Consider the following 57671-nt stretch of genomic DNA (forward strand, 5'->3'; position numbering starts at 1 on the left):
GGCGCCTGAAAACGCCGGGCCATCCTTGGCCTGGACGGGAAACGCGGTCGATCGGCGCTTCGCTCGTCTGCTGCCGGCGAGGATGTGCGCCGATGATCGAGTCGGCAGGGGGAGGGCGGGAGACGAGATCGTCACAGTGGACAGTCCGCTGGACTCGGTCGGTGATGGCCAGAGTGACTGCCACATCGGGCGTTCGGTCTTCAGGCAGCGACGCGGCCTGACTGATCGGTGACTGGCTCTCCATCGCGGAACTGGACGTTGTTCAAGACCAGTGCGAACTGCCTGGTGCGTCGAGGATGAATCGGAGGTGATTGTACTCCAGTGGAGCACCTGATAGCGGGCCAGGCTGCTTGCGTTTCGTGGCCTTGCACGGCAAGGCCGATACACAATCGACCGCTCTGGCGGGCGACGCGGTTCTATGGACGCGGGACAAGCGTCTGGCGGTGATCGCGGCGGAGATCGGGCTGGGATGGCAACCGCCGGCCCCGACCGCTCGACCTGCTGTTCGAGGCCGGTGAACCCCTCTATCATGTCCGCTTTGCGACCCCTTGCAGGCAACAGATTGAATCCCTTCGTACCCTTCGCGCCTTTGCGGTTCAAAGGCTCCCCCAATCGATGACCGAGATCCACGACGCCCCCTTGCCCCTACGCCCCCGCTGGCAGCCTCTGCGACTGGGCCTGGTCGACCTCTTCTACTACGACGACGAGGAGATCTGGCTTCGGGACGGCAACCTGCTGCTGCGCGGCAACAACGGGACCGGCAAGTCCAAGATCCTGGCCATGACGCTGCCCTTCCTGCTGGACGGCCAGCTGATCCCCTCGCGCGTCGAGCCGGACGGCGATCCCGGCAAGCGCATGGAGTGGAACCTGCTGCTCGGCGGTCAATATCAGGAGCGTCTGGGCTACGTCTGGATGGAATTCGGCCGGGACAATGATGGCACGCCCGAATTCTGCACCCTGGGCTGCGGCATGCGCGCCGTCGCCGGGCGCGGTGCGCCGGAGCGCTGGTTCTTCATCACGCCCCAGCGCGTGCGCCGCGATCTGAGGCTGGTGGACGGCAACGGCCGTGCCCTGTCCCGGGACCGGCTGCTCGAGGCGCTGGGCGATCGGGGCGAGCTGCACACCAGCTCCGCCCAGTACCGCGCCCGGGTCGACGAGCGGCTCTTCCGGCTCGGTCCGCAGCGCTTCGAGGCATTGCTCAATCTGCTGATCCAGCTGCGCCAGCCCCAGCTCTCCAAGCGTCCGGACGAGAGGGCCCTGTCCTCGGCCCTGACCGAGGCGCTGCCGCCCCTGGATCAGGCCGTGCTCAACGACGTGGCGGACGCCTTCCGCAACCTCGAGGAGGAGCGCAACACCCTGGACGGGCTCAACGAGGCCCGCGCCTCGGTGGGCGAGTTCCTCCAGCATTACCGCGGCTACTGTGCCGTGGCGGCCCGGCGCCGGGCGCAGGCGGTGCGTCAGGCCCAGAGCGTCTGGGAGCGGATCGGCGGCGAGCTGCGCGAGACCGCCCAGGCCCTGACCGAGGCCGAGGCGGCCAGGCGCCACGAGGAAACGCGCCAGGAGTTCCTCGACCGCAAGCTCGGGCAGGGCCGGACCCAGCTGCAGACGTTGCGCGACAGCCCCGAGATGCGCGACGCCAACCGGCTCGAGGAGGCCGCGTCCCGCGCTGCCGAACGTCGCCGATTCTGTCAGACCCTGCAGGACAAGCTGGAGCGCCTGGTCGCCGACGCCAATCGTCAGGAGGCGCGTCTGGCCGAGGACCGGCAGACCTGCGCCGAGGAGAGCGAGAAGCGGGTGCGCGAGCTGGACGTCTGGTTGGAGCCGGCGCGCATCGCCGGCATCGCCCGTGCCCATGAGGCCGCGCTCGACCCATTGGGGCTGCCCGACGGCGGTCCGGATCCGCGATCCGGCTCGGATCCCGCCATCGGCAGGGCCGCCGAGGCCGTTCAGGCCGAGGTTCGCCGCCGCAAGGAGGCCATCGCCCGGCTCCGTGGTCTCATCCGGGCGCTGGAAGAGGCCGAGCGGCAGGAGACCCACGACCGGGAGCGTCGCGAGCAGGCCATCGAGGCCATGGAGCGTCTGGATCAGGACCGCGCCCAGGCGGCCGAGGCCGTCGAGCAGGAAGGCGCGGCGCTGGTTTCGGCCCTGCGTCACGCCCTGGAGACCCATCGCGAGCTGCGGCTGGACGATTCGGAGTCCCTGCTCGCCGAGCTCGGGGACTGGTGCGCGTCACTGTCCGGCGACGATCCGGCGGTTCGCGCCCTGCTGCGAAGCTACGACGCCGCGCGGGACGCCCTGCGCAGCGCCAGGGAGGCGGCCGTGCGTGCCCGCGCCGAGGCCGGGGCCGCCGTCGCCGCGCTCGAAGAGGAGCGGGGCCGGATCGAGCAGGGCGAACTGGCCGAGCCGCCGGTCCCCTATACCCGGGATCCGGGGGCGCGCCTGGACCGGGAGGGTGCCCCTCTGTGGCAGCTGGTGGATTTCGCCGATGCCCTGACGGCCGGCGAGCGGGCGGGGCTCGAGGCCGCCCTGGAGTCGAGCGGTCTGCTGGATGCCTGGGTCATGCCCGACGGAACCCTCTGGGACGGCACGACCTGGGACCGGTTGCTCGGGCCGATCGCGCTCGCACCCCGGAGTCTGGGCGAGGTCCTCGCGATCGCCATCGATCCCAGCGACGCCGCCGCGAGCCGGGTTGCGCCGGAGACGGTGGCCGGCATCCTGGCCGGCATCGGTTGGGGCGAGCAGGGGCATCCGGCCTGGGTCGACGGGGCAGGACGCTGGTGTCTCGGCCCCGCATCCGGCGTCTGGGGCAAGCCCGAGCCGGCCTATATCGGTCATGCGGCGCGCGAGGCGGCCCGGCGGCGGCGTCTGCAGGAGATCGCCGAGACTCTGGAAGAGCTGCAGGGACAGATCCAGACGCTGGACGAGGAGATCGAGCGGCTGGCCGAGCGGCTGGCGAGCCTGGAGCGCGAATGGCATGGCCTTCCGAGCGATCAGGGGGTGCGGTCGGCCCATCAGCGTCACGACGACCTGCGCGAGCGTCTGGTCAAGAGCCGGGAGGAGGTCGCGCATCTGAGCGGCATCCTGGGGCGGAGCCGGACCGCCACCGAGCGCTGTCGGGAGGCCCGCGACACGACCGCGCTCGACCTGGACCTGCCCGCGGATGCGGCGGGTCTCGACGGGATCGGCGAGGCCCTGACCCGGTACGAGCATCTGGCGGCGGGCTTCTGGCCCAGCCTGCGCCATCATTGGGACCGACTGCAGAGGGTCCGCGAACTGGCGGAGCAGGTCGCCGAGCTGGCCGAGCGCCGCGCCGAGCAGGAGGACGAGCTGGATCGGGCCAAGCGCGAGCAGCGCGAGGCCGAGGAGATCTGGCACACATTGCGCGAGACCCTCGGGGACAGCGTCGAGCAGCTGCAGCGGCGCATCCGCGAGACCGAGGAGCACATCCGCGACCTCGAGGAGCAGCACAAGGTTAATCGCGTCAAGCACGCCGAGGCCATCTCGGAGGCCAGCCGTCTCGTCGAGCGCCACACCGCGCTCACCGCCAGCCTCCAGGAGCGCGACCGGGAACGCCGCGAGGCCATCGACGTCCTGGCCGGCTTTACCCGGGTCGGTCTGCTGCGCATCGCCACCCCTGGGCTGGAGGCCCCTGAGCGTGACACCCCCTGGCCGGTGGATCCGGCGGTGCGTCTGGCTCGGCAGATGGAGCAGAGCCTGAGCGCGGTGGACCACGACGACATCGCCTGGCGCCGTCAGCAGCAGGGGCTCTACGACCGCTTCCAGCCCCTGCAGCAGACCCTCTCGCGCTACAACCATTCGGCCCATATCGAGCAGGACGGCGAGCTGCTGCTGGTGCGCGTCATCTTCCAGTCCCGTCCCTGCGGACCGGACGCGCTGGCCGAGAGCCTGGATGCCGAGGTCGCCGAGCGCAAGGCCCTGCTCGACGCCAAGGAGCGCGAGCTGCTCGAGGCCCATCTGATGAGCGACGTGGCCACCCATCTGCAGCAGCTCATCGGCGACGGAGAACGCATGGTGGAGCGCATCAACCAGGAGCTGGAGAATCGTCCCACCAGCACCGGCATGAAGCTGCGCCTGGCCTGGGTGCCCCTGGACGAGGAATCCGGCGCGGCGCCGGCCGGTCTCGCCGAGGCCCGCAAGCGCCTGCTGCGCCAGACCGTCGCCGCTTGGTCCAATGACGATCGCAGCGCGGTGGGCGAGTTCCTGCAGCGGCGCATCGACGAGGTCCGCCAGTCCGACGACGGCGGCACCCTGATCCAGCATCTGGCCCATGCACTGGACTATCGCCGCTGGCACCGCTTCACCGTCGAGCGCTGGCAGGGCGGACGCTGGCGTCCCGCCTACGGACCCGCCTCCGGCGGCGAGCGCGCCCTGGTGGTCACATTGCCCCTGTTCGCCGCCGCCTCCAGCCACTACGGCAGCGCCGCCCCCGAGGCCCCGCGCCTGGTGATGCTCGACGAGGCCTTCGCCGGCATCGACGACGACTCGCGCGCCAAGTGTCTGGGGCTCATGGCCCAGTTCGACCTGGATTTCATGCTCACCAGCGAGCGCGAATGGGGCTGCTACGCGGAGGTCCCAGGTCTGGCCATCGCCCAGCTGGTGCGTCACGAAGGCATCGACGCGGTCTATCTCTCCCGCTGGACCTGGGACGGATCCCAGCGCCGTCCCGAGGAGCCGCCGCCGATGGAGGCGCCGGTCGCCGAGGAGACGGTACTCGCGGAAGGCGACGAGCATGACCCGCAGCAAAGCCTGTTCTGACCCTTCCGGGGTCGATCTACCGCGGCTCCGGTCCCTTCTGGATCGCCCGGAGCTCGAACGCGTCCTGCGGGCCGTCCGGAGCGGGCTGGAGCGCGGCGGTGCGGAGCGGGTCTCCATCGCCGATCCGACCGAGCAGGAGCGCCGGGCGCTGGACGAGCTGCTGGGGCGGAGACCCAGTACGGGCGCGCGCCTCGTTTTGTCCTTGGGGCAGCTGGAAGACACCCTGAGGCGTGCCGCTTTGGCCCCAAATCTACGCTCGGCCTTCGAAAGCCTCGGCGGCCCCTTGCGCAATCCGAGCCTGGAGCGTGAGGAGCGAGAGCGGGCCTGGCGGCGGGTCTTCGATAGCCAGAGCGCGGAAGTGGAACGACTGGGGGCGGGCGCATGGCTGGCGGCCTTGGAGCGCGAGGGTCTGTTGAAGCGGCTCGCGGGTCAGGATCCTGTTCTGGCTGAGAGGCTCCTGAGTCAAGCCCTGGGCGTGCTCCAATGTCTCCCTCAGCGGGGCAAGACCCTGAGCGCGCTGGCGGCCGAATGTCTCGGCGACGCCCATGGCCTCGACGAGGGCCGGCCCGTGGCCACCCTGGTCAGACGCGCCCTGAATGCCGACGAGCAGTCGGATTCCAGCGACGCGCTCTGGGCCTCCGCCGGCGTCCTGGTCGGCGGCGGTATCACCAGCAGCGTCCTGGCCCTGAATCTGCGCGTCGAGACCGGTGGCGCGACCGCGTCCATCGTCGATGCCGCCGCCGACAGCGGCGAGCCCATCTATCTCACCCTGAGACAGCTGCTGAGAGACCCGCCGGTCTGGGCACCGTGCGCGACGCCCGTCTCCATCTGCGAGAACCCGGCCGTCGTCGCCGAAGCCGCCAACGCCTTGGGTGCGGACTGTGCCCCATTGATCTGCACCCGGGGGCAGCCCAGCGCGGCGGTCGTCACGCTGCTGAATCAGCTCGCCGCAGCCGGGATCCGGCTCAGATACCACGGCGATTTCGATTGGCCCGGCATCCGCATCGCCAACGGCATCATCGGCCGTCACGGCGCGATCCCCTGGCGCATGGGCGCGGCGGATTATCTGGAGGCGGAGGATTCGGGCAAGCCCTTGACCGAGGAGGTGGTCGCCGCCGACTGGGATCCGGAGCTTGGCCGGGCGATGCAGGAGCGCGGACAGGTCATCGAGGAGGAGCGGGTGGTCCAAGTCCTGATAGCCGATCTGGATTTACGCGTCGACAGCGGCGGTTCACATGGATGAAAGAGCGGCCTGATCCCCGCCCAAGGGTCTCGACGCAAAGAATCGTCCAGCAACAGTTTCCCGATTGTCGCAGGTGCGAATGTATTCGCACCTCAGTTGCCCGAAGTACGAACAATGTGCGCCTACAGCCATGCCCTAATCTATTCGCGTAAACTTTTCATCCCTAAATCGCACCGGAGTGGGTGCTTGCCTAAGTCGCACCGGAGTTGGTGCTTTGCCCCAAACTTCGGATGAGGCTTCATGAGTACTGGTTTCTTTGACGGTCGGTGTAAACGGCCGTGTTATCCGCGCACCGATCTGGTGCTCGATAGCGTACCGTTGGGTGTCGTCTTTCAGAATGTCCTCGGCGAGATCACGGCTGCCAATCCTGCGGCCGAGCGGATTCTCGGCCTGTCCCTTGAGCAGATGCGTGGTATCCACGCGGCCGACGCACGTTGGCAAGCCATCCGCGAGGATGGCTCACCCTTCCCCGATGATGAGCATCCGGTGATGGTTGCATTGCGCACCGGCGAGCTGGTGGGTCCCATCGTCATGGGGGTGCTCAATCCCCAGCGTGCGGCACACGTCTGGGTCAACGTCAGCGTGGTTCCGATTCGCGATCCTGCGAGCGGTGCGATTGAATGCGTCGGCGTCTTCTTCGAAGACATTTCCGCCCAGAAGGAGGCGCAGCAGCAGGAAGCCGCCTCGGAAGCGCGCTTTCAGGCGGCCTTTACGGCGATGTCGGAAGGCATGGCCTTGCATCGGCTGGTCTATGACGCCGCCGGTCGTCCGCAGGACTACCTCATTCTCGACGTCAATCCCACCTTTGAACGTCAGACCGGCCTCACGCGGGAGGCGGTCGTCGGTCGGCTGGCCTCGGTCGCCTACGGTACAGGTTCTGCGCCCTTTCTCGAACGCTACGCGCAGGTTGCGCGGACGGGGCAGGGACAGATCTTCGAGCGGTACTTCAAGCCGTTGGGCCGGCATTTTCGAATCAGCGTCTTCTCGCCGGAGCCGGAGCACTTCGGGACCGTCTTCGAGGACATCACCGAGCGTAAGCAGTCCGTCGAGCAGCTCGCGTTTCTGGCCCGCCGCGCCGAGGCGTTGCGCGCCTTGCCCATCCTGGCCGACACGCTCGATGAGAAGGCCTTCATGCAGGCCGGGCAGGAGATGGCAGAGGATCTGACCGGAAGTCGCATTGCCTTCATTCACTTCGTCAACGACGACAGTGCCACCATCGAACTGATCACCTGGTCACGCCGGACTTTGGAGGACTACTGTACGGCGGTCTATGAGAGTCATTATCCCGTGGCCCAAGCAGGTCTCTGGGCCGATGCGCTGCGCACGCGCGCTCCCGTCATCTTCAACGACTATGCGTCCGCCCCGGACAAGCACGGCCTGCCGTCCGGGCACGCGGAGCTCACGAGAATGATCTCCGTTCCGGTGATCGAGCAGGGCTCCGTGGTCATGATCACGGGGGTCGGCAACAAGCCGAGCGACTATACGGAGACGGATATCGAGACCGTCCAACTGATCTCCAATCTGATCTGGACCACGGTCCAGCGTCGCCGCGCGCAGGCGCGCCTGCGGATGCTGGCCCTTGCCCTGGAACAAAGTCCAGTGGCGGTCGTGATCACCGATGTGGAGGGGTGCATCGCCTATGTGAATGCCGCCTTCGAGCAAACGACCGGCTATGCATTGAGCGATGTACTGGATCAGAACCCGCGCCTGCTGCAATCCGGTCTTACCCCCCGTGAGACCTATCAAGAGCTGTGGGAGGCATTGGGTCAAGGTCGGATGTGGCACGGCGAGTTCATCAATCGGCGCAAGAACGGCGAGATCTATTACGAGCTCGCCGCGATTGCGCCGCTCCGCGCGGCGAGCGGGGAGATGACGCACTATGTGGGGGTCAAGGAGGACATTACAGAGAAGCGGCGCCTGACCGATGAGCTGGAGCGTCACCGCAGTCACCTCGAAGAGTTGGTCAAGGCTCGGACGCACGCGCTCGAAGAGGCTTGTGAACGGGCCGAGGCGGCCACTCGGGCCAAGTCTGCGTTTCTCGCCAACATGAGCCACGAGATCCGCACTCCGATGAACGCCATTCTGGGGCTCAGCCATCTGCTGCGTCAGACTGGCTTGACCGAGCGGCAGTGCGAGCAGCTCGACAAGATCGAGGTCGCCGGACGCCATCTGCTCGGCATCATCAACGCGATCCTCGATCTGGCCAAGATCGAGTCCGGCAAGCTGCTCCTGGATGAGTCCGAGGTTCAGATCCCGGCGATCATGCGCAATATCGTGTCGATTCTGTCGGACCGGATCGAGACCAAGCATCTGATGCTTCGCGTTCAGATCCCGCGTTTGCCGACCCGTCTCATCGGGGATCCCGTGCGGATCCAGCAGGCGTTGCTCAACTATGCGGCGAATGCCATCAAGTTCACCGAGAGTGGCTCCATTACGCTGCGGGTGCGTCTGGAAGCGGAGCTTGCCGACAGCTTCATGCTGCGCTTCGAGGTCGAGGACACCGGAATCGGCATCGCTGCCGAACAACTGTCTCGGCTGTTCAGCGACTTTGAGCAGGCGGATCAGTCGATCACTCGACGCTACGGGGGCACGGGACTCGGCCTTGCTCTGACGAAGCGGCTGGCGCGCTTGATGGGAGGCGAGGCTGGAGTCGAGAGTACCCTGGGCGTCGGCAGCACCTTTTGGTTGACTGCGTGCTTGCGGCGGGGCGATTTAGCGCCAACCGACACCGAGACGGCTCCCGATCGGGCGCTCCAGGTCGATGCGATGACAAGCTGTGCGGGGTGTCGCCTTTTGCTCGTCGAGGACGAGCCGATCAATCGAGAGGTCACGCTGGGACTCGTCACCGACCTGAATGTGATCGTCGATACGGCCGAAAATGGCGCCGAGGCGCTGGAGCTCGCGCGGCTGAATCGCTATGACCTGATCTTGATGGACATGCAGATGCCGGTCATGGATGGGCTGGAGGCCACTCGGCAGATCCGTCGACTGCCACAGGCTGCCGAGGTGCCCATCATCGCCCTGACGGCGAACGCCTTCGCCGAAGACCGTGCGGAATGCTTGGAGGCGGGCATGAGCGATTTTATCGTCAAGCCGATCGAGCCGGAGCGGCTGATGGCCATCCTTCAGCGCTGGCTCTCTCAACCACGCCAGGTTCGATCCGAATAGCGGCAGGGGGAGGCCGGCACGCCGAACGAGACCGGCCGGTTATCGACAGGCACCAAGAGGTTCCGCAGGTCTCGGGCGACGATCCTGCTCCTGGAGCAGTCGCTCCAGCTTCGGGTAGCGCTCGACATCGCCGTCGACTCGCTCCAGCGCCAGGCGCGCGAAGAGCGATTCCGACAGCCACTGGTCACGCCGCGCGGCTTGGAGGGTCTCATGGTGGGGCGAGTCGCGGTAGGCGAACGAGCGCATCTGATCGAGGTTTCCCCAGACGCTGAAGGTCGCCAGAGACAGCAACGGGTATTCGCCGATCCCCTGCGCATAGCCACACTCCGGGTGCTCCCGCAGATCCGTTCGCACGCGCGGCACGGCGCGCCAGAAGTCCCGGATACGCGATGCCCTCACCCGTGCCCGGGTCAGAACGACGAAGGGACGCTCTGGATCCTGCTTGCCCGCGTAATCGAAGACCTCGCGACCGTCCCAGGTGCCATGTCCGCTCAGTGGAGTGAGCTGGAAATGCAGCCGTTCCACCGCAGGGTTGCTGACCCACCGATACAGGCGGGTATTTCGAATCGCATCCATCCGAGTCGGATCGTCCAACAAGCAGACCAGGCAATAGGTCTTGAGGTCGGGAAGGATCGAGAAGCCGCCGTCACCGCCGCAGCCCATCAGCTTCAGATTTCCAGACGCAGCCTCTTCGCCCTTGAACAGTCGCTGAAAACCCATCAGCACGAAGGCGCTGGGGACATGACTGACGCGATAGCGAAAGAAGCTGAAGCTGATGTGCCTCATCCGACTGGCTCCGTACAGCCTTGGAGAACATTCCTGGCGACGCTTGAGCGACTCACCGCGAGCGGCGCCGCTCAGAGCTGGTCCGTCTTGGCGGCCATGATGAAATCATTGCGGTGTAGACCGCGAATCTTATGCGACCACCAAGTGACGATGACCTGTCCCCATTCCGTCACCAGCTTGGGGTGATGGCCTTCGGCTTCTGCGATCTCGCCGACCCGGTTGGTAAAGGCCAGGGCCTGCGCGAAGTCCGGAAACTCGAACCGCTTTTCGAGCTGCATGACGCCGTCGCGAACTTCAATGGACCAATCCGGAATGTCCTTGATGAGGGTCGCCAGTTCCTCGTCCGACACCTTGGGCGCGTCGGCGCGGCATGCCTCGCAGGTTTCTTGGATCAGTTGGCTCATATCGTTTCTCCCCTGAACATCGAGCGTGGATGAATCGAGCCCATTCGTACTGATTGGGCAGTCTGATCCGCCTACAACACTGGATTGGGACGCCTCGACCATGATTCCAGACCGGCCGCCGTTAAGACCGCTTCGGCCTGCGTCACTCTCGGGTCTGGGGTAGCGCTCGGTCGCGACACCGCAAGGGGCGGCCGAGGCCGCCCCTTGCGGTTCGCTGCATCAGTGGCCGCCCGTGCTCGCCTGTGCGATGCATGGTGGCTTGATGCCGTCAGACGTCAGAGGAAGAAGTAGGCCGCTGTTCCGCCGGCCGCGAGCATCAATAGAATGCCGATCGTCAGAGCCCATACGCCGAGGCGACGCGCCGACAGCGCGGCTTGGAGCACGGCATCCAATCTCTCATCCAGCTCCTGGCGCGATCGGTCTTTGCCGTGTGTCCGCTCGCGGATACGCTGGTCGATGAGGTGCTGCAGTTCTCGCGTATCCGGCGTCCCTGAAGTCGGTTGGGCGCCTCGCGAAAGCTCACGCAGCTCGCGCATATCCCGTGTCAGCGTGTTGACGCGCTCGAAGAGCGGTTTGAGGTCGATGCCGGCCGGCTGCCCTTGAAGCTCCGCACCAATCGTATCCAGCTGGTTGGCGAGCTTGCGCGATTGCTGTAGGCCCATCTCGGCGCGATGGAGCGCCTCGTCGGAACGCCGGGCCGCTTGCTCGACCATGCGTTGCAGCTCGTCGAGCCTGGCCTGAATGTCGGCGCCGCCGCCCGATGGCGCGGCGGACGGGCGTCTGGCTGCCACGGATTGAGTTTCACCGTTCGCGATCGCGTCGGCCTGCGCCATCATGGCGTGCATCTCCGCGTTCATGTCGGACGGCCGGTGGCGCTTGAAGTCATCGACAAGCTTTGGCATGGCGCCATGGCAGCGTGCCAGCAAGGTCACCATGGGCTCGCCAATCGCGACCTTGCCCTCCAGCGCGCGGTTCAACATGTTTTCCATCTTCCAGGCGAGTTCGCCCAGATCCATGGCCTTGGCCATGCGGCCGCTGCCCTTGAGTGTATGGAAGCCGCGACGGATTTCTCCGAGTGCATTCCGGTCTTGCCGGTCGTTCTTCAGGACTTTTAGGTTCTGATCGATCTCTTGCAGGACCTCTTCGGCCTCTTCGGCGAAGATCTCGATGATTTCCTGGTCGTCCGCGTCTAGGGTCATTGTCGACATGCCTTGCGTCCCTCATGGAATCCAAACCGGTGTCGGCACGCTCCTGGCGCCCTGCCCAGTTTGGGCGGGCGCGAAATCGGATGCGGGTGCTCGATGGGACGGAGACACTGCGATCGGACCGCGACTCCGCCTGTTTCGCTATGCGTTTTCGTCGCCCGATTCTCGAACGCGATTTCGCTGTTGTCACCCATTCCTTCCTGATTTTTCCCAGGGTTGTGAGCTGGATCGCTTATTCCGAATGCCAATTTGAGGTTCAGGCCACGGACGGGTTAGTACGAGAACAGCGTTGCAGAATCGGCGGTCCGATGGAATTCCACGATTCTTGAGGCCCTGCTTGGATGCTATAAGGCTGGATCCGACCCCGATCTTTCATCGACTCGCAGGTTGATCGAAATGCAGACACCGAAACTCTTCGAACCCTTGACGATCGGCTCGCTCAGGCTCGCCAATCGCATCGTGATCGCCCCTATGTGCCAGTATTCCGCGACCGATGGCTGCATGAGCGACTGGCACCTGATCCATCTCGGCCAGCTCGCGCTCTCGGGTGCGGCCTTGCTGACGATCGAGGCGACCGCCGTGGTGCCGGAGGGCCGCATCTCTTACGGGGATGTCGGGCTCTGGGACGATGCTACCGAGGCCGCGATGGCCGCGACCTTGTCGGCCGTTCGCAAGTGGTCGGACATGCCCATCGCCATCCAGCTCGCACACGCCGGGCGCAAGGCATCGACCGATCTGCCTTGGCAGGGTGGGGCGCAGCTCCCGCCCGAGCACGTCAATGGCTGGCAGACCGTCGCCCCCTCCGCCGTCCCTTTCGGCACCAGCGACAGGGCACCGGTCGCGCTCGACCGCCAGGCGATGATTGCGGTGCGTGACGCCTTTGCCGCAGCGGCCCGCCGCGCCGCGCGACTCGGGATCGATGCCATTCAGGTCCATGCCGCCCACGGCTATCTGCTCCATCAGTTCCTCTCCCCGCTGTCCAATCGGCGTGAGGATGAATTCGGCGGTTGTCTCGAAAACCGCATGCGCTTCCCGCTTGAGGTGTTCGATGCCGTGCGGGATGCTTTTCCCGCCGATCGGCCGGTCTCCGTGCGGGTATCCGGCACCGATTGGGTCGAGGGCGGCTGGGACGGCGAGCAGACGATCGCATTCGCTCAGGCGCTGGAGGCGCGCGGATGCAGCGTCATCCATGTGTCCAGTGGCGGTCTGCATCCGAACCAGGCCATTCCGGTCGGCCCCGGCTATCAGGTTCCGCTCGCCCGCGCGGTCAAGGCGAACGTCGGCATCCCTGTTGTCGCTGTCGGCCTGATCACCGATTACGATCAGGCCGAGGGGATCGTCGGTACGGGCGACGCCGACATGATCGCCTTGGGACGGACCATCCTCTACGATCCGCGCTGGCCCTGGCACGCCGCCGCCCACCTCGGCGCAACGGTCTCGGCCCCCGCCCAGTATCTGCGCTCCCAGCCCCGGCGTTATCGCGACCTGTTCGCGACGCCATCCTCAGGCTGATCTGTGGGGGATGGCGGGGGCAGGTCTTGTCTCAAAGGCCGAAAAACTGGCCTTTTGTTTTTTAAGCGCTGATATCGATATCCTTGGTGCGACCCTGCTGGCGCTGCATGATCGATAGGGCCGATTCCAGCATCTTTAAGGTCGTCTCATCGTTGCGCGATACCGCACCCTTGATTCCATCGCGAGCCTTTTGCATGAAATCGAATCTCTGGTTATCACTCGCGACGTCCAGCTCTCGGCCATCGGTGCTGCCCGCCGGAATCTTTAGTGTCATTGCGAAGAACGTGAAACTGTCATCGAGCGAGATGTCCCCGCTGCGGGTTTTCTCATTGACCCAATCGCGCAGTTCCTGACGTGTCATCGTGGTGAAGTTCGTTTGCGCAGCATGGGTTGCGTCGGTCTCTTTCGTGCTCGATGTGGCGGTGGTCAGCGCGGCCGAGAACGATGCGCCGTCATGCGTCTTGGCGGTTTGAGTCTGTGTGCGCTGGTTGGCGTATAGGTGGCTGTTTCCTGAATCAACTTTCATCGAATCATTCCTCTATAACGGTCAGTGCCACAATTTTTAATGCAGAGTTTATGCCATTGTTGCGGTCGGCGTCATGATGTTGAGCGAGCCTGTTGGAAGGATCGCTGGTCCGCCGATCGTCGCTGGGGTCCGACATCCTCCCGGCGCGAAGCGGACTGAGTTCGTATGGCTCAGATCAAACGGCAAACAGGTCTCGGATTGCACCTGCGATGACGTGTAGGGCCAATGTGGATACGGGGTCGTCTCGATAGAAAGAGCTTGGGCCGAAAACGAGCTAGGCCCCATCCTTGGTTGGCAGGGCTGTTCTTGTGCGTTGACCGCATATCGCACCCCCGCTAACCTCCGTCTTGCCACTCGGGGTGCGCATGCTCGGGATCCTGCCACGCCTTGCCCAGGACGATCAGCGTCCACGGCGCTCGGCCTTGGATCAAGCGATGATCGAGGCTCGACGATTTGATTGAGGGGAGTTTTGAAACCGATGAAAAAAATCCAGGTTTTGGCGTTGACGACAGGAATGATCGTGAGTCCGTTCGGCCAGGCGGATCATCTTCTTTTTCCGTTCGTGGTTTCGAATCCGGACAGCGTAGTCACCCTGATCAGTATCACCAATATGGCCAGCACGTACGGTTACCTGAGATACCGGTATTTTTACAAGTCCGCTGCCAACAGCGACGAATGTCAGGAATACGAATTCATCAGAAGTACCTACCCAGGTGATATCGTGACCTTCGACGTTTCCGGAACGCTCGGGGATGGCTCTCCTTTGAACAACGATCCCGATAGTTACGAAGGTCGGTTCAGTTTGCCATCTATGACGCGAGCGGTTCGTGGCTATTTGCTGGTCAATCACTACGACAAGGACACAAAGACCGCGTCCAAGGAGGGAGCCAATACCCTGATGGGGCAGGCCACTGTGATGGAGATCCAAAGTGGATCGGCCTGGGGTTACCAGGCGTTCAACGATACCAAGGCGGATGAAAAGCCGGACTTCAGTAAGTCTGGCGGTGTCATCAGCACGGATCAATCGGTGCCTTTTACATTCCAGCCCTCGGCCTCGAACCAATGGACGACGAAGTTCTTCGTCACACCGGTCGGCTCCGACATGACAGGGGCTTCCAGTCAATACTCAAGCCATCTGAAATTCACGATTCACAATCAGAACAGCGCTAACATGGCATCCGACATTACCTGCACAGGGGCGATCGATTTTGCCGACGTCATGAGCGCTTCGACCCTGCAAAATGTCGAAGATACCGGCGGTTGGGGAACCCTGACACTGGACAAAGCGGCCGGCTATGCCCCAGCGATCATCTTCAAGCTCGACTACACCTATTCGGAGGATATTTTGCAGAGTGGCAGTGCCAACAATGGCATCTTGTTGGGGAATTAGACGGACGGGAAGGGCGAGAGAACGAGGGCAGACTCGAATGGCGCGAGCATCCGTCAATCACTCGAAAGCAGAATATTCAAACGAGTTAGCCCTGCCTTTCTCATCGAGATGATCGCGCGTCTGATGCAGTTCGGACTGAGCAGCAAACAAATCCGTCCCCTTTTTTCCGCGCACCCGACCGGCTGAAACGTTCGTGGCGGTGCGTCGCGTAACCAGCGTTGAAGGCGGTCATTCTATGGTTGTCCTTTCCAATCCGGAGGACGCGCCCCGTGCGGACCCGCATGCGGGGTGCTGTGGGAGCCGGGGGAGACCCCCCGGCGACCCGATTAGCCATTTACGGCTTGGAGCGAGGTGGCGTTGAATTCGAAAGCCGTTTGTAGCTGGATGAATCGTCGGGATCACCGGTAGTAAGACTGCGAGTTGCATCGATCATAATTGCTTCAAGATTCGCTCGAAGCTCTGGCGATTTCACTTGACCGGAAACCTTCAACATGTAGTCAAGCTGGCTTTTCTTGAGCTGAAATTCATCTTTGCTTGCTGCAATTTCTTCGCGTCGTGCTTTGGCGTGGGCAAGGCGTGTATCAGCCTCCATTTTCGCCAGATAAGCTTCCCTTCCACGATCAAACGCCAGACCCGCGACGGACGATACTGCCTTGTAAGAAGCCTTTGTTTTGGCCCAAACGGCTAAGACCCACGAGCCATAAGAAATCGACTCGATATGCAGTGCATCTTCTTCCGACAGAAGGCTTTGCTCAATATCTCTATCGGGGTTTTCTTCCACGAAATGGATGAGTTCTTCGAGCCTGTCAGTGTGGTAAAGAAAGAAAATTGCATAGAGTGTTCGAAGACCACGCAGCTTCTTCTCCACTGTTGCCAGCGGAACTCGTTGAGGCATGTCACCAAGCGATATGAGTATTGGAGGCAGTTCGCCAGGGTTGATCGTTTGGATTAAGTTAACTTCCGAATGATTGATCGGTGATCCAAAAAATCGAATCATCGCTCCACCACTTAATCCAAGCTCAATACGCTCGTTGCCCCAATCTGCGGCGCTGATTATCGAACGGCCCTTAACAATAGAAACGAACTCTGCAAAGTCACTTTGTCTACGCTCATTAACTTCTGCTGCACCAATGGAATACATGGTCATATCAAAAATGCTCCGGGAGTGGGATCAAATGGCTAACTATGATTATCTGAACCATTCGACCCTGATAACCCAATATTACCCCAGTTTTCGGGCGTTTCCGCCCGGATTTTCGCGCCTCAATCGCTTATCAAGGCGTCCACGCTCTGATAACCGGATATCTCCGACTAATCCGGGCGAATGCGCTTGATAACTGGGCCGAAAAGCACATCTCAGGGCGTGCGTGACAGGATAAGTTGATATTGAAGGGGATTTTCGGGCCAGAATCGGGCGAGGGATCCGATTCGACCCATGTGTGGTATCTCTACAAAACCCCTTTGCTCTTCCCTCGAACACGTTCGTAAAACTCCTCCATCACCTCCACAAACGAATTATCCCTCTCCCAAAACCCCGGAAAATCCCCTGCCTTTCGCACCAGAATCCCCGACACGACCGGCGGGGTGGCCGGCTCGATCTCGGTCGGCAGTCGCTTTCCGCCAGTCCAGAAATCCCGATAGTTCGGTGCCGACTCGGCACCCTTTGGTCGGGTGAAGAAGGACTCTGCCGGCTCCGCTGCCTCCACCCGCTCGTCCATCATCGACACCAGTGCCTGTCCCAGCGGGGTCTTGCTCAGCGCCTTGTGCAGTCGCTCCCGTGACAGCCCTCTCAGCTCGAACAGCAGGAAGGGATCGCTATCGAGCTGTCCCGCCAATCGGTAATAGACCCCGGCGATGTGCTTGCAGGGATTGGCATAGTCGGGGCAGGAGCAGTCGGTGAGGGCGAAGTCCTTGCGGCTCTGCGGCAGCAGGTTCAGGCGCATGCCAGCGAAGACCTGATCGATGCGCTCGGGCATCTCGCCCAAGAGCAGTTGCGAGACCAGCGCGGCGTTGCTGCCGAGCGTGGCGATGGCCGTGTCCCAGTCCTTGTCCGGGATGGGGGACAGGCGGATCTGGGTCTTGTATTGCGGCTCCTTGTAGACGCCGAAATAGGCGTTGACGTTGCCCCGCACCGTGGCGCTCACCAGCGCCTTCTCGATGCCGAAGCTCAGGATGCGGTTGTCGCCGCTGTAGCTGCGTCCGCGCTGTAGACGCCCGCGGTCCATGCAGCCTTCGAGCGCGGCGATGAAGCGTTGTCCCCACCAAGTCTTGCCCTGTTGTGCCATCTGTCAGTCCACCACTGCGTCGCGATTGAGCCGGATGAGCGCCTTGAAGCGTTCGTTGTCGAGCTGGGCGAGCCAGGATTCGTCGTTGCCGACGATGGCGCCGGCGAGCGCCTGTTTGCTGCGGATCATCTCGTCGATGCGCTCTTCGAGCGTGCCCAGGGTGACCATCTTGTGCACGAAGACGGTCTTTTCCTGGCCGATACGGAAGGCGCGGTCGCTGGCCTGGTCCTCCACCGCCGGGTTCCACCAACGGTCGAAGTGGAAGACGTGGTTGGCCTTGGTCAGGGTGATGCCGACGCCGCCGGCCTTGAGCGAGAGCACGAAGACGGAGGGCTCGGTCGCTGGATCCTGGAAGTTGGCGATCATCTCCTCGCGGCGCTTGCGTGAGGTGCCGCCGTGCAGATAGAAGCTGTTGAAGCGCCATTCCTGGCGCAGCAGCCGTTCGAGCGCGGCACCGACCTCGGTGAACTGGCTGAAGATGAGCACGCTGTCGCCCTCGGCCATGACCTCCTCCAGCATCTCCTGGAGCCGTTGCAGCTTGTGCGAGCGCTCGGGGCTGAAGGGGCTGCCGTCCTGGAGGAACTGGGCCGGGTGGTTGCAGATCTGCTTGAGCCGCATCAGCGTGGAGAGCATGAGTCCCTGGCGCTCGATACCCTCCTTTTCCTCCAGGTCGCGCTCGACCTGGCGCACCACGCCCTCGTAGAGTGCCGCCTGTTCCTTGCCGAGGTTACAGTATTGGATCGCCTCGATCTTGTCCGGCAGGTCGCGGATGATCGCCTTGTCGGTCTTGACCCGACGCAGGATGAAGGGCTCGACCAGACGTTTGAGGGTCGCGGTCTGGACCGGATCCTGGTCGCGCTGCACCGGCAGCTCGAAGCGTTTGCGAAAGCGTGCCTGGGTGTCGAGATAGCCGGGATTGAGGAAGTGGAGGATGGACCAGAGATCCATCAGCCGGTTCTCGACCGGGGTGCCGGTGAGGGCGAGCCGGTGGGTGGCGCGCAGCTTGCCGATGGCCTTGGTCTGGGCCGCCTTGGGGTTTTTGATGTTCTGGGCCTCGTCGAGCACCACCCGGTGCCAGTCGATCGCGGTGAGCATCGGTTGATCGCGACGCGCCAGTGCGTAGGAGGTGACGACCAGCGCCTTGCCCGCCACCGCCTGCTTGAAGGTCTTGGTGTCAGCGGCGCGTCCGCTGCCGTGATGGATGAGCACCGGCAGTTGCGGGGCGAAGCGCTCGACCTCCTTTTGCCAGTTGCCGATGACCGAGGTCGGGGCGATCAGCAGGGTCGGGGCGGGCGCTGCGCCGTCCCCGCGCTCCTGGACCAGCCGGGCGATGACCTGGATCGTCTTGCCGAGACCCATGTCGTCGGCCAGACAGCCGTTGAGCCCCAAGCGCTCCAGGAGGCCGATCCAGCCGACGCCGCGTTTCTGGTAATCGCGCAGCTCGGCGTTGAGGTCGGGGAGGTCGGCGATCGGCTCCAGACGGCTGCGGTTGCGCAGTCCTTCGAGCATGTCGGCCAGGGCATCGTCGCGGTCGACCTCGAAGAGATCATCGGTGGCGGTGCGCTGGAGCAGTGACTGGAGATCCATCTCGGCAGTCTCCTGGCCGTGCGCGCGCCAGAAGGCGAGCATCTCCTGCATCTGGTCGCGATCCAGCTCGACCCATTGGCCACGAAAGCGCACCAATGGGGTTTTGGCGTCGACCAGGCGTTGCCACTCGTCCTCACTCACCGTCTCGTCGCCGATGGCGAGCTGGTAGCGGTATTGGATCAGGTTGTCGAGGCTGAGGATGTCGGCCCCGGCTGCGCTGCCCGAGGCCTTCTCCCTCTGTGGGTTGGAACGCAGCCGGATGCGCACCCGCCGTCGTCCCTTGGGGGTCCACCAGGCGGGGACGATGACCTTGAAGCCGGCATCTTCCAGGATCCAGGCGTCCTCCTTGAGGAAGCGGAAGGCGGCGTCCAGGTCGAGTGTCACCGATTCGGGCGTCGCGGTGTCGAGCCCCGCCCAGAGACTGGGCAGCATGCGGGCGGCGAGTCCCAGGTCGAGCAGCGCCTGAGTCTCGAAATCGGCGCCGAGCTGGCGGTGCGCCTGCTTGCCTATCGCGAGCGCCGACGCTTGTCACCGGTTGGGACGATTGGATGGAGGGAGTCGTCGTCGCGCTATCGAGCCCGTGCGCGACGGGCTCGATGGGGATGCTCAGCCCTTGACCCAGTCCCGCACCTGATCCGGCCCAGGGATGCCGCCGGCGTGCACGACCTTGCCGTCCAGTACGACGCCGGGCGTGGACATGACCCCATGGCCGAGGATCTCGGCCATATCCGTGACCTTGTCGAGCTGGATCTCGACGCCGGCCTCCTTGGCGGCCTGGGTGATGAGGTTGGCGGTGACCTCGCAGTTGCGGCAGCCGCCGCCCAATACCTTGAATGTCTTCATGTTCGATACCTCAAGCGATCAGATTGAATGTCCAGCCGACGACCGTGAAGGCGACGGCCAGCACGCCGGCGAACAGGGCGAGTGCCGGCCAGCGGATGACCTTGCGCAGGATCAGCATCTCGGGGAGCGAGAGCGCGGCGACGCTCATCATCAGGGCCAGGGTCGTGCCGATCGCGACCCCTTTGGTCAGCATCGCCTCGGCCACCGGGATGATGCCGGTGGCGTTGGAATAGAGCGGGATGCCCAGTAGCACGGCCAGCGGAACGCTGTACCAATCGTCACCGCCCAAATGGGCCGTCACCCAAGCGGCGGGGACGAATCCGTGGAAGAGCGCGCCGACCGCGATACCGATCAGCACCCAGATCCAGATGCGTCCGACGATCTCCCGGACCTCGCCGAGCGCATAGCGATGCCGCCCGAGCAGGCTGCGGTCGGTTTCGATCGTGCCAGTTTCACCCATGCGGATCTTCCAGACATAGTCCTCGACCCAGCGTTCGGGGTGGAACGCCTGCATGGCGATGCCGCCGAACCAGGCGACCAGCAGTCCGGCCAGGACGTAGAGCGCCGCCAGCTTCCAGCCGAGCACGCCGACCAGAATTACCGCTGCGACTTCGTTGATCATCGGGCTGGCGATCAGGAAGGAGAAGGTCACGCCGAGCGGGATGCCAGCCTCGACGAAGCCGATGAAGAGCGGCACCGAGGAGCAGGAGCAAAAGGGTGTGACTGCGCCGAGCGTGACCGCCATCCCGCGCGCCTGCCAGTCGGGTCGGCCACGCACGAAGGCGCGGACCCGTTCGGGCGAGAGCATGGCGCGCAGCAGTCCCATGACATAGATGACGATGACCAGCAGGGCGAAGATCTTGGTCAGGTCCATGACGAAGAACTGGACGGCCGCACCGAGATGCGATTCGGGGCCGAGTCGCAGGATCTGGAAGGCGATCAGATTTCCGAAGGACTCAAACATGGCCGGACACCGCGCGACCCTGCTCGTACCAGCCCTGGGTCCGGTTGACCAGCCGCACCACCAGCAGCATCACCGGCACCTCGATCAGGACGCCGACCACGGTCGCGAGCGCCGCGCCGGACTCGAAGCCGAACAGCGAGATGGCCGCCGCGACCGCCAGCTCGAAGAAGTTGGAGGCACCGATCAGCGCCGAGGGACAGGCGACGCTGTGCTGCTCGCCGACGGTGCGGTTGAGCCAGTAGGCCAGGGCCGAATTGAAGAAGACCTGGATCAGGATGGGCACGGCCAGCAGCAGGATGATCAGGGGTTGCTCGATGATGGCCTCGCCCTGGAAGGCGAACAGCAGCACCAGGGTCGCGAGCAAGGCGAGGATCGAGGCATGGCCGAGGCGATCGAGGGTGGCGTCGAAACGCGCCTGGCCCTGGGCGAGCAGCCGATGGCGCCAGATCTGGGCCAGGATCACCGGGATGAGGATATAGAGCACGACCGAGGTCAGCAGGGTGTTCCAGGGCACGACGATCGAGGACAGTCCGAGCAGCAGCCCGACGATGGGCGCGAAGGCGAACACCATGATGGCGTCGTTGAGCGCGACCTGCGACAGGGTGAAGTAGGGATCACCGCCGGTGAGCCGGCTCCAGACGAAGACCATCGCCGTGCAGGGCGCGGCGGCGAGCAGGATGAGACCGGCGACGTAGGAATCGAGCTGTTCGGCCGGCAGCCAGGGCGCGAAGAGTCCTCGGATGAAGATCCAGGCCAGCAGCGCCATCGAGAAGGGCTTGACCGCCCAGTTGACCAACAGGGTGACGCCGATGCCCTTCCAGTGCGAGCGGACCTGATGCAGTGCGCCGAAGTCGACCTTCATCAGCATGGGGATGATCATCACCCAGATGAGCAGGCCCACGGGGAGGTTGACCTGGGCGATCTCCAGCCGTCCGAGAAACTGGAACGGGGTCGGTATCCATTGACCCAATCCGATGCCGACCAGGATGCAGAGTCCGACCCAGAGGGTCAGCCAGCGCTCGAAGACGCTCATGGGCGCACCGGATGCGCGTTTGGTAGAGATGTCGCACTGAACGGACATGCGCTACTCCGACTCGGTCGCGTTGAGATCCAGCGCCTCGATCACGGCCGGGACCAGTCGAGCGCGGATGGCGTCGCGCACCTGGATGAAGGACTCCAGCGGCTCTCCGTGCGGATCGTGGAAGGGCAGGTGGATGCGTGGAGCCGGACGCGGAAAGAGAGGGCAGCTCTCGTTGGCCTTGTCGCAGACGGTGACGACCAGATCGATCGGCGTGTCGATGACGGCATCGATATCCTTTGGATAGAGCCCTTCGGTCGGCAGTCCCGCGTCCGCCAGCGCCGCGATGGCACCGTCCGCGACCTTGGGCTGGGGGCGGGTGCCCGCCGACAGGGCGCGGACCTGGCCGGCCAGGTCCCGATTGAGAATGACCTCGGCCATCTGCGAGCGGCAGGCGTTGCCGGTGCAGAGGACCAGGACGGTCTTGGGTGCTGTGGGCATGCGTATTTCCCCTGCGCTTGTTGGTGTATTGGTGACGTTTCAGGCGCAACGTGGTGCGGATGGTCGGTTCGGCATCATGGCGAGCCGGTGCACGTCTTCGGCGTAGGGTAGGGCGTCGCCAATCCCCTTCTGGGTCTCCAGCAGGATGCTCGACACCCAGCTCGGCAGATCCGGGCGGATCCGGTAATAGATCCAGAGTCCCTCGCGGCGGTCCAGCACCAGCCCGAGCTCGCGCAGTTGCGCCAGATGGCGGGATATGTGCGGCTGGGCGGTGCCGATGGCGTGGGTCAGTTCGCAGACGCAGAGTTCGCCCTGGGCCGCGAGCAGCATCAGGCAGCGTAGCCGGGTTTCGTTGCCGAGGGCGGTGAAAAGCTGATGTGGTTTGGTGTCCATGCCTGAAAATATATCGGAATCGATATATATCGACAACCGAATATTTGGTGTCTCGACACTGGGTGCGACCTTGCGGTCGAGTCGCTGTCTGAGGTGGCGGCAGCAGGCCATGATTCGGGGCTTTTAAACTAGTTGGTCAAGCGTTTGACAAGATAGTTATCCGGTGATAGCTTGCGAGGTTAGGTCCCGGGTCGGGTCTCCAAGCAGATCCATGCGAGCGATGAGGGCTTGCGTCGGCGCGTGCAGGTACCGATCGACGAGGATTCTCGTGGTTTTCTCAGGTGACGAAGCGAGCAGGAGGAGAGGCCGGTTCATGCGGTCTCTTGGGTGGCGCGGCCTCTGCGGAGGCGACTCTAGGCCATGAGGATGCTGGCCTAACGCAAGCGGCTCGCGATCCGTCACCGGCGGGATCGCGATCAGGTTGCTGTTCGAATGCAAAGAAGAACCGGAACCGTCTCGATGTACCGCAGGGACGGCAATCCCCTCATGTCATTTGGAGCTCAATTAAAAATGTCTGCGTCAGGCAATATTTACGGGCAGGACCTGAATCAGGTCGCCGCCAACTACGAACCCTTAAGCCCTCTGACATTCATCGAGCGGGCGGCATCCATCTATCCGAACAAGGCCGCCGTCGTCTACGGCGAGGTGCGTCGTTCCTGGGGCGAGACCTATCGGCGCTGTCGCCTGCTCGCCAGCGCGCTGGCGCGGCGCGGGGTCGGGGCCGGCGATACCGTCTCCATCATGTGCCCGAATCTGCCGGAGCATTTCGAGGCCCATTTCGGCATTCCCATGCTGGGCGCGGTGCTCAACTCCATCAACACCCGTCTCGACGCCTCCACCGTCGCCTTCATTCTCGAGCATGCCGAATCCAAAGTGCTGATCACCGACCGCGAGATGTCGCCGGTGGTGGGCAAGGCGCTGGCGCAGATGAAGAGCCGGCCGATCGTCATCGACATCGACGATCCGACCTTCGAGGGCGGCGAACTCCTGGGCGAGATGACCTACGAGCAGTTCCTCGCCGAAGGCGACTCGGAATTCGCCTGGAAGGGGCCGGAAGACGAATGGAACGCCATCAGTCTCAACTACACCTCCGGAACCACCGGTGATCCCAAGGGCGTGGTCTATCACCATCGCGGCGCCTATCTCAACGCGGTCAGCAATGCGCTGTCCTGGGGGATGCCCAACCGGGCCGTCTATCTCTGGACGCTGCCGATGTTCCACTGCAACGGCTGGTGTTTCCCCTGGACGGTCGCGGCGGTCTCGGGCGTCAGCGTCTGCGTGCGTCACGTGCGCGCGGCGCATCTGATGGAATTGATCAAGCAGGAAAAGGTCGATCATCTCTGCGGCGCGCCCATTGTGCTCAGCATGCTGATCGGCGTGCCGGCCGAGCTGAAGGAAGGGCTGAATCACACCGTCAAGGTCATGACCGCCGGGGCGCCGCCGCCGGCGTCCGTGATCCAGGGCATGGAGGAGATGGGCTTCGATGTGACCCATGTCTACGGACTCACCGAGACCTACGGTCCCTGCGTGGTCTGTGCCTGGAACGACGACTGGGACGACAGGTCGATGCAGGAACGCTCTCGGCTCAAGGCGCGCCAGGGCGTGAGGGTGCCGATGCAGGAGGGGCTCATGGTGGGCGATCCGGTGACCCTCAAGCCGGTCCCGCGCGATGGCGAGACGATCGGTGAGATCTTCATGCGCGGCAACGTGGTCATGAAGGGCTATCTGAAGAATCCCAAGACCACCCGCGCATCCTTCCAGGGCGGCTGGTTCCATTCGGGCGACCTGGCGGTGTGTCATCCGGACGGCTATATCGAGATCAAGGACCGTTCCAAGGACATCATCATCTCCGGCGGCGAGAACATCTCCAGCATCGAGGTCGAGGAGATCCTGTTCCGGCACCCATCGATTCAGGACGTGGCGGTCGTCGCCATGAGCGACGAGAAGTGGGGCGAGGTGCCCTGCGCCTTCATCTCCCTGATCCCGGATGCGCAGATGACCGAGGAAGAGGTCATCCGGTATTGCCGCGAGAACATGGCCCATTTCAAGGTGCCGAAGAAGATCGTCTTCAAGGATCTGCCGCGAACCTCGACGGGTAAGGTTCAGAAATTCATCCTGCGCCAGTGGGCGAAAGAGGAATCATGACAATGAAGGTACTGGTCGCGGTCAAGCGCGTCATCGACTACAACGTCAAGGTGCGCGTCAAGCCGGATCACAGCAATGTGGATCTGGCCAACGTCAAGATGTCCATCAATCCCTTCTGCGAGATCGCGGTCGAAGAGGCCGTCCGGCTGAAGGAATCCGGTGCGGCGAGCGAGGTCGTGGTGGTCTCGATCGGTCCCAAGGCGGTCCAGGACCAACTGCGCGCGGCCATGGCCATGGGTGCCGATCGCGGCATCTGGGTCGAGACGGCCGAGACCGATCTCGGCGCGCTCAGCATCGCCCGTCTGCTGGCCCAGGTGGTGCGCGATGAGCAGCCCGGTCTGGTCCTGCTCGGCAAGCAGTCGATCGACTCCGACAACAACCAGACCGGTCAGATGCTGGCGGCCCTGCTGGACTATCCCCAGGCGACCTTCGCCTCCAAGCTGACGGTCGAGGGCGACGAGGCCGAGGTGACGCGCGAGATCGACGGCGGTCTGCAGACCCTCGCGCTCAGGCTGCCGGCGGTGGTCACCACCGACCTGCGGCTCAACGAGCCGCGCTACGTCAAGCTGCCCGACATCATGAAGGCCAAGCGCAAGCCGCTGGCCCAGACCAGTCCCGAGACGCTGGGCGTCACGCCGTCGGCCGGTCTGAAACTGCTGTCGGTCGAGCCGCCGGCCGAGCGCCATGGCGGCGTCATGGTCGAGTCGGTGGCTGCGCTGGTCGACGCCTTGAAGAACCAAGCCCGAGTGCTGTGAGGGGATCGAACATGAGCATTCTCGTCATCGCTGAGCACGACAACCAAACGCTCAAATCCGCCACTCTGCACGCCCTCGCGGCAGCCGCTCAGATCGGCGGGGACGTCGACCTGCTGGTCGCCGGCAGCGACTGTCAGGCCGTCGCCACCGCAGCGGCGGCCATTCCCGGCGTGCGCAAGGTTCTGGTCTCGGACGCGCCGGCCTACGGTCATCATCTGGCCGAGAACCTCTCCCGGCTGGTCGTGGATCTGGCCGAGGGCTACGGCTACCTGCTGACCCCGTCCACCACCACCGGCAAGGATTTCATGCCGCGCGTCGCCGCGCTGTTGGGGGTCGAGCAGATCTCGGATGTCATGGCCGTGGTCGGCCCCGACACCTTCCGCCGTCCCATCTACGCCGGCAACGCCATCGCCACCGTCCAGTCCTCGGATCCGATCAAGGTGATGACGGTGCGCACGACCTCCTTCGAGGCGGTCGAGACCTCGGGCGGCAGTGCCGCCATCGAGTCGCTGTCGCAGGTCTTCGAGGCGAGCGGAACCCGCTTCGTCTCCGAGGCGTTGGTGCAGTCCGATCGCCCCGAGCTGACCTCGGCCCGCGTCGTGGTCTCCGGCGGTCGCGGTCTGGGCTCGGCGGACAACTTCGCGCACCTGTACCAGCTCGCCGACAAGCTTGGCGCGGCGGTTGGCGCTTCGCGTGCGGCGGTCGATGCGGGCTATGTCCCCAACGACATGCAGGTGGGACAGACCGGCAAGGTGGTCGCGCCGGAGCTCTATATCGCCGTGGGCATCTCGGGGGCCATCCAGCATCTGGCCGGCATGAAGGAGTCCAAGGTGATCGTCGCCATCAACAACGATCCCGATGCACCCATCTTCCAGGTCGCGGATTACGGGTTGGTCGCGGACCTCTTCACCGCGTTGCCCGAACTGATCGAAAGTCTCTAGCAGGTAATTCACCATGAGTTATGTCCACCCCTACCGGGACGCGGAGTTCGTCCTGCGTCATCTGGTCGATTTCGATGCGCTCTGTGCCGCTGCCGGACTCGAAGAGGTCAATGCCGATCTGGCCGTCGCCATCCTTGAGGAAGCCGCCAAGCTTGGCTCGGAGGTGCTGGCGCCGCTGAATCGGGTAGGGGACCAGCAGGGCGCCCGGATGGACGCGCAGGGCGTCGAGGAGACGCCAGGGTTCAAGGAGGCCTACGGTCAGTTCGCCGAAAGCGGCTGGCTTTCGCTCTCGGTGGCCGAGGAGTTCGGCGGACAGAATCTGCCCAACGCCCTCAATACCGCTGTCAACGAGATCTGGCATTCGGCCAACATGGCCTTCGCGCTCTGTCCCATGCTGAGTCAGGGGGCGATGGAGTCGATCGCCCACCATGCGGACGAGACGCTCCAGGCGCTCTATCTGCCCCGCCTGGCGACCGGCGAATGGACCGGTACCATGAACCTGACCGAGCCGGATGCCGGTTCGGATCTCGCGGCCATCAAGTGCAAGGCGATTCCGGACGGCGATCACTACCGCATTAGCGGTCAGAAGATCTTCATCACCTGGGGCGATCACCGGATGACCGAGAACATCGTGCATCTGGTGCTGGCGCGCCTGCCCGATGCGCCTCCCGGCGTGAAGGGCATCTCGCTCTTCATCGTGCCCAAGGTGCTGGTCGAGGAGAACGGCGACCTCGGCGCGCCCAACCAGGTGCGCTGTCTGTCGTTGGAGCACAAGCTCGGCATCCACGGCAGCCCGACCTGCGTCATGGAGTTCGACGCGGCCATCGGTTATCTGGTCGGCGAGCCCAACAAGGGCCTGGCCTACATGTTCACCATGATGAACCATGCCCGCCAGGCGGTGGGTCTGCAGGGGCTCTCCATCTCCGAGCGCGCCTATCAGGGCGCCCTCCAGTACGCCCAGGAGCGTTTGCAGGGCACCCGGCGCGACGGTTCGCGCATCGCCATCATCGAGTATCCGGACGTGCGCCGCATGCTGATGACGATGAAGAGCGCGACCGAGGCCATGCGTGCCCTGGCGATGGTGGCCAGCGCCGAGGTCGACCGTTTCCGCTATGCGAGCGACACGGCCGAGAAGGCGCGCCACTTCGCGCGTCTGGAGCTCTTCACGCCCATCGTCAAGGGCTGGCTGACCGAGATGTCTCAGGAGTTGACCTCGCTGGGCATCCAGGTCTACGGCGGCATGGGTTACGTGGAGGAGACCGGCGCGGCTCAGCATTATCGGGACGCGCGCATCCTGACCATCTACGAGGGCACGACCGGCATCCAGGCGCAGGATTTCATCGGCCGCAAGACGCTGTCCAACAATGGCGAGGCGCTGCAGCTGCTGCTCGACGAGATGCAGTCGACCGCCGAGGCGCTGCGCTCCAGCGGCTATCCGGACGCGAGCCTGGTCGCGGCCTTCGACCAGTCCCTGGCGCATGGCGTGAAGGCGCGTGCCTGGATTCTGGAGCAGGCCGGCGCCAACCGCGATCTGGCGGGCAGCGCGAGCTTCAATTTCCTGATGCTGTTCGGCTATCTGTGCGGCGGCTGGCTGATGGCGCGCGAGGCGCTGCAGGCGCGCGCCCTGAGCGAGGCGGGCGAGGGCGATCCCTCTTTCCTTGGGGCCAAGATGACTACCGCGCGCTTCTACTGCGAGCATCTGCTGCCGCGCACCCAGTCCTGCCTGGCGGCCGTGCTGGCTGGCAGCGAGAGCATCATGGCCCTGACGGTCGACCAGTTCTAGGAGTTCATCATGAGCGAACGCGAATCCATGGAGTTCGATGTCGTCATCGTCGGTGCCGGTCCGGCCGGTCTGGCGACGGCGTGCCGGTTGGCGCAACTCTCCAGCGATCGGCAGCTCGACCTCAGCATCTGCGTGGTGGAGAAGGGCTCCGAGGTCGGGGCGCACATCCTCTCCGGCGCCGTGATCGAGACGCGGGCGCTCGACGAACTCTTCCCCGACTGGAAGGAGCGGGAGGCGCCGCTGGTCACGCCGGTCACGCGCGATCAGGTCTATCTGCTGCGCGACGACCAGAATGCCTGGAGCCTTCCGTCGGCACTGGTTCCGCGCACCCTGCACAATGAGGGCAACTACATCGCCAGCGTCGGCAATCTCTGTCGCTGGCTGGCGGCCCAGGCCGAGGAGCTGGGCGTCGAGATCTTCCCCGGATTCGCGGCGAGCGAGGTGCTGTTCGGCGACCAGGGGCAGGTGATCGGCATCGCCACCGGCGATATGGGCGTCGGTGCCGACGGCGAGCCCAAGGACAGCTATACCCCCGGCATGGATCTGCTGGCGCGCTACACGGTGTTCGCCGAGGGCTGCCGCGGTCAGCTCGGCAAGGTGCTGCAACAGCGCTACGACCTGGCGGCCGGGGCGGACCCGCAGCATTACGGGATCGGTTTCAAGGAGCTGTGGGATGCGGATCCGGCCCTGCACGAGCCGGGGCTGGTGGTCCATGGCGCGGGCTGGCCGCTACAGAACGGCACCAGCGGCGGGTTCTTCCTCTATCACCAGGAGAACAACCAGATCGCCGTGGGTCTGATCGTCGACCTCGACTACGACAATCCCCGGCTCAGCCCCTACGACGAATTCCAGCGTGTGAAGCAGCATCCGGTGATCGCGCGCTATCTCAAGGGCGGCAAGCGTGTCGCCTACGGTGCGCGCGCGCTCGCCAAGGGCGGCTTCAATGCGCTGCCGCGCTTGCATTTCCCCGGCGGTCTGCTGGTCGGCTGCGATGCCGGTACGCTCAACGTCGCCAAGCTCAAGGGCACGCATACGGGGCTCAAGACCGGCATGCTGGCGGCGGAAGAGATCGTTGAGGCGATCGGCGCCGGGGATCAGGGCGGTTCGGATCTGGCCGGGTTCGACGCACGTCTGCGCGGCTCCTGGGTTCATGAGGAACTGTACGCCACCCGCAACTTCGCTCCGGCGTTGCATCGCCTGGGGCTCCTGAGCGGCGGCGCGCTCAACTATCTGGATCAGAACCTGCTGGGCGGCAAGCTGCCCTTTACGCTGCACGACCGCACGCCGGACTATGCGCGGCTGCGCCCGGCCAGTGACTGTCCGTCGATCGACTATCCCAAGCCGGACGGCGTGCTGAGTTTCGATAAACTGAGTTCGGTGTTCCTGTCGAACACCAACCACGAAGAGGATCAGCCCTGTCATCTGCATCTGGCCGATCCGGGTATCCCGATCACGCGCAATCTGCCGGAGTTCGACGAACCGGCGCAGCGTTATTGTCCGGCTGGGGTCTATGAGATCGTCGACGATGGGGCAGGGCCGCGTTTGCAGATCAACGCCCAGAACTGCGTCCACTGCAAGACCTGCGACATCAAGGATCCGGCACAGAACATCACCTGGGTCGCGCCCGAAGGCGGCGGCGGTCCCAACTATCCCAACATGTGAGGAACGAACATGGCTCGTGAGCTCAAGATCGGCGACAAGGCGACCATCACGCGGCGCTTCACCGATGCCGACGTGCGTCAGTTCGCCGAACTGTCGACCGACCACAATCCGATTCATCTGGACCCCGACTATGCCGCCGGGACCCAGTTCAAGCAGCGGATCGTCCATGGCGCGCTGGTCGGCAGCCTTTTCTCGGCCCTGCTCGGCGAGCATCTGCCGGGTCACGGCGGCATCTACATGGGGCAGACCTTGCAGTTCAAGGCGCCCGTCTTTCTGGACATGGAGGTGATCGCGAGCGTCGAGATCACCGCCATCCACGAGCGCAAGCCCATCGTCACCCTCAGCACCCAATGCGTCGACGCCGAGGGCAAGACCCTGATCACGGGCGAGGCGGTGATGTATGTGCCTTGGCTGAAGGATACCGCGAGCACCTGAGTCGGGTTGTCTCTGTCGCCATCGATCGGGAAGCGATCCCGATCGATGGGGTTCTAACGCATGAATCGGGAGAAACGCTCCCGCCATTCCTCGTCGACCCGGATCGGTCGCAGGTCTTCCAGCGACACCATGACGATCTTGAGTCGGATCCGCACCCGTTCCTCTTCGCCGTTCCAGGCGCTCACCGCGAGCTGAACCGAGCTGTTGCCGATGGCCTCGACGGACAGGGCGAACTCCAGCATATCTCCATAGACGCTCGGAACCAGATACTCGATCTCAAGCTTCACCGCTGGGATGGTGAGTCGGTGTTCTTCCTGCAGTGCGCGGAAGCTGATGCCGAGGTCGTCGCGGAACCAGTCCTCCACGACCTCGTTGCAGAGTTCGGCATAGCGCGGATAGAAGACGATTCCGGCGGGATCGCAGTGTGAGAAGCGGACGTTTTTGGTGACTCTGAAGCTCATGAGGCGCATGTCTTGGTTGGCGAGTCGCTCGCCTAGATGCTGGCGGAACTCGGGTGGATGAAAGAACCGGGATCTGATCAGTGTGTCGGAGCGTGGCGCTATTCCTGCACTCCGCGCCGAACCATGTCGAGCATGACGCGGGCGATTTCCTCCGGGCTACGCGTGCCGCCTGGACGGTACCAGAGACAGCCCCAGTTCATGCCTCCGAGCAGGAATAGGCGCAACAGCGAGCGATCCGTACCGGGCGCGGCGGGCAGTGCATCGACGAGGTCGCGGAAGACGCTCTCGTAGTCGTTGCGGTAGGGCGTGGTGCGCTTGAGCAGATCGACCTTGCCGGTCAGGGCCAGGTTGCGTCCGGCGATGCGGTCGATCGGGGCGCCTTCGAGGATGCCGGCGAAATGCACCTCGCAGGCGATGCGCAGTCGTTCCCAGGGATCGGTCGATTGGGCGATGGCGCTCTCGATGCGCGCCTTGACCTGGGCGATCCCCTCACGATGGACCTCGATGAAGAGTTCTTCCTTCGAGGCGTAATAGTGATAGACCGAGCCGGGCAGCAGGCCGGCGCGTGCGGCGATGTCGCGAATCGAGGTGCCTTCGTAGCTCTTCTCCGAGAAGAGCTGGGCGGCGGCGTTGAGGACGATCTGTCGGCGGTCGATGGGATCATCGCTCTCGCCGTCCTGGGGTTGCGAGGGCGGCGGGCGGATCAAGCTTTGGGTGAGTGTGCCGCGAGCGAGGTATTGGCGTTGCTGCTCGGTCAGCGCTTCGATGCCGTCGCTCGACTGTTCGGCGAGGGCCTGGAGCCGCTTGAACGTGGTTTCCAGTCCGTGGCGCTGGAGGATATAGCGTACCCCGGAGGCCGAGATCTTAAGGTTGCGGGCACGCAGCGTCTTGGCGATGCCGGCCTGTCCGAGTTCGGGCCGCTCGCGTGCGAGGCGCAAGATCTCGGTCTCGATGACGCTGGTCTCTGACGATGCGCAGGGGCGTCTGCGTGCCTGTTTCATGTCTGCTCGTTTTCCGGGTGAGTGGCGGCGAATACCGACCCTAGAGCATAAAACTACTTATTCTAGCGTTTGACAAGCTAGTTTGTCGGTAGCGCCGTCCGGCGCCCGTCCTCAGGCATGGAGCGGGCGTCTGACGGCCTCTGGATGGCGATGGGGTCAGGGTCGTTCGAAGATGGCGGCGATCCCCTGGCCGCCGCCGATGCACATGGTGACCAGGGCATGGCGGCCGCCGATACGCTCCAGTTCATAGATCGCCTTGGTCGCCAGGAAGGCCCCGGTGCAGCCAACCGGGTGGCCTAGGGCGATGGCTCCGCCATTGGGGTTGGTCTTGGCAGGATCCAGTCCGAGCCCTCGGGCGACTGCGATCGCCTGTGCCGCGAACGCCTCGTTCGACTCCACGACGTCCATTTGGTCGAGCGACAGCCCGGCGCGCTCCAGCGCCTTCTTGCTGGCCGGAATCGGCCCCTCGCCCATGATGTGGTTCGGTACGCCGGCCACGGCGCTCGACACCAGGCGGGCGATCGGACGGTAGCCCGCGCGTTCGGCCGCCTCGGCCTCGGCCAGCACCAGGAAGGCAGCGCCGTCGTTGATGCCGGAGGCGTTGCCGGCGGTCACGGTGCCGTCCTTCTTGAAGGCGGGGCGCATCTTGGCCAGCGCCTCGATGGTGGCGTTCGGTCGAGGGTGCTCGTCGGTGTCGAAGACCGTGACACCCTTGCGCGACTCCAACTCGATGGGAACGATCTGCGCGGCGAAGCGTCCCTCGGCGATGGCCGCGCTGGCGCGTCGCTGCGACTCCAGCGCGTATCGGTCCTGCTCCTCGCGGTCGATGCCCCATTTCTCGGCCAAGTTTTCGGCCGTGACGCCCATGTGGCCGACGCCGAATGGATCGGTCAGGGTGGCAACCATGGCGTCGATCATCTGGGTATCGCCCATGCGCGCGCCCGATCGCATCGACGACGAGAGATAGGCACCGCGCGACATCACCTCGACGCCGCCGCCGAGCCCGAATTCGCACTCGCCCGTCATGATCGCCTGCGCGGTGCTGAGGATTGCCTGCATGCCCGAGCCGCACAGCCGGTTGACCGCCATGGCCACCGATTCCATCGGTAGCCCGGCTTGGATCGAGGCGACGCGGGCGACGTAGGGATAGCGCGCCTCGGTGGGGATGCAGTTTCCGACCGTGACGTATTGCAGTTGCTGAGGGTCGGCGCCCGAGCGTGCGACGGCCTCTTTCATGACGATCCCGGCGAGTTCGGTGGGTTCCATCCCGCTCAGCGAGCCGCCGAAGGTGCCGATAGGCGAGCGCGCCGCGCTGAGGATGACGACATTAGGTGTTGACATGAGCATCTGTCTCCATTTCGACGATCTGATTGACGCCTCCGTAGCCACAAGCAAGGAGGCGCTGTGCTTCCTCTCTCCATCCTGACGTGATGCCCGCGATTCGACGCGCTGTTGCGCCTCTCGTCGGATACGTCGGGCCGCCGTGCTCGGAAAGGTCGGAGATTGTACCTGGATCCGGCAGCTTGAAGCGCAAAAATGCTTTTTATTTTATTTAAAACAACATTTTGCGATGCCTGTTCTCATTGGGCTCCTGTTCATTCCGACGCAGACCTTAATGCCGGGTTGCGATGTGGACGCCATCACGGTGTCCAGGGTCGAAATCCGTTACAACAATCGGGACGGCGCGGACGTGACGATGGTCGATACTGGAGCAGGACCTGGCTTGAGAAGCGAAAAGGTGGTATCCATCTTCGACGATCAGGATCGTTTTGCGCTCTGTCGAGAGCAGTCCATCGGACACGCGGCTGGTGTCGATTGGCTCGGAGCGGCCATGATCGGATGGCGCGAAAGGGTTGCGAGTTCGTTATGGCGAGAGCGGGTATGATCGAGGTGCTCGGGGCGGATAGGAGTGCATCCGGTCGCGGGAACTGGTCCGAGGACTGTTCGTCTTTTGCCAAGGAAGCGACGTTCAAGGACGAACGGGAGAAGGATCTATTATGAGCTGGCGCATTCCGGCGGCGTTTAGAATCGACCGCGCTGGATTGCTCCGGGATTTCGCCTGCGTCATTCGCGGATGTGAACGGCCGGGCGCCCATCTAGAATTTCATTCTGCAGAAGAGAAGGATACAGGTGGCAAAAACAAATACGCTCTCGACGGATGACGTCCTGTTGATGTTGTGCGGGTCCGTCAAAAAGGTGCTGACCACCGCTACGGGAACCGAGATCGTTTACTCCCCGATGGTGCAGCGGATTACCCGCACCTGTCTGCGGCCAGATATCGGTTGCTTCGTGCTCTTCGACGGCAGCTTTTCCGGCCTGGTTATCATGAATTTCTCCTCCCAATCGGCCATGGAGCTCTATCGCGCCTACATGATGAACATGGGCATGCCCGAGTCCGAGCTGGCGACCTTGCACACCTCGGACGAGGTCGGGAATATGCTCGGCGAGCTGATGAACCAGATCGTGGGCGATTTCACCGGCAACGTCGGGCATCAGTTGCGGGTTTCCATCAATCAGAATCAGCCGAAGATGCTCACCATCAATAAGGAAGTGATGGTCAGTATCGATACCAATCTCGATCGTGCCCAGGCCCGCCGTGTCGCGTTCACGACCGAACGGCGCAACGTCTTCTACATGGAGTTGGCGATGGACAAGACCGACTTCATCAAGCTGCACGACTTCGAGAGTATGGAGTCGGATCCCGACCGCATCATGGAGGAGCAGCGTACCCCTCAAAAGCCGGCTGCGGACGCAGCCAAGGTGCAAGCGCAGGTCGATCAGGACCTGCTGGACGAATTGGGCTTATGAGCGAGAGTTGCCCCCGTGCCTTCGCGGGGGTGCGAGCGAGGCGCGCTGCATGGGTTGCAGCCGCGCCTTCGCCAAGAGGGTCATTTCCCGATCCCGCGTAACAGAGGGGGTTTCAGGATCCCGTCATCGCCTTTGCGCGATTGATCAGCTCATCGATCTCCCGTTCCGCTTCGGCCCAATCCTCTGCCTCGTGACCCGGCCCGAAATTGCGTTTCTCTGCCTTGTAGTAGGCCGCCTCCTGAATCATGGCGGTACGCTGCTGCTCGGAGGGATTGGCCAGCAGCTTGAGATGCCCCTGAGTGTGATCCGCGACGCTCGCGCTCTTGGTCTTGGTCTTGGCCGCGACGCTGGTCTTCTTGACGGCCGTCTTTTTCGGAGCGGCGCTGACCGCAGCCTTCTTGGCTTTCGGTTCTGCAGGCTTGGTTGCGGTTGGCTTGCTGGGTACGGCTTTTGTTTTGGCCGCCGTCGAGGCGGTGCCGGGTTGGCTGACGGCCACCTTTTTGGTCGTCGTCTTTTTGGGAGCCGGCTTCTTCGCCGCCGTCTTCTTGGTTACGATTTTCTCGTCGGCCATGTCACTCGCTTGCCTCTTGAGTTCTGGGTTTCGCCCTCGGCCTCAGCCGTTCGTACCCTAATGGTGTGAGCGACCGCTCGAAATGCTGTCTGCGGTGCGCTCAGGGCGTTCTGGAATACACGCGATTCCATGCGGTCATCTGCGATGATCGATCAGGCTCCGATCGATGTCGTCTGGAGCAATGATAGTGCCGAATCGTTTCGGACGCAGTCTTGCGAGCCGATCGGGTGCATTCCGTTCGGCGTTGCTTCGAGGGTATAGCATCGAAGCGCTCCATCGCCAAGTTCCGACACCATTGGTCGCCGGTCGAGGCGCCGATTTCATGCGGTTGTGGTGGGTCTCCCGTGCGGCCTTTGATATGCTCCTCCATAAGCATTGCAGCCAGGATCTTACGACGATGATGATTCACCACGCGCTCGTGCTCAATCTCCACCAACCTTCCGGCAATCTCCAGGATCTGCTTGAGCATCAGACCTGGGAGGCCAAGGAGATCCTGTTCGCGCTCGACCGCATTCCTCGAAGTCTATGGGGCCATGAGGACCGTGCCCGCGTGCATCTGTCCCTCTCCGGCACCCTGTTGGAAACGCTCTCCGATCCGGCCTTTCAGCAGCAGGTCTACGGCATCGTCGATTGCGGTTCGCTGCTGTGGCACCTCCAGAACCAGTCGTTGTTCGAGGTGGTCGGGACCGGCTACTACCACCCGGTGTTGCCGCTGATCCCCGAGGCGGATCGGCGCGAGCATCTGCGCCGCTGGCTGGGTATCGCCCACCATCTCCTGTGGCGCCCCCGGTTTCAGGGGTTCTGGCCGCCGGAGATGGGGTTCTCGATGGAACTGATTCCGTTGCTGCGGTCGTTCGGTTACCGATACGTCATGGTCGACAGCGAGCATGTCGAGCCGGTGACCGAGATGAGTTGGCAGGAACTGCGCTATCGCCCGCACATCGCCCGTCATGGGGATGACGAGATCATCGTCGTGGTGCGTGATCGCGAGCTTTCGGACGCACAGGAGTCCGGAATGGATTTGGACTGGTTCCTCGGCGAGGTCGCCGAGCGGACCAAGTGGTGCGACTTCGAGCCCCTGGTGACGACCTGCACCGACGGCGAAAACGGCGGCTGGTTCCGCAATGTCACCGAAGGGGCGAATTTCTGGAGCGTCTTCTATCTGCCGCTCCTGGAGCGTCTGTCGGCGGGCGGCTCGAACGTGGCGCCAACCTTCATCAGCACCTATCTCGACACCCATGGCGTTCATGGCGAGGTGCGGGTGCGCACCGGGGCCTGGAATACCGGCTGGCACAGCGGTAAGGATTTCACTCAATGGATGGGGTCGGAGCGTCAGCGTCGAGCGGCGGCCGATTTCGGGCCTGTCAGTCGCGCGATCCATGATGCGCGTTGGTTCGCGGGCGAGCGCGGGATCCACGAGGGAACTCAGGTCGAGGCCATCGATCGGGCGTTGTGGCATCTGTTGCGCGCCGAAACCAGCTGCAATCTCTATTGGGGCGAGGATTGGGTGCCGCGCGCCGAGTCCGATCTCGACGCCAGTCGCGCGGCGCTGTCCGAGATTGGAATCGAGGTTCCGATCGCCGAGGAACCAATGCCGATCTTGGAGTCTGGTGTGGAGGACGCGGTGGCTTCGGAGGCGGAGGAATCTGCCGCTCCAGTGTCGGGCCAGGTGATCGAGGACGATTCGAATTCAACGGGGCGCTAATCCGCTCCACTCTTGCCACTTCCAGCAAACGACCAGATCGAGCGAATCGATAGGAGCTGAGCGTGAACCAACTACCCGAGTATATCGGCGATGTCCCCAATGTCTCAGGGCGGGAGTCGGAGGTGGAGGCGGTCCTGTCGGCGGGGCGTTCCCGAACGCTGTTTACCGAGCGCGGCGGTATCGACTTCGGCGCCATCCGGGCAGCGAGCGCGATCGCCCTGCACCAGCATCAGCCGCTGATTCCAGCCGGTGGCGAGGATCTGCGCACTGCGGCGCTCATCAGCAATCTGCAGTACATGATGCACAACCAGCATATCGGGGATAACTACAACGCCCCGGCCTTCGTCTGGTGTTACAAGCGCATGGGCGAGTTCATCCCGCAGTTGATCGGGGAGGGCAAGTCGCCGCGCTGCATGCTGGAGTATTCCGGCACGCTACTGCACGGGTTGCGCAAGATGGGCGAGGATCACGTCATCGACGCCCTCAAGACCATCACCTGCAACCCGGATTTCAATTGGGCGGTCGAGTGGCTCGGCATGCCCTGGGGGCACGCGGTGGCGCCCTCGACACCGGTGCAGGACTATCGGCTGCATGTGCGCGCCTTCCAGCAGCATTTCGCCGCCATCTTCGGCTGGGAGGCGTTGGAGCGGGTCAGGGGCTTCTCGCCGTCCGAGATGGCACTGCCCAACCATCCGGACGTGGCCTACGAATTCGTCAAGACGCTGGTCGACTGCGGCTATCAGTGGGTCCTGGTTCAGGAGCACACGGTGCAGCAGATCGACAGCGGCCGGCATCCGGAGCGTCCGCACATCCCGCACCGGCTGGTCTGCAGCAACTCCCACGGCGAGACGACCAGCATCATCGCCATCGTCAAGACCCAGGGGTCGGACACCAAGCTTGTGGCCCAGATGCAGCCTTGGTACGAGGCTCAAGGGCTTGAGCGGGTCGAACTCGGCGGCAAGTCGGTCCCGCCGCTGGTGACCCAGATCGCCGATGGCGAGAACGGTGGGGTCATGATGAACGAGTTCCCGGGCAAGTACATGGAGGTGGTCGCTTCCTCCAGCCACTCGGCGACGCCCCTGATGAATGTCAGCGAATATCTGGAACACCTGTTCGTGATGGGTGTCGAAGTCGCGGATTTGCCCGAGGTCCAGCCGCTGTTCCACGATCGTATCTGGTCGAGAATTCAGCCCGGCGACGGGCCGGAGAAACTGGCCAAGGCGATCGAGGAACTCAAGCAGGAGGACGGCCGATTCCACATGGAGGGCGGTAGCTGGACCAGCGATCTCTCCTGGGTCAAGGGGTACGACAACGTCCTTGGTCCGATGGAGGCGGCAAGCGCGCTCTTCAGCGAGAAGGTTCTGCAGCCGGGTACGGAGACCGGCGACGCGCGCTATCGCAACGCGCTCTTCCATCTGATGGCCTCTCAGACCAGTTGCTACCGCTATTGGGGGCAGGGGCTCTGGACCGAATACGGGCGCGAAATCTGCCGCAGAGTCGAGGACATCGTCCGCCACGACTTTGCCTGATGCTTTGAATCGGGCGAATGCCCCATATATACCAAGTCAAGATCGTGGTTATTGGGGTGCGAGATCTTGGAAGTCTCCTCCCTGGATTGCGGATACCCAAGAACAACATGAAGGAGTTTTTATGAGTCCAAACCTATCCCTGGAAAGACCGAATATGAAGACGCGGATCAAGCGCCTCATTGCGCTCTACGATCCGCGTATATGGAAGGAGAAAGGCATCTGGTGGACGGCCGGGCTCTTTCTCGTCACCTATGTCGTCGTGGTGCTCATCCTGGGTATCGTCTGGTCGCGTTCCCCGGCGACCTTCGACGTCAAGGAGAACGCGCTCGAAATGGTCGGTGGCGATCAAGGCAAGCTGGTTACCGGAACCTATACCACCGCCACGGCGATCGAGATCGGCAACACCCTGCTGCATAAGCCGGGCGGCTATCTGACCAACGACATGACACCGCCGGGCGTCTATCTGGACAATATCCCGAACTGGGAATTCGGCGTTCTGACCGAGCTGCGTGACCTTTCCGATGCCTTGCGCAACGATTTCAGTCGGTCACAGTCTCAGTCGCTCGAAGACAAGGATCTGCAGATCGCACAGCCTCAGTTCAATTACGACTCGAACTCATGGATCCTTCCCTCAAGCGAGTCCGAGTACCAGAAGGGGCTGACCGCGCTCGAGCGCTACCTGGTGCGTCTCTCGGACGATCGCGCGACCGATGGCCAATTTTTCGCCCGGGCCGACAATCTGTCCGCCTATCTGCAATTGGTCGAGAAGCGTCTGGGGAATCTGGCCCTGCGGCTGTCCTATGCGGTCGGTCAGTCGGATCTGAACACCAGTTTGTCCGGCGATCCCAGTGCGCGTCAGTCGACGCCCGTTCCCGAGGAGTCCGTCAACAAAACCCCTTGGTCGGAAATCGACGACATCTTCTTCGAGGCGCGTGGCTACACTTGGGCGTTGATCCACACTCTCCAGGCCATGGAAATCGACTTCAAGAGCGTTTTGCAGGACAAGAACGCCATGGTGTCCCTGCAGCAGATCATCCGCAAGCTGTACGATACTCAGAACCCCATTTGGAGTCCTCTGATTCTCAACGGTACCGGTTTCGGCCCCATGGCCAACCACTCGCTGGTGATGGCCTCTTACATCTCGCGGGCCAATGCCGCCGTCATCGATCTGCGTAAGCTGTTGCAGCAAGGATAATTCCAGCTACCAGCTACCAGCTACCAGCTACCAGCGTGCTGGTCCATTCCGGTCAGGGGTGGACCGTGCGCCGGTAGCTGGCCTCCTCACCCAGTCTATAGACGGACGATTTCTCGCTCCTGAAGATACTGGATCACGTCATCGACCAGTTCGCCGGGCGATTTCTGGCCTGCGTAGAGGGTCAATTCCGGTGAGAGCGGCTGTTCGTAAGGGTCGTCGATTCCGGTGAAACCCTTGATCTCTCCTGCGCGCGCCTTCTTGTAAAGCCCCTTGGGATCGCGTTGCTCGCAGATCTCGATCGGCGTGTCGACGAAGACCTCGATAAATTCGTCCGGCGCCATCGTGGCTCGAACGCGGTCGCGGTCCTGGCGGTAGGGACTGATGAAGGCCGTCAGCGCGATGATCCCTGCCTGCGAGAAGAGCTGTGCAACGGCTCCGATTCTGCGGATATTCTCCTCGCGATCGATGGCCGAGAAACCCAATCCGAAGCGTTCGGCGAAGTCGTCTCCATGAACGCCGCGCAGCATGCCGGGGCTGGCGTTGAGCGCATGGCGAACATTGTCGCCGTCGAGCACGGCGCTATGGATACGATGGCCATGCAGTCGATGGTCGAGCGTATTCGCCAGCGTGCTCTTGCCCGAGCCGCTGAGCCCCGTGAACCAGACGACGCAGCCCTTGTGGCCCTTCATTGCCTCGCGGTCGGAGCGTGCAACCTGATGCTCGTGCCAGGTTACGTTGGTGTCGTTTGTCATCGCGTGATCTCGTTTTCGTCCGTTGATGCTTGAGGGAAGATCCATTGCGGGAGACCTGGTGCATCTCGAAAGGATGCCTCTGCCCCTATCTTTCGGCGTTTCGATGCGGGTTTCGTTGCCGGGATGCCCGCTCAAGCCGCAGGCGGGTTCTCGAAACGTATCCGGTGTTCGTCGATACCGATCAGATCGCCGTCTTGGAGCAAGCGGATCTTGACGCGCTCCTTGTTGACATACACCCCGTTGGTGCTGCCGAGGTCCTCGACCGAGATCCCCTTGCGGCTGGTGGTGAGTCTTGCGTGATAGCGGCTGATGCGTAGATCGCGGATGCAGATGTCGTTGTCGGTGGCGCGCCCGATGGTGACGGTTTCCTGGTCGATCTGGAATGCGCTGTTCTCGCGGAATTCGAGAATGAGCGTCGGTATGGCTCCATTGGCGCTCGATTTGGCTGCGGTCGCCTCCGGGGCCGTATCCCTAGACGGTTCCCATTGCAGGGCGTTGAAGGTGGTCTGTACCAGATCCGGGGTGATGTGGTGTATCTGGCCCATGCTGGCGTTGAACAGCACGAAATCACAGAGTGTGTTGATCAACCGCATGCTGCCGCCGGTGAGCTGATGGATGCGCAACATGGCTCCATCGGAGAACGGCGTCACCTGTTTGAGGCCGGCTACGGCCAGTTGATATCGGATATAGGCGGCCGTGTCGGTGGCGTTCAATTTGGGCAGATAGATCTGAAAGAGGATCGTCTCCTTCAGCTGTCTGCTGCCGTGCATCACCAGCGACTGCTCAAAGCCGTCCTGGCCGATCAGGATGATGAAGAATCCCGGACGTATCTCATCGTGAGGCCGCAGCAGACTCGGTAGCAGTTCCAGCACGCCGGGCTTGAGGTTCTGTGCCTCGTCGATGACCAGGATGGCGCCCTTGCCTGCCTTCTCCTGCTTATGCAGAAAATCGCTGAACCGATTCAAGGACTGGGCCGGCGTGAGCCCTTCCGACTGCAATCCGAAGGTCTGCAGCAGTGTTTGCAGGAATTCGTCTTCCGACAGCTGGGTGCGATTGATTTTGGCGAGCCGATTGGTCTCGGTGCGACGCTCGGCGATCCGATTGGCCAGGGTGGTCTTACCCGATCCCGGTGCGCCATTCACGACCAGGATGCCGCCCTCTCGACTGTCCAGCGCGGTGTCGAATTGCGCCTGCGCTTCGGTCAGAGGGCCGTTCAGAAAGAGTTCGTCGATGTCGGAGGAGTTGCGGAAAGGGGGTTCCGCGAGTCCGAAGAAGTCCAGATAGTTGAGCTTGCCGATCGCGGCGATGCGTGACTTTGCCGATAGCTCGGTATTGGACGTTGCAGGTGCCATCTGTTTCGGATGTGCCTCGAAATCGGTTCAGGTAACGGATTGTAGCAGCCGTGCAAACAGGCGCGAGGCTGGCGATTCGGGATATCCCTACAGTCGATGAATCTTACACGAGTTGATTGCTGTCGCGCAGACCGGGCGACGTCCTCAGCGGTCGATGTCTGCGCTCGGTTCGTTGCCGGTCGCCATGGCGCGGATCTCTTGCAGCAGACGCTCGAAATCGGGCGTGTCCGTCGCTGCGTAGTTGAGATTCTTAAACAGATTGGTGAGTCGTGTGAAGTGTTCGCGTGCCGCGTTCTTGTCGGCGAACCGCTCATCGCGCGCGATCAGGGCGCAAAGCAGGCCGAAGGTCAGACGCTGGCGCTCCAGTGGCACCGAGGCGTCGACTGCGTCGAAGGCATCCTGCTGGAGATAGACCATGTCGAGCAGCAAGGCCTTTTGGAGTTCGACATAGTCCTCGGTGGTGATGCCTTCCTCGCCGGTGACCTGCATCATCTGCTGGATCGCGTCGCCCCGTTCCAGCAGCGATTGCATGGACTCGACCCGCTCGTTCCAGGTCGGGTCCAGGTTGTCGGCATACCAGGGGGCGAGCTGGTTCAGATAGCGCGACCAGGAAATGAGCGGGTCGATGGCCGGGTAGAAGCGCTTGTAGGCGCGGTCGTAGGAGAGTCCCAGAAAGCACTTGACCGCCCCCAGCGTCGATTGGGTGACCGGTTCCTCGAAGTTGCCCCCGGCCGGTGAGACGGTGCCGATCAGGGTCAGGCTGCCGGTCGAGCCATCCGTGCTTCGAACGACGCCGGCACGTTCGTAGAGACCACGGATAGCCGAATCCAGATAGGCGGGGAAGGCCTCTTCGCCGGGGATCTCCTCCAGACGTCCCGAGGTTTCGCGCATCGCCTGCGCCCAGCGCGACGTGGAATCGGCTAGCAGCAGCACCTGATAGCCCATCTGGCGGTAGTACTCGCCGAGCGTCAGGCCGGTGTAGATGGAGGCCTCGCGCGAGGCGACCGGCATGGATGAGGTGTTGCAAATGATGATGGTGCGGTCCATGAGCGAGCCGCCGGTCCGGGGATCGCGAATCTGCGGAAATTCGGCGATGGTTTCGACGACCTCGCCGGCCCGCTCGCCGCAGGCGACGACGATGACGATGTCGACCCCGGAATGCTTCGCCAGCAGATGCTGGAGGACCGTCTTGCCCGCTCCGAACGGTCCCGGAATGCAGCCGGTGCCGCCGCGCGCGATCGGGAAGAAGGTGTCGACCAGCCGGATGGTCGTGGTCAGGGGGGCGTCGGGGTAAAGTCGCTCGACGGTGCGTGCGCGCAACATCGTTTCCGTCAGGGCGCGGCGCACCGGCCAGCGTCGCGTGAGGTCGAGCGAGCGTTCATGGCCCTGATGGTCGCGGATGCGCGCGACCGGGGTGTCCACGGTGACGCTGCCCTCCTGAATCCAGGTGACCTCGACCTCGCCGGGTTCGTCGAAGGGCACCATGATCTTGTGGGTGTAGATGCCTTCTTGGACGGTGCCGAGCACGCCGCCGGCCCGGAGCTTGGCACCGTGCTGGACGCTGGGGACGAAGGACCATTTGCGGTTGCGATCGAGCGCTTCCAGATCGACCCCGCGCGGCAGAAAGACACCGTGCTGGATGGCGATCGTTTCGAGCGGGTTCTGTAGCCCGTCGTAGATCTCGCCGAGCAGGCCCGGGCCGAGCTCCACCGACAGCATCTCGCCAGTCTGGATGACCGGATCGCCGATGGAGACGCCGCGGGTGTCCTCGAAGACCTGGATGTCGGCCAGATCGCCGCGTATCCGCAGTACCTCCGACTTGAGCTGCTCCTGACGTCCGTCCGGGCTTGGGCGGTCGGGTTCGATGAAGACCACCTCGTTCTTCTTTAGCGCCAGGCGTGCTCCATCCTTCCAGCCGGCCTCGATGGTCGCCAGGCTCTCCTGGACGGAGATGACCCGGGCAGGGCCGTCGGGTCGGTGATTGTCTGGGGCTTGGATGCTCATGGTGTTTCCGCAATCGTTGGTCGTTGATCTTGCCTGCACGGGATGTCAAAAGGCGGCTTCGGATCCTGCTCATCCCGCGTCATCCTATCGATCCCGGCTCGGTTGGCGTTCTGTGTCGATCGAGGCTCTGGGTCATCAAGCGATTTGGGTCTCGATCATGCGCTCCAGATTGACATCGGCCATGGCGTTCGCGACCAGCGCATCGAAGCGGTCCAGCCCGCCTTCGTCTTGATAGCTGGTCCAGCGCGCGATCAGATCCCAGCGCATCACATAGACGACGACCGCTTCGAAATCGAAATGATGCCCCCCGCTGATACCTTCCAGGTGATTCCAGACGGTTTGCAGCAGCAGTCGCTCCAGACCGAGCGCGTCACCGAGTGCGATCATCCGTGCGCCCTCGGGCAGCCAGGGGAAGACGCCTTGCAGTCCGAAGGCGCTCTCGGTCCAGTTGCGTCGAATCGTGTCGGTCCAGCGGCCGTAGCCCCAACGGTTATCCTCGGGTGCTAGGTCGCCGCGCCGGCGCCGACGCAGCGCGGCGATCAGGGTCCGCAGCTCTAGCCGCCAGACGGCCAGATCGCGGGCGAAGGGGTTGGCGATCTCGGCGACCTGCCGCTTCGCCTCGGTCATGGCCTGTTCGTCGGAGCGGCTCGGATTCTGATGGGTCCAGTCGAGGAGCTGACCGAGGATTGTGATATCTGAGGCATCGGTCGGGTCGAGCTGGACCAGCCGCTGGTGCAGCCGAAAGCGCGACAAGGGCGTTTGCTTGGCGCCGAACAGCGGCCCGTGATAGGGCAGGGCGCTCAGCAGCATGGCATAGCGGTGGGAGTCCGGCACGGTGTCTGGATCCTATTTGACGGTGCCTTCGAGGATGGCGCGGAATCTGGGCTGCAGATGCGCGAGCAGGATCGCCGCTACCGTGTCGTCGGTCAGGTCGATATGCACGTCCTTGTCTCTGAGATAGAGCCGGATTCCGCGCGCGTCCGTTTTGTCGACCGAGAAGTCGACGCCCTCCGCGAGGACGTTTCCGGCCAGCGATAGCACGAAGTGCGAGAGCGATCCCTCGCGCAGTTCCAATGGATTGCGTCGCAACTCCTCGGGACCGATCAGCGCCTTGGGCAGCTGGATCTCGATCGCCTGGCCCGAATCGACTCCCGCCTCCTCGCGGGCGCGGCCGGCGACCTCCAGGATCAGCCGCTCGATGAAGGCCTCCTGTTCCATCTCGGCCGCGATGAGCCGTTTCACCTCGTCGCTGAAGCGGTCGGAGAGCTCCGACTTGAGTCGCAGCACGGTGTCGCGCATGGCGATGCGCAGGGCCTCCTCGCCGCCCTTTTTGAGCGACTCGGCCTCCAGGCGGGCCGATTCAAGAATCGCGCGCGCGCGTGCTTCCGCCTCCTGGATAAGGTGGTCGGCCTGTTTCCTGGCCTCTGCAGCGATCTGCTCGGCCTCGGCGCGTCCGCTCGCGACACCCTCGTCGCGCAGCCGTTCGATCAGGGCCTCGACGCCGGACGAGGCCAGATCCTGCGTGCTCTTCTGTGTGCTTGCCGCCATGTCGCTATTCCTCCGCGATGGGGTCAGCCGGGTATGCCGCCGGCCATGACCAGGGCGAAAACGAAGGCGAAGACGGCGAAGCCCTCGACGATGGCGGCCGGTGCCAGCGAGAGACCGAAGATCTCGGGCTTGGTCTTGCTCGCGTGGATCGCCGAGGCGCAGGCCTGACCCTGGCGTACCGCCGACATCATGAGCGCCAAACCGGCGAACAGTCCGATGCCGAACAGCGCCGGTCCGGTCTCCGGCGTGACCGGGCGCTGCAGGGTGAACATCACCACGATGCCATAGATGACCTGAGAGGAGGGCATCACCGAGATGCCGATATAGCGGCCGTAGCCCGATTCGGTATCCACCATGGCTCCGATCGCCGCCTGGCCGGCGACCGCGCAGCCGATGATGCTGCCGATGGCCGAGAGTGCCATGACCCCATAGAGTCCCGCCCAACCCAGGGCGATCACGAATTCGTTCATTCGCCTAGCTCCGCTTTCTTGAATGGCTTGAATGGATAACCCTCGCCGGACAGTGCCCAGTTGTAGAACTCGATGAAGTTCAGACGCAGTCCGTGCACCACGCCGCTCATGAGACTGAGCGCCAGATTCAGCAGATGGCCGACGAGGAGGATGAGCAGGGCCATCAGCAGCCCTACGCCTGGATGGCTCGCGGCCACCTGGCGGGCGAGATCGTTGAAGGTGATGGCCAGCGAGGCCGAGGCGAGTCCGAGCGCGAACAGTCGCAGATAGGACAGCACGTCGCCGAACACCTGGGTGACCTTGATCAGCTGCGCCAGTCCGTCCAGAACGCGCAGCGCGAACGAGCGGATATCCTCGACGCGGCGGTCGCTACCGAACAGGAAGACGCCGACCAGACCACCGATACCAAGCACCTGGCCCAGGATGGGTAGCCAGTGTCCCGATGGCCGGTCGCTGCCGAGCCAGAGGGCGAAGCCGCCGATCAGGGCCGCGATCCAACACACGGCGACGCGGCCGGTGGCGCGCCCGCGATGGATCATCGCCATCTCGGCATTGGCGAGCACCAGATGCAGCACTCCGATGCCGACGGAGAGCTTCATCATACTGTCGAAGTCCTGGATCTCGAACAGCTTGAGTTGACCGGGAAGGCTGTCGGCCGGCGGGGCGAGGCCGAAATAGCTGCCGAGCAGTACGCCCCAGAGGAACGCTGTCGAGGTCAGTGCCAAGGCCATCAAGCGCATCCTCTGTCCCAAATCGCTGCGTCCGAGCCGACGCCAATAGGCGGCCAACAGGAGCCCCAGGACCGAGGCGTAGCCCGCGTCCGACAGGATGAGGGCGAAGAAGAGGGTAAAGGAGAAGAAGAGCACCCGCGACGGGTCCCAGGCGCGATAGGCCGGCATCTGGTAGAAGCCGACCAGATCCTGTCCCGCAGCGATGGCGGGCGGGTTGTCGAGCAGGGTCGGGGGCGCGTCGTCGGGGCCGGGCGGGTCCAGGATCAGCGCGAGCCCGAGGTTCTCGGCGAGCGCGCGTACCTCGGGGATGTCGCGCTCGGCCACCCAGCCCTGCACCAGGAAGACCGATGCGTCGTCCAGGGTCTGAGTTTCGGCGAATTTCAGCCGTGCCTGGTCCTCGGCCTGGGCCAGATGGCTCGACATCAGATAGATCCAGCGCGTGAGCGCATGGCGCTCCGCTTGCACCTCCTCCAGCGCGAGTTCGGTCTCCTCGGCTTGACGGCGAATCGCCGAGAGGGATAGGGCACCCGTATGGGTGCGCGCAACCGGCAAGGCGTCGTGCGGTGGCTCCTCTGGATGGATGACCACCACCCAGGCGTGGCGCTGATCGCGATGCACCAGTTGCCAGGGCAGGTCGAGCGACTGCAGTGCGGGTATCTGACGCTCGGGAACGATGTAGAACCAGAGCTTGCGTCCGGCGAGTGCGTCCTCGGCAGGCAGGCGGAAATCGCCCCAGGGTTCGAGCTCGCTTAGACGCTGCCGCAGTCCGTCGAGCCGGTCGGTCAGCTCGCGCAGGCGCTGCTGATTGTCGAGCACGGTCCGGGTGGTGCTGGCGATATCGAAGTCCGGCGCCAGGCGGACCTGGCGGCGCTTGTCCGGCAGGTCGCCCAGATAGCGCAATGCCTTGCGTGTTTCCACAGCATGCGCCGGCGGGGCGCGCTCGGCCTCCTTGGGCGCGGGGCTCAATGGCAACAGGTGCAGACAGCCGAGTGTCTGCAGCCGCTCGAGCACGACGTGCTTTTCTTGGGTCAGGCCGGCCAGGGTCAGTCGAGCGAGTGGGAGAATGCTCATGCCGTCGTCTCGCGATGGCGCTTGGCCTTGGCGATCTTGGAGCGTACCACGGCCGCGCGCTCGGCATCCGAGAGATAGATGCGGATGGTTTTGATGTTCTGCCGGGTGCGTGGGATCAGCACCTTATCGAAGAGATTCACCCGCTGTGTGACCTTGCGCACCGCCGTTTCCAGAAGTGCGACACGCCGCTCGTCCAGCGCCAGGCGGACCCGCAGTTCCAGCATGCGTCCGATGGCGTCGACCAGCGGATCGACCCAGTGCGGCTGGACCATGAGACCGTAATCGGCCGTTTCGAGATCCACGCCGAGCAGCACCGGCAGCTTGGTGCCCATGCGGTTCTCCTCGCCCAGACGCACACCCTTGAGGCGGACCAGGGCGTCGAGCTGGATCTCGCGATGGGCGAGCATCGGCAGACGTTCCCGTACCTCCTCGCGCAGCGCCGCGATGGCGGCCAGGGTGTCCTCGCGGGCCTTCAGCGCCTTGGCGCGCTCGGTCATCAGTTGCTTGCGCTTGAGATCGAGCGCGGGCAGAAAGCGCTCGAAGGTCTGGAGCTGGCGCGTCTGTTTGGTCAGCGAAGATTTGCTTAGGCTCAGACGGGCCATGGGTCTGGGGTTTCCTGATAAAGGGTGTATTTATTTAGCGATGCTGTTTCGCAACCATTTAAATTTGATTGTGAAATTTCTTGGCGTCGGCTCTTTCTGGATTTCATGGGAACGCTTTAACTGACCATCCCCCGGCGTTCTGCCAGGGGATGATTGTCCGCATCTTGAAGCTTACCGGCAGCGTTGTATAGGGGTTCCCGACTCTTCAAGAATATGCGTGCGGATTTCCTCTAAATTCCCAATATTGGGCATGTTTGCACGATTAGTGAACGAAGGCTTGAGCGAGCGCATGCGCGTTTGTAGTTGCGATACCGGTGCTCCAGGTCGTTCCGAAAGGCATCGGAGAACTTCGTACATGGAGTCCGGATTGTAACCCGCTGATTCAAGAAGACGGAGAGCGTAAATGTCTGCTGCACGTTCTGTGTCAAGATCGAAGTGCTGCACAATGGAGCCGTAACGGATCCGCTTGGCATCAGTCGGGGCATGGTCACAGAAATGTCTGAGGCGCTGATGGGCGATCTCATGAGCCAGGACAGCCGCGAGATCGCTTTCGTTTCTCACGAAAGCGATTAGTCCGTCGCTAACGACGAATCGGTTGCCACCGACGGCAAAGGCTGTAGGCTCCAAATTTCGAACAACGAAAAAACGCCAATTCTCGGCGTCATGAAGATCGGCTTCCGCCACGAGTTGTTGCCCCAAACGTTGAATATAGCGCCTAACCGGGTCATTTGCGAACCGAAGGGGCCATGATTCTGCGAGGCTTTGCATCGTGCGGATGCCGGCTTCCGTAGATGCGCGGCAGTCCCCATTACCATTGCCAAGAAGCCCACCAAATAACCATAATCCTGCCAAGGATAGAGTCACGGATCGCTCCTTGCTACAACCCTAATGGAACGAATCGAGCACTATTCAGCCCCGAACGACAAACGTTGACTCATCTACATCGTAGCTGCTGCCCGCTTGGACTCGGTGTTCGATGACATACGTGCCTGCAGGCACTTCGGATGGGATGCTGATCTCGGCATCCGCCACCCATCCCCCAGCTGTCCGGGAGGCAGATTTGACCGGCAGCTTCGTGACTTTTTTACCGTCTTTCTTCAATACCCAGCTCTCACTGACTTGCGTCTTGGTTACACCCTTCGGCAAAGCTACGGAGTAGTCCGTGCTGATGGTCACTGGGTCACCGTGTCTGACAGTCCGTGGCGAGGATTTACCCTTGCGGATTTTGACCTGAGGGGTGGACGGCGCGGTACTCAGGCCGTAGACCCTGGCGTCTTTGGAAGCAGAGCGCACTTGGCGAGCATTGTATTGTGAAATGACGACGGTTCCGAAACCGACTACCGCGCCCACTGCGGCGCCAGCAGCGCAGCCTCTAGCATCTCTCGAAATCAAAGCGCCCACTCCGCAGCCGAGTGCCGCGCCGATCGTCGTGCCTATTGCTTGATCCTGAACGCTCCCTGTCGAGCTACAGCCAGACGTGACTACAGTCCCAAAGGCTATCATGGTGACCAATCCAATTCGCTGTACCGCTTGCATCTCTGTGTTCCTCACAATTCGACTGCGATAATTCGAACCATTTGCCCCGGATGTTATCTACAAATAGCATCTGGGGCGTGTGTTTGGTGATCAAATCGGCGCCCGTTTGCCTTCAGGGGGCGTTTTGATATCGATTCTACTGGGGCTGAGGATAATGGGGGTTTTTGTCATCAAGGAATTTGATTTTCTCGCCCATTAATTTGATGGCATTCATAATCTCAGGCATAGGTGGTGGCTGAATTGCCTCAAAAAACGTGTCGTCGTAGACATATTTTCCGCTGCCACTTGGAAACTCTACGCCAATTTTTACATTGTATCGTTCGCCATCTGGTTCGATGTAGGATCGGAAAGTGACGACGTAGTCGCTTTGAAGGATGTTCTGTACCTGCTCGACGATTCGCTGCATCTGTTCGGTGGTTTCGCCAATTACGTAATAGATGCCAAATGAATTCTTTGAGAGCGCCTCCAGATTCTTGAAATAGCTCTGGTCGACGTTAGAATAAGCTAGCGAATATATTGGAATCGGAATGTCGAGGTTTGAAATTCGATTCATCAACTCATCGCGACGAATAGAACTTCCCTCGTCCTTGCCATCTGACATCACCAAAATCGAGCACGAAACGATATAGTTGGCAGTGCGCACAGACCCCTGTCCGCTCATGGCGCACATCTGCATGGCTGCACCGATGGTGTCGAACAGTCTCGTCTTCAATCCGTCGACCTTGATGTCGCTCAGCCGTCGAACCAGTGCAGCGCCATCACGCTCAAACTCCGAGACCAGGTCGAAACCCTCTTTAGTATCGCGGATGGCCAATATGGCAACCTCATCCTGGGGTCTCTTGCTTTCGATAAAGCGGACCGCCGCCCGCAGCGAATCATTGAACGGCTTGCCCGCCATCGATTTACTCGCATCGACCACGACCACTGATCGCGTCGCTTCCTCGCGTTTGCGGATCGATTGAATTCCGTATTGTCGTTTCATCGGGTCATAGGGGCGTCCCTTGACCATCAGGCCGATATTCATTTCATTGAGGTTCACTAGGGGCTGCATTTGTGAATCGAAGGTGCGCAAATAGATCTGTACGAATGGATAGAGTGAATAATCGGTTTTGTATATCTTCACTCCGTAGTTGCCCGGGGCCGCGAAGCCGTAACCCTGAGCACAGACTGTGGTGCTGGTCAGCGCAACGATAGCGGTCATGAGCACTGCCAATCCCTGAGCGCCGAACATTCGTTTACATTGCGACAAACGGCTCTTCATTGCTGAGACTCCTATATGAGTTCAGGGTCGTGGACCCTCAGTCGGTTTTTCTGGCACCTTTGTACTGAAATCCCCAATCGCTCGAGCTGCTGGTCTTCCGTTTGGGGCGTGGCGTTGGTTTAGGTCTGGCTGCCACCTTGGGTTTGGCTGTCACCTTTGGTTTGGCTTTTACCTTGGGCTTGGTGGTTACTTTGGGCTCGGTGGAAATCTTTGGGGTCGGTGTAGGCTGTAGCACCGGTTCGGGTGTAGGGGGCGAAACGACGGAAACTGTGGCGGGCGGCTGGCCGGAAACATTCGCAGACTTCTCGGGCGTTGATGTGGACAAGGCAGCTCTGCGCCGCACTTCGAAGAGCTCCATCAGGTTCTGCTTGGGTTTGGCTTCGCCAGTGGTACTCCGAGCCTCTTTGGGCTGCTCGTTGGAAAACACCGATGGCAACGACGGCGCTGGCCGAGGTGTTTTGGTGGCAGAGGCGGAAGCAGGTCCTGACGTCGCTGGCACCACAGCCGTCATGTCAGCAGGAGTCTTAACCGGCACTGTCACCGGGGGTGATGGTTCCTGAGCCCCGGCTGCCGTTGGCGCAGCGGCGCTATCGGGTCGGTTCGCGGCAGCGTCCGATCGTATCGTCGAAGTCGCTTCAATCGAGCGAGTCTCCGGTACGGTGGTGATCTCTGGATCGGGCGAACGGACCTGTTTGACCCAGAGCCAATAGCCTCCCGCAGCCGTGCCCCCCAAGAGTAGCGACGAAGCAAGAATGAGGGCTCCGTTTCGGCGCGATTTGGGCTCGACCATTGGCGGCTGAGCGACCCGGATGCTCGTCGCAGGTGCAGTACCCCCAGTGCGGTGTGAAGGTAACTGTACGCTCGGCAGCGTAAGGCCGGCTGTATCGGCTGTGGCCCCACCCCCTGGCGGAGCCAAAACCGTCCGCGCGCTACTGGAGCCTGACTGAATCAGTTCGAAAACCGATGCCAGCTCGGGAATGGACTGTTGGCGAAGATTGATGTTGAGTTCGAGCGCCTGCATGACAGCCGACTCGATGAGTGGCGGGATATCAGGCAGGACGCTCGACAGCGGTTTGATGGCCGTACCTGTGACCCGCTCATGGGCAGCGGGCGGCATCTGCCCCGTGAGACAGAAATAGAGGATGGCTCCCAGGGCATAGACATCCGATCGGGCATCGGTGCCAGTGCCGAGTACCTGTTCCGGAGGGCTGAACCCCTGGGTCACGGCGCGACCGATGGTCCGAGTCATGGTGTCCGTGGCTGCCTCTTTGGCGATGCCGAAGTCGATCAGCATCACCCGCTCATGCTCGTCCAGCAGCACGTTTTCCGGTTTGAGGTCCCGGTGTACCACGGGTGGATCTTGGACATGAAGGTACTGTAGGGCCTCGCATAGCTGCTGAACCCAAGGCAGGAGTACGAACAGCGGGATGCGGCCACCCCGACGTTCCTGCTCGGTTCGCAGCGTACGATCGCCGCCGAACTCCAGCACCTGGTAGACCATGCCATCGGCGCTGAAGCGGTCGGTGATGTCGGGAATGGCTGGATGCGTCAGACGGCCGAGCAGACGTGTCTCGTATTCGTCGAAATAGAGCTCGGGGACCTCTTTCAGCGCCCGTCGCTTTCCATGCAGACGCAGATCATCGACCAGATAGGTGACGCCGAAGCCACCCTTACCCAGCACGGCCGAGACACGGTAGCGGTCGTTGACCAGGGTACCGATGTCCAACAACCAGCCGAGCACGCCTCGCACGACGCCATTCGACAGGGTATCTAGATGGGCGAGTTCAAGACCACAGTCACCGCAACGGTATTCCCGGTGAGCTAGTTCCTCGGTCAGATTCGTCGCCCCGCATTTGGGGCACCGCTTGGTCTCTGTAGAATCGCTCATGACGGCAGGTTGTGCCCACGGGTTGAGCACCGAGCCGGGTGATCCCTGTCTTCTGCCCCGCCGGCTGTGCTTCGACCTGGGATCATGCTACACCCGCCGGTCCTTGATCTTGAGTCCGGCCAGGGTGAGGGTGAAAAAACCTACAGCCTGGGCGAGAAGATACCAGAGGGTTGTCGGCCACTCGCCGACGACCGGAATCACCAACGCGCCGGTGGGATCGCGCAGCTCCAAGAGCGCTGGATCTAACGTCGAGCGCATGGCATCGATGCCCCAATAGGCAATCACGACGACCTTGGCTACCGTCTCGGTCGCTCCAGACAGGGGTACCACGGAATTCGAAAGAATGAACTGGGGTATCAGCAACAGCGGTAGGGCCGCGATGGCCTTGTCGTTCGAGTCGACAAAGGCGCTGACCGCCAGTCCCATTGCGGTGGCGGCGAACCCGGACAGAAACAACGTCAATAGCCGATCAAGGAATGGTCCGCTCAGGTCGAGCATATAGGTGACGATTGCCAGAAAGCTTGCCACCTGCGCCAGGCACGAGATCGCAAGCGGCAGTACCTTGCTCAGGAGATAGGCCGGAAGGGTGACAGTGACCGAGCGCTCGCGCAGGTATACAGGCAACTCCTTGACGATCTCTCGCGCCGAATTGATGCATCCGAACCAGATTGCGGATAGAACCAGCACGAAAGCGATCTGACTCTCCGCCGCAGCGCGCTGACTCAGCTCCCCCTGGGTATCGAATACCGCGCCGACCACCAAGGCGATGAGCGGTGCTTGCAGGAGCAGAACCAGAAGATTGACGCGATCGGACAGCAATAGGTCCAGGTAGCGATGCGTCAGGGTCAGCATCTGGCGAACGTCGAGCAGTTTCCAGGGGCGCCACGACGGGCGTGTGGAGCCTGCGGCCTGGGGTGCCTGCCCAGTGGGCAAACTCGTGAGACGCTGCTCGACATAGCGTTGATGTTGCGGCGAGTCTTCGAAGCGTGATCTCCAGTCTTGTCCCCTGCCTCCATCAAGGACCTCGTAAACGTCGGAAAGACGCTTGACGCCGAAATGAGCGGCCGCTTCACCGGGCGGTCCGTAATAGACCAATTGTCCCTGGTGAAGCAGGGCGACGAGATGGCAGGTATCGATGTTCTCCAAGCTGTGTGTCACGCAAGCGACCGTCTTGCCATCTTCTGCGAGGTCGGCGAACAGCCGCATCATCCGCTTGTCGGTACCTGCATCCAGTCCGCTTGTGGCCTCGTCGAGGAAAAGAATATGCGGATTGGCAACCAACTCGACCGCCAAGCTGACCCGCTTTAGCTGACCTCCGCTCAGAGGCTCAGGCGTATCCACAGCGAGATCGGCCTTCTCTCTGAGCCCCACGCGGTCCAGCACCCGCTCGATGATCGCATCGATTTCTCGAGCGGAGGTGTCGTGCGGCAATCTCAGGCGTGCCGTATAGCGCAAGGCACGGCGGACACTGATCTTGCGGTGAACAATGTCCTGCTGCGGCACATAGCCGATACCCGAGCGGAACAAGGCGAAGAAGCGATAGAGATCGACGTCGTTGTAGAGCACCTGGCCTGAGGACGCCGGCCGACGACCATTCAGGGCATCTAACAGGGTCGACTTGCCCGATCCGCTGGTGCCAAAGATGACGACGAATTCGCCGGGCTCGATCACCAGGCCAATGCCATTAAGTAGATGGCGGGGCTGCCGTGTCGTGCGGTCGGTTACTGTCTTGGTGAGGCCAGAAGCGATCACCCGAATGCGATTGCTCGCGTCCACCGGCTCTAGGGCGGAGCCGGTGAAAACGAACACGAAGCTCGCAAATGCAACTCGGTCGCCTGGTGCGAGCTGAGTCAATGCCCGGATACGTGCACCATTGACCCAGGTGCCATTGACGCTTCTAAGATCCTCGACAAAGACGCCGTCGGGCCTGAGAGTGAGCCGTGCGTGCTCCCGCGAAACCAGTGGAGAAAGGATGGGCAGTCCACAGCCGGGCACGCGACCGACGATAATGCTCCCGGATTGATTCGAGCCCAGTGAGGCCACTATCTGTGAATTGCCGTCGGTATGTGGGACGACAGCAGGAAGCCGGATCTGAATCAGGGTTTCGCCGAAGGCGATCCAGTCTCCGTCTGATAGCGTAGTGTCTGTAGAAATCGCCGCCCCGTTGACGAAGAGCGGGGCGCCTTCGAGTGGCGCCAACAAGGCTGAGCCATCTTGAAACGACAGATGCGCATGCAGCGGTCGTACACCGGAACCTGCAATCGATACCAAATTACCTGCATCGCTTCCAATGGAATAAGCAACATCAGGTATCAGGTCGATCCTCGCGAGCGAGCTGCGGGAGGTCCTGAACTCGACCTGCGGCATTTATGGCCTCCTGCGACGTTTCCGGCCGGACGCGTTGAACACGCGTAAACGAAGTGTCCATAATCGATTGCATTCGAAGGCTAACAGGCAGGCAATCACCAGGCAAGAGGCAAGCATGAGCGAGCCATGTGTGCTGTGGCTTTTTTGCGGTTCAGTGTCGCTCTCCCCGGTGCTTTGAGGAGCGCGTCAGGTGTGCAGCAGAGTGGCTGAATTGTGCTGGTGGGTGGCTGTCTAAGCCGCGTTCAGGGGGCGGCTGTTTCAGCCCCGGCCGGCGGCTTGCGTGGGTAATATTTGTCGATCAGCGCGGACTTCATCAGCAGCGTCTCGGGCTCGAAGCACTCGGCCAGGGTCTGCCAGCAGAGGTCGAGCGCCTTCTCCAGCGGCAGGCTGACGTCGATCGCCATGAAACGCTCTCGGAAGAGCTGCCCGAAACGCAGCAGCTGCTGATCGAACGCGCTCAATTCGAAGGCCATGGCCTGTTTTTGCTCGGCCTCGCGGGCATTGGAGTAGAAGCGGATCATGGTGTTCATGATCTGGCCGTGATCCTCGCGCGTGACTTTGCCGATGACGTGCTGCTTGAGTCGCGACAGGGAGCCGAAGGGGTCCAGCATGCCGTCGTGCAGATAGAACTGCCCCTCGGTGATGTAGCCCGTGTTGTCGGGCACCGGATGGGTGACGTCGTCGCCCGGCATGGTGGTGACGGTCAGGATGGTCAGCGAGCCGCCGTCCTTGTAGTCGGCGGCCTTCTCGTAGCGGCGCGCGAGCTGGGAGTAGAGGTCGCCCATGTAGCCGCGGTTGGACGGCACGGCCTCCATGGCGACGCCGACCTCCTTCATGGCGTCGGCATAGGCGGTCATGTCGGTGAGCAGCACCAGCACCCGTTTGCCTTCCTCGACCGCGAATTTCTCGGCCACCGCGAGCGCCATGTCCGGCACCAGCAGACGTTCGACCACGGGGTCGGAGGCCAGATTGACGAACATGACGGTGCGGGCGAAGACTCCGGCGTCCTCGAAGCGACGCAGGAAGAAGTGATAGTCGTCGAAGATGAGACCCAGACCGCCAAAGACCACGATGTCGGCGTCGGCCTGGATGCCGATGCGCGCCAACAGCTGGTTGTAGGGCTCGCCGGCGACCGAGAAGATGGGGATCTTCTGGCTCTCCACCAGCGAATTGAAGACGTCGATCATGGGGACGTCGGTGCGGATCATCTTCGAGGCGAGCAGTCGCTTCGCCGGATTTACCGAGGGTCCGCCGATCGCGAGCTTGGGGTCCTGCGAGAGATCGGGGCCGGCATCGAAGGGCTCGCCGTCGCCGCGAAAGACTCGACCCAGGATGTTGGCCGAATAGGTTACGCGCATCGGATGGCCGAGGAATCGGACCGATGCCTCCGTGGAGAGTCCCTTGGTACCGGCGAAGACCTGGAGTGAGACCAGATCGTCGTCGAGACGGATGGCGCGGGCGAGCGAGCTGAATCCGCTCGGATCCTCGACGAGTGCCAGGTCGTCGAAGGCGACGCGGACCTGGTTGCCCGAGGTGGGCGGTACTCGGACCTTGAGGATGTCGCCGACGATTTCCATCACCTTGGAATAGCGCGCCAGGGTTTGGGTCACCGCACATTTCCCCCGTTCGAAAAATCCTTCATGGTGCTGCGGAATCTCATGAATTCAAGTGGGTTCCTCTGGTTCACCCTATGCCTCGCTGGATATGACCTCGATCCGGTTACGACCGTGATGCTTTGCTCGATAGAGTGCGGCGTCCGCCATCTGGATCAGCTCTTGCGGTGAGCTGGCGTATTCGGGATAAGAGGCCAGACCGATGGACAGGGTAGCCCGGATCTCGACATCTTGATAGATCATTCGAAGATTTCCGAACGCCTGACGCAACCAATCGGCGCGGGGCAGACAGGTCTCGATCGAGGCGTGCGGCAGAAGTACCAGAAACTCCTCTCCGCCATAGCGGCAGACGATGTCGCCCTCGCGGAAGCGTTTCTGGAGGAGTGCGGCAAGCGCCTTCAGCAGCGCGTCTCCGGCCGGATGTCCCCAGGTATCGTTGATACGCTTGAAATGGTCGACATCGACCATCGCGGCGGTGAGTACATAGCCTTCGTGCCTGGCGCGCGCGAATTCGCGCGGTAGGGTCTCGTCGAGATAACGTCGGTTGTGGAGACCGGTGAGCGGGTCGCGAATCGTCTGCTCGGCGAGTTCTTTCTGAAGCAGACGAATCCGCGCCAGGTTCTCGCTGAGTTGGCGATTGGCCTGCTTGAGTGCGCGCTCCATGGAACGGCGTTCGCTGACGTCGCGTTTGATGGCGACGAAGCAATCCACTTCCCCCTTGACGTTCATCACCGGTGCGATGGTCATCTCCTCCTCGTAGAGCGACCCGCCCTTGCGTTTGTTGATCATTTCGCCGCGCCAGATCCGACCGCCAAGGACTGTCTGCCACAGATCGGCATAGAAGTCCGCATCGTGGAGTCCGCTCTTGAAGGCGCGCGTATGTA

Annotated in this window: 48 protein-coding genes (1 of these 48 running past the window's edge); 17 read left to right on the forward strand and 31 right to left on the reverse strand. The window is 62.7% G+C overall.

Going from position 1 to position 57671, the window contains the following annotated elements; translation table 11 throughout:
- The 4 genes from ACFSJC_RS04200 to ACFSJC_RS04215 all read left to right on the forward strand — a co-directional run.
- The coding region (locus ACFSJC_RS04200) for a hypothetical protein (protein ID WP_386023664.1) at positions 1-232 on the forward strand (232 nt) is incomplete at its 5' end.
- 383 nt (positions 233-615) lie between these two features.
- Positions 616-4776 carry a TIGR02680 family protein gene (locus tag ACFSJC_RS04205; protein ID WP_386023666.1) on the forward strand — a complete coding sequence of 1387 codons (4161 nt, stop codon included), beginning with the start codon at positions 616-618 and terminating at the stop codon, positions 4774-4776.
- Positions 4751-6019: a TIGR02679 family protein gene (locus ACFSJC_RS04210; protein WP_386023669.1), complete on the forward strand. Its 1269-nt coding sequence runs from the start codon at positions 4751-4753 to the stop codon at positions 6017-6019. The genes ACFSJC_RS04205 and ACFSJC_RS04210 overlap by 26 nt, the downstream gene beginning before the upstream one ends.
- A 240-nt stretch (positions 6020-6259) precedes the next feature.
- Positions 6260-9187, forward strand: coding sequence for a PAS domain S-box protein (locus ACFSJC_RS04215; protein ID WP_386023672.1), 2928 nt, complete (start codon positions 6260-6262; stop codon positions 9185-9187).
- A gap of 39 nt (positions 9188-9226) precedes the next feature.
- On the opposite strand, the gene ACFSJC_RS04220 is transcribed toward ACFSJC_RS04215, so the two are convergent.
- The 3 genes from ACFSJC_RS04220 to ACFSJC_RS04230 form a co-directional block, all read right to left on the reverse strand.
- Positions 9227-9973: an aminodeoxychorismate lyase gene (locus ACFSJC_RS04220; protein WP_386023675.1), complete on the reverse strand. Its 747-nt coding sequence runs from the start codon at positions 9971-9973 to the stop codon at positions 9227-9229.
- A 71-nt stretch (positions 9974-10044) separates the two neighbouring features.
- Positions 10045-10377, reverse strand: coding sequence for a 4a-hydroxytetrahydrobiopterin dehydratase (locus tag ACFSJC_RS04225; RefSeq protein WP_386023678.1), 333 nt, complete (start codon positions 10375-10377; stop codon positions 10045-10047).
- A 275-nt stretch (positions 10378-10652) separates the two neighbouring features.
- The gene (locus tag ACFSJC_RS04230; RefSeq protein WP_386023681.1) at positions 10653-11585 is read right to left on the reverse strand and encodes an Hpt domain-containing protein; all 933 of its coding nucleotides are present in this window, start codon (positions 11583-11585) and stop codon (positions 10653-10655) included.
- Between the two features lie 393 nt (positions 11586-11978).
- Here ACFSJC_RS04230 and ACFSJC_RS04235 point away from each other — a divergent pair, with 393 nt between their 5' ends.
- Positions 11979-13094, forward strand: coding sequence for an NADH:flavin oxidoreductase/NADH oxidase (locus ACFSJC_RS04235; protein WP_386023683.1), 1116 nt, complete (start codon positions 11979-11981; stop codon positions 13092-13094).
- A 61-nt stretch (positions 13095-13155) separates the two neighbouring features.
- Here the strand turns inward: ACFSJC_RS04235 and ACFSJC_RS04240 are convergent, their stop codons facing one another.
- On the reverse strand, positions 13156-13620 hold the full coding sequence (locus ACFSJC_RS04240) for a hypothetical protein (RefSeq protein ID WP_386023685.1): 465 nt from the start codon (positions 13618-13620) through the stop codon (positions 13156-13158).
- Positions 13621-14098: 478 nt separating this feature from the next.
- On the opposite strand from ACFSJC_RS04240, the gene ACFSJC_RS04245 reads away from it, so the two are divergent.
- Complete coding sequence (locus tag ACFSJC_RS04245; protein WP_386023688.1) at positions 14099-15010, forward strand: hypothetical protein; 912 nt, start codon at positions 14099-14101, stop codon at positions 15008-15010.
- Positions 15011-15344: 334 nt separating this feature from the next.
- Here ACFSJC_RS04245 and ACFSJC_RS04250 read toward each other — a convergent pair whose 3' ends face one another.
- The 8 genes from ACFSJC_RS04250 to ACFSJC_RS04285 all read right to left on the reverse strand — a co-directional run bounded on the left by ACFSJC_RS04250 (position 15345) and on the right by ACFSJC_RS04285 (position 22601).
- Positions 15345-16157, reverse strand: a complete 813-nt coding sequence (locus ACFSJC_RS04250) for a hypothetical protein (RefSeq protein ID WP_386023691.1) — start codon at positions 16155-16157, stop codon at positions 15345-15347.
- Positions 16158-16458: 301 nt separating this feature from the next.
- A complete protein-coding gene (locus tag ACFSJC_RS04255; protein ID WP_386023694.1) occupies positions 16459-17295 on the reverse strand; it encodes an SWIM zinc finger family protein in 837 nt (278 codons plus the stop codon).
- Positions 17296-17298: 3 nt separating this feature from the next.
- Positions 17299-19314 carry a DEAD/DEAH box helicase gene (locus tag ACFSJC_RS04260; RefSeq protein ID WP_386023697.1) on the reverse strand — a complete coding sequence of 672 codons (2016 nt, stop codon included), beginning with the start codon at positions 19312-19314 and terminating at the stop codon, positions 17299-17301.
- A gap of 174 nt (positions 19315-19488) precedes the next feature.
- Positions 19489-19725: a thioredoxin family protein gene (locus ACFSJC_RS04265; protein ID WP_386023700.1), complete on the reverse strand. Its 237-nt coding sequence runs from the start codon at positions 19723-19725 to the stop codon at positions 19489-19491.
- Positions 19726-19735: 10 nt separating this feature from the next.
- Positions 19736-20689, reverse strand: a complete 954-nt coding sequence (locus ACFSJC_RS04270) for a permease (protein WP_386023703.1) — start codon at positions 20687-20689, stop codon at positions 19736-19738.
- Positions 20682-21770 carry an ACR3 family arsenite efflux transporter gene (gene arsB / locus ACFSJC_RS04275; RefSeq protein ID WP_386023706.1) on the reverse strand — a complete coding sequence of 363 codons (1089 nt, stop codon included), beginning with the start codon at positions 21768-21770 and terminating at the stop codon, positions 20682-20684. Before arsB ends, ACFSJC_RS04270 begins: the two co-directional genes overlap by 8 nt.
- Positions 21771-21773: 3 nt before the next feature.
- The gene (locus ACFSJC_RS04280; protein ID WP_386023709.1) at positions 21774-22208 is read right to left on the reverse strand and encodes an arsenate reductase ArsC; all 435 of its coding nucleotides are present in this window, start codon (positions 22206-22208) and stop codon (positions 21774-21776) included.
- 39 nt (positions 22209-22247) lie between these two features.
- A complete protein-coding gene (locus ACFSJC_RS04285) occupies positions 22248-22601 on the reverse strand; it encodes a metalloregulator ArsR/SmtB family transcription factor (protein WP_386023712.1) in 354 nt (117 codons plus the stop codon).
- 510 nt (positions 22602-23111) lie between these two features.
- Between ACFSJC_RS04285 and ACFSJC_RS04290 the strand changes: the two genes are divergently transcribed.
- Genes ACFSJC_RS04290 through ACFSJC_RS04315 form a run of 6 tightly spaced genes read left to right on the forward strand, consistent with a single transcriptional unit; the run spans position 23112 to position 30322 of the window.
- Positions 23112-24746: an acyl-CoA synthetase gene (locus tag ACFSJC_RS04290; RefSeq protein ID WP_386023715.1), complete on the forward strand. Its 1635-nt coding sequence runs from the start codon at positions 23112-23114 to the stop codon at positions 24744-24746.
- A gap of 2 nt (positions 24747-24748) precedes the next feature.
- Complete coding sequence (locus ACFSJC_RS04295) at positions 24749-25501, forward strand: electron transfer flavoprotein subunit beta/FixA family protein (protein WP_386023827.1); 753 nt, start codon at positions 24749-24751, stop codon at positions 25499-25501.
- A gap of 11 nt (positions 25502-25512) precedes the next feature.
- Positions 25513-26442 (forward strand): electron transfer flavoprotein subunit alpha/FixB family protein, encoded by a 930-nt coding sequence (locus ACFSJC_RS04300; protein ID WP_386023718.1) that lies wholly within the window; start codon positions 25513-25515, stop codon positions 26440-26442.
- 13 nt (positions 26443-26455) lie between these two features.
- Positions 26456-28225, forward strand: a complete 1770-nt coding sequence (locus tag ACFSJC_RS04305) for an acyl-CoA dehydrogenase C-terminal domain-containing protein (protein WP_386023721.1) — start codon at positions 26456-26458, stop codon at positions 28223-28225.
- Positions 28226-28234: 9 nt separating this feature from the next.
- Entirely contained in the window at positions 28235-29887 is a 1653-nt protein-coding gene (locus ACFSJC_RS04310) for an electron transfer flavoprotein-ubiquinone oxidoreductase (protein ID WP_386023724.1), read from the forward strand.
- Positions 29888-29896: 9 nt separating this feature from the next.
- On the forward strand, positions 29897-30322 hold the full coding sequence (locus tag ACFSJC_RS04315) for a MaoC family dehydratase (protein WP_386023727.1): 426 nt from the start codon (positions 29897-29899) through the stop codon (positions 30320-30322).
- Between the two features lie 53 nt (positions 30323-30375).
- Here the strand turns inward: ACFSJC_RS04315 and ACFSJC_RS04320 are convergent, their stop codons facing one another.
- From ACFSJC_RS04320 to ACFSJC_RS04330, 3 genes are all read right to left on the reverse strand, one after another.
- The gene (locus ACFSJC_RS04320; protein ID WP_386023730.1) at positions 30376-30783 is read right to left on the reverse strand and encodes an acyl-CoA thioesterase; all 408 of its coding nucleotides are present in this window, start codon (positions 30781-30783) and stop codon (positions 30376-30378) included.
- A gap of 98 nt (positions 30784-30881) precedes the next feature.
- Positions 30882-31784, reverse strand: a complete 903-nt coding sequence (locus tag ACFSJC_RS04325) for a TetR family transcriptional regulator (protein ID WP_386023733.1) — start codon at positions 31782-31784, stop codon at positions 30882-30884.
- A gap of 156 nt (positions 31785-31940) precedes the next feature.
- Complete coding sequence (locus ACFSJC_RS04330; RefSeq protein ID WP_386023736.1) at positions 31941-33125, reverse strand: acetyl-CoA C-acyltransferase family protein; 1185 nt, start codon at positions 33123-33125, stop codon at positions 31941-31943.
- Positions 33126-33267: 142 nt separating this feature from the next.
- On the opposite strand from ACFSJC_RS04330, the gene ACFSJC_RS04335 reads away from it, so the two are divergent.
- Positions 33268-33669 (forward strand): hypothetical protein, encoded by a 402-nt coding sequence (locus ACFSJC_RS04335; RefSeq protein WP_386023739.1) that lies wholly within the window; start codon positions 33268-33270, stop codon positions 33667-33669.
- Positions 33670-33914: 245 nt separating this feature from the next.
- Positions 33915-34592 (forward strand): DUF3334 family protein, encoded by a 678-nt coding sequence (locus ACFSJC_RS04340; RefSeq protein WP_386023742.1) that lies wholly within the window; start codon positions 33915-33917, stop codon positions 34590-34592.
- Positions 34593-34704: 112 nt separating this feature from the next.
- Here ACFSJC_RS04340 and ACFSJC_RS04345 read toward each other — a convergent pair whose 3' ends face one another.
- Positions 34705-35163, reverse strand: coding sequence for a DUF2934 domain-containing protein (locus ACFSJC_RS04345; RefSeq protein WP_386023745.1), 459 nt, complete (start codon positions 35161-35163; stop codon positions 34705-34707).
- Between the two features lie 397 nt (positions 35164-35560).
- Between ACFSJC_RS04345 and ACFSJC_RS04350 the strand changes: the two genes are divergently transcribed.
- The 3 genes from ACFSJC_RS04350 to ACFSJC_RS04360 all read left to right on the forward strand — a co-directional run bounded on the left by ACFSJC_RS04350 (position 35561) and on the right by ACFSJC_RS04360 (position 39592).
- Positions 35561-36868 (forward strand): glycoside hydrolase family 57, encoded by a 1308-nt coding sequence (locus tag ACFSJC_RS04350; RefSeq protein ID WP_386023749.1) that lies wholly within the window; start codon positions 35561-35563, stop codon positions 36866-36868.
- Positions 36869-36930: 62 nt separating this feature from the next.
- A complete protein-coding gene (locus tag ACFSJC_RS04355; RefSeq protein ID WP_386023752.1) occupies positions 36931-38397 on the forward strand; it encodes a glycosyl hydrolase family 57 in 1467 nt (488 codons plus the stop codon).
- A 121-nt stretch (positions 38398-38518) separates the two neighbouring features.
- Entirely contained in the window at positions 38519-39592 is a 1074-nt protein-coding gene (locus ACFSJC_RS04360) for a DUF2333 family protein (RefSeq protein WP_386023755.1), read from the forward strand.
- A gap of 95 nt (positions 39593-39687) precedes the next feature.
- Here the strand turns inward: ACFSJC_RS04360 and cysC are convergent, their stop codons facing one another.
- From cysC to ACFSJC_RS04435, 15 genes are all read right to left on the reverse strand, one after another.
- Entirely contained in the window at positions 39688-40344 is a 657-nt protein-coding gene (cysC, locus tag ACFSJC_RS04365; protein WP_386023758.1) for an adenylyl-sulfate kinase, read from the reverse strand.
- A 131-nt stretch (positions 40345-40475) separates the two neighbouring features.
- Complete coding sequence (locus tag ACFSJC_RS04370) at positions 40476-41696, reverse strand: AAA family ATPase (RefSeq protein ID WP_386023761.1); 1221 nt, start codon at positions 41694-41696, stop codon at positions 40476-40478.
- 144 nt (positions 41697-41840) lie between these two features.
- Positions 41841-43700: a V-type ATP synthase subunit A gene (locus tag ACFSJC_RS04375; RefSeq protein WP_386023764.1), complete on the reverse strand. Its 1860-nt coding sequence runs from the start codon at positions 43698-43700 to the stop codon at positions 41841-41843.
- Between the two features lie 135 nt (positions 43701-43835).
- Entirely contained in the window at positions 43836-44534 is a 699-nt protein-coding gene (locus ACFSJC_RS04380) for a DUF2764 family protein (protein WP_386023767.1), read from the reverse strand.
- 12 nt (positions 44535-44546) lie between these two features.
- On the reverse strand, positions 44547-45248 hold the full coding sequence (locus ACFSJC_RS04385; protein WP_386023770.1) for a hypothetical protein: 702 nt from the start codon (positions 45246-45248) through the stop codon (positions 44547-44549).
- 23 nt (positions 45249-45271) lie between these two features.
- Positions 45272-45718 (reverse strand): ATP synthase subunit C, encoded by a 447-nt coding sequence (locus ACFSJC_RS04390; RefSeq protein ID WP_007041980.1) that lies wholly within the window; start codon positions 45716-45718, stop codon positions 45272-45274.
- Entirely contained in the window at positions 45715-47520 is a 1806-nt protein-coding gene (locus tag ACFSJC_RS04395) for a V-type ATP synthase subunit I (RefSeq protein ID WP_386023773.1), read from the reverse strand. The genes ACFSJC_RS04390 and ACFSJC_RS04395 overlap by 4 nt, the downstream gene beginning before the upstream one ends.
- Positions 47517-48122 carry a V-type ATP synthase subunit D gene (locus tag ACFSJC_RS04400; protein ID WP_386023776.1) on the reverse strand — a complete coding sequence of 202 codons (606 nt, stop codon included), beginning with the start codon at positions 48120-48122 and terminating at the stop codon, positions 47517-47519. The genes ACFSJC_RS04395 and ACFSJC_RS04400 overlap by 4 nt, the downstream gene beginning before the upstream one ends.
- Before the next feature lie 171 nt (positions 48123-48293).
- Entirely contained in the window at positions 48294-48986 is a 693-nt protein-coding gene (locus ACFSJC_RS04405; RefSeq protein WP_386023779.1) for a M48 family metallopeptidase, read from the reverse strand.
- A 45-nt stretch (positions 48987-49031) separates the two neighbouring features.
- Positions 49032-49298, reverse strand: a complete 267-nt coding sequence (locus ACFSJC_RS04410; protein WP_386023782.1) for a hypothetical protein — start codon at positions 49296-49298, stop codon at positions 49032-49034.
- Positions 49299-49794: 496 nt separating this feature from the next.
- On the reverse strand, positions 49795-50919 hold the full coding sequence (locus ACFSJC_RS04415; protein WP_386023785.1) for a vWA domain-containing protein: 1125 nt from the start codon (positions 50917-50919) through the stop codon (positions 49795-49797).
- A 37-nt stretch (positions 50920-50956) separates the two neighbouring features.
- The gene (locus ACFSJC_RS04420) at positions 50957-52837 is read right to left on the reverse strand and encodes a protein kinase domain-containing protein (RefSeq protein WP_386023788.1); all 1881 of its coding nucleotides are present in this window, start codon (positions 52835-52837) and stop codon (positions 50957-50959) included.
- 57 nt (positions 52838-52894) lie between these two features.
- On the reverse strand, positions 52895-55174 hold the full coding sequence (locus ACFSJC_RS04425; RefSeq protein ID WP_386023791.1) for an ATP-binding cassette domain-containing protein: 2280 nt from the start codon (positions 55172-55174) through the stop codon (positions 52895-52897).
- A 242-nt stretch (positions 55175-55416) separates the two neighbouring features.
- Positions 55417-56784: a V-type ATP synthase subunit B gene (locus tag ACFSJC_RS04430; protein ID WP_386023794.1), complete on the reverse strand. Its 1368-nt coding sequence runs from the start codon at positions 56782-56784 to the stop codon at positions 55417-55419.
- A gap of 78 nt (positions 56785-56862) precedes the next feature.
- A protein-coding gene (locus tag ACFSJC_RS04435) for a diguanylate cyclase (RefSeq protein ID WP_386023797.1) crosses the window boundary here: on the reverse strand, positions 56863-57671 show its final stretch. 1651 nt of this gene lie beyond the right edge of the window; the window shows 809 of its 2460 coding nt (coding positions 1652-2460); its start codon lies off the right edge, out of view; it ends in the stop codon at positions 56863-56865.

This window comes from Thiorhodococcus fuscus, from assembly GCF_042682685.1.
Classification (GTDB): Bacteria; Pseudomonadota; Gammaproteobacteria; order Chromatiales; family Chromatiaceae; genus Imhoffiella; species Imhoffiella fuscus.

Coding starts and splice junctions, on each gene's coding strand:
- ACFSJC_RS04205 (WP_386023666.1), top strand. CDS start 616: ATGACCGAGATCCACGACGCCCCCTTGCCCCTACGCCCCCGCTGGCAG.
- ACFSJC_RS04210 (WP_386023669.1), top strand. CDS start 4,751: ATGACCCGCAGCAAAGCCTGTTCTGACCCTTCCGGGGTCGATCTACCG.
- ACFSJC_RS04215 (WP_386023672.1), top strand. CDS start 6,260: ATGAGTACTGGTTTCTTTGACGGTCGGTGTAAACGGCCGTGTTATCCG.
- ACFSJC_RS04220 (WP_386023675.1), bottom strand. CDS start 9,973: ATGAGGCACATCAGCTTCAGCTTCTTTCGCTATCGCGTCAGTCATGTC.
- ACFSJC_RS04225 (WP_386023678.1), bottom strand. CDS start 10,377: ATGAGCCAACTGATCCAAGAAACCTGCGAGGCATGCCGCGCCGACGCG.
- ACFSJC_RS04230 (WP_386023681.1), bottom strand. CDS start 11,585: ATGTCGACAATGACCCTAGACGCGGACGACCAGGAAATCATCGAGATC.
- ACFSJC_RS04235 (WP_386023683.1), top strand. CDS start 11,979: ATGCAGACACCGAAACTCTTCGAACCCTTGACGATCGGCTCGCTCAGG.
- ACFSJC_RS04240 (WP_386023685.1), bottom strand. CDS start 13,620: ATGAAAGTTGATTCAGGAAACAGCCACCTATACGCCAACCAGCGCACA.
- ACFSJC_RS04245 (WP_386023688.1), top strand. CDS start 14,099: ATGAAAAAAATCCAGGTTTTGGCGTTGACGACAGGAATGATCGTGAGT.
- ACFSJC_RS04250 (WP_386023691.1), bottom strand. CDS start 16,157: ATGACCATGTATTCCATTGGTGCAGCAGAAGTTAATGAGCGTAGACAA.
- ACFSJC_RS04255 (WP_386023694.1), bottom strand. CDS start 17,295: ATGGCACAACAGGGCAAGACTTGGTGGGGACAACGCTTCATCGCCGCG.
- ACFSJC_RS04260 (WP_386023697.1), bottom strand. CDS start 19,314: ATGCTGCCCAGTCTCTGGGCGGGGCTCGACACCGCGACGCCCGAATCG.
- ACFSJC_RS04265 (WP_386023700.1), bottom strand. CDS start 19,725: ATGAAGACATTCAAGGTATTGGGCGGCGGCTGCCGCAACTGCGAGGTC.
- ACFSJC_RS04270 (WP_386023703.1), bottom strand. CDS start 20,689: ATGTTTGAGTCCTTCGGAAATCTGATCGCCTTCCAGATCCTGCGACTC.
- arsB (WP_386023706.1), bottom strand. CDS start 21,770: ATGTCCGTTCAGTGCGACATCTCTACCAAACGCGCATCCGGTGCGCCC.
- ACFSJC_RS04280 (WP_386023709.1), bottom strand. CDS start 22,208: ATGCCCACAGCACCCAAGACCGTCCTGGTCCTCTGCACCGGCAACGCC.
- ACFSJC_RS04285 (WP_386023712.1), bottom strand. CDS start 22,601: ATGGACACCAAACCACATCAGCTTTTCACCGCCCTCGGCAACGAAACC.
- ACFSJC_RS04290 (WP_386023715.1), top strand. CDS start 23,112: ATGTCTGCGTCAGGCAATATTTACGGGCAGGACCTGAATCAGGTCGCC.
- ACFSJC_RS04295 (WP_386023827.1), top strand. CDS start 24,749: ATGAAGGTACTGGTCGCGGTCAAGCGCGTCATCGACTACAACGTCAAG.
- ACFSJC_RS04300 (WP_386023718.1), top strand. CDS start 25,513: ATGAGCATTCTCGTCATCGCTGAGCACGACAACCAAACGCTCAAATCC.
- ACFSJC_RS04305 (WP_386023721.1), top strand. CDS start 26,456: ATGAGTTATGTCCACCCCTACCGGGACGCGGAGTTCGTCCTGCGTCAT.
- ACFSJC_RS04310 (WP_386023724.1), top strand. CDS start 28,235: ATGAGCGAACGCGAATCCATGGAGTTCGATGTCGTCATCGTCGGTGCC.
- ACFSJC_RS04315 (WP_386023727.1), top strand. CDS start 29,897: ATGGCTCGTGAGCTCAAGATCGGCGACAAGGCGACCATCACGCGGCGC.
- ACFSJC_RS04320 (WP_386023730.1), bottom strand. CDS start 30,783: ATGAGCTTCAGAGTCACCAAAAACGTCCGCTTCTCACACTGCGATCCC.
- ACFSJC_RS04325 (WP_386023733.1), bottom strand. CDS start 31,784: ATGAAACAGGCACGCAGACGCCCCTGCGCATCGTCAGAGACCAGCGTC.
- ACFSJC_RS04330 (WP_386023736.1), bottom strand. CDS start 33,125: ATGTCAACACCTAATGTCGTCATCCTCAGCGCGGCGCGCTCGCCTATC.
- ACFSJC_RS04345 (WP_386023745.1), bottom strand. CDS start 35,163: ATGGCCGACGAGAAAATCGTAACCAAGAAGACGGCGGCGAAGAAGCCG.
- ACFSJC_RS04350 (WP_386023749.1), top strand. CDS start 35,561: ATGATGATTCACCACGCGCTCGTGCTCAATCTCCACCAACCTTCCGGC.
- ACFSJC_RS04360 (WP_386023755.1), top strand. CDS start 38,519: ATGAGTCCAAACCTATCCCTGGAAAGACCGAATATGAAGACGCGGATC.
- cysC (WP_386023758.1), bottom strand. CDS start 40,344: ATGACAAACGACACCAACGTAACCTGGCACGAGCATCAGGTTGCACGC.
- ACFSJC_RS04370 (WP_386023761.1), bottom strand. CDS start 41,696: ATGGCACCTGCAACGTCCAATACCGAGCTATCGGCAAAGTCACGCATC.
- ACFSJC_RS04375 (WP_386023764.1), bottom strand. CDS start 43,700: ATGAGCATCCAAGCCCCAGACAATCACCGACCCGACGGCCCTGCCCGG.
- ACFSJC_RS04385 (WP_386023770.1), bottom strand. CDS start 45,248: ATGGCGGCAAGCACACAGAAGAGCACGCAGGATCTGGCCTCGTCCGGC.
- ACFSJC_RS04390 (WP_007041980.1), bottom strand. CDS start 45,718: ATGAACGAATTCGTGATCGCCCTGGGTTGGGCGGGACTCTATGGGGTC.
- ACFSJC_RS04395 (WP_386023773.1), bottom strand. CDS start 47,520: ATGAGCATTCTCCCACTCGCTCGACTGACCCTGGCCGGCCTGACCCAA.
- ACFSJC_RS04400 (WP_386023776.1), bottom strand. CDS start 48,122: ATGGCCCGTCTGAGCCTAAGCAAATCTTCGCTGACCAAACAGACGCGC.
- ACFSJC_RS04415 (WP_386023785.1), bottom strand. CDS start 50,919: ATGAAGAGCCGTTTGTCGCAATGTAAACGAATGTTCGGCGCTCAGGGA.
- ACFSJC_RS04425 (WP_386023791.1), bottom strand. CDS start 55,174: ATGCCGCAGGTCGAGTTCAGGACCTCCCGCAGCTCGCTCGCGAGGATC.